Raw genomic sequence first — 56769 nt, forward strand, 5'->3', positions numbered from 1 at the left:
GCAGGAAAATCGCGGCGCGGCGATCGACCTTGAGGCCATCACCAAGGCCTATGGCGCGTTCAAGGCGCTGGACGGCGTCTCGCTGCGGATCGAGCCCGGCGAATTCATGACGCTGCTGGGGCCTAGCGGCTCGGGCAAGACGACGACGCTCAATGTGATCGCCGGCTTCACCGACGTGACCAGCGGTACGCTCCTGGTCGGCGGCAACAACGTCGTCGGCGTGCCGGCGCACAAGCGCAACATCGGCGTCGTCTTCCAGCACTATGCGCTGTTTCCCCACATGACAGTCGGACGCAACGTCTCCTATCCGCTGACGCTGCGCGGCATCAAGGCGGACGAGCGCAAGGCGCGTGTCGCGAAGGCGCTCGATATGGTCAAGATGGGCGACTTCGCGCATCGCTATCCGAGCGAATTGTCGGGCGGCCAGCAGCAGCGCGTGGCGCTGGCGCGCGCCATCGTCTTCGACCCGCCGCTGCTTCTCATGGACGAGCCGCTCGGCGCGCTCGACAAGAAGCTGCGCGAATGGCTGCAGCTGGAAATCAAGCGTATCCACCGCGAGCTAGGCACCACTTTCGTCTATGTTACACATGATCAGGAAGAGGCGCTGGTGCTGTCGGACCGCATCGCCGTGTTCAACCGCGGGCACATCGAGCAGGTCGGCACCGGCCGGCAGCTCTATGACGAGCCGGCGACGCTGTTCGTCGGCCGTTTCGTCGGCGATTCCACCGTGCTGCGCGGGCAAGCCAGAAGCGATGGAACCAGCACCGCGCTGACCGTCGCCGGCGAGACGGTGACGGCGCCGCGCCGGATAGCGGGAGAGGCCAGCCCCGTCATGCTGCTGCGGCCCGAAAAGCTCGCCATACGCCGGCCTGGGCAAAACGGAGCAAATGGCGCCAACCGGTTGTCGGGAACGATCGCCGAAGCGATCTATCTCGGCTCCGGATCGAAATATGAAGTGAAGCTCGCCGATGGCTCGACAGCCATCGTGCGCTCCCCGCTGACTGGCGACAGTTTTAACCTCGGCGAAAAGGTGGAGCTTTGCTTCGACGGCGCCGACGCCAAGCTGCTGGCCGACGACAGCACGGCCGATACCACGCTCACCTGAACATCTCTTTGTTTTAACGCAATTCCGGACGGAAAACCGTTTCACACTTTTCCTGGAATTGCTTGGCGGAAACCATCCCATGCAAGTCAAGCGCAACGGCGACATCTCGTTCTGGTATGCGGATCTCGGCGCGGTTCCGGCTCCGCGTCCGCCTTTGCCCGGCGACCTCGAAACCGATGTCGCGATCGTCGGCGCCGGCTATACGGGGCTTTGGACCGCTTACTACCTGAAGAAAGCGAAGCCCTCGCTTCGCATCGTCCTGCTTGAACGCGAGTTCGCCGGTTTCGGCGCTTCGGGACGCAATGGCGGCTGGCTGTCGGGCGGCTTCGGCTGGTCGCGCGACAAATATCTCAAGACCTCGACACGGCAAAGCGTGGCCGCCATGCAGAAGGCGATGGCCGAATGCGTCGACGAAGTGATCCGCGTGGCGACGGCGGAAGGCATCGATGCCGATATCCGCCGGGTCGACAATCTCACGGTCGCCACCAATCCAGCGCAGCTCGAACGTGTGCGCGAGGACTGCGAGACCATTCGCTCCTGGGATGCCGACCCGGATCGTATCGAATTGCTCGACGCTGCGGCCACTCGCGCCCGCATCAATATCAAGAATGTCTTGGGCGGCTTCGTCGTGAATGGCCAGGCGCGGGTGCAGCCGGCCAAGCTGGTGCGCGGGCTGGCGGAAGCGGTCGAGCGGCTCGGCGTGCCGATCTACGAGAAGACCACCGTGACATCCATTGCCGAAGGCAGGGTGATTACGGACCGCGGCACCGTGCGCGCAGAAACCATCATTCGCGCGACGGAGGGGTTTACCGCCGGCATTCCGGGCGAGGAGCGGACATGGCTGGCGCTCAACAGCGCGCAGATCGTCACCGAGCCGCTGTCGCCCGAGCTTTGGCGCGAGATCGGTTGGGAAGGGCATGAACTGCTCGGCAATGCGGCGCACACCTATTGCTATGCACAGCGCACGCGCGAGGGCCGCATCACCATGGGCGGACGCGGCGTGCCCTACCGCTACGGCTCGCGCACCGACATCAACGGGCAGACGCAGCAGGCGACGATCGACCAGCTGCACACGATCCTGACGACGCTCTTGCCGCAGACCACGGCGTGCCGCATCGAGCATGCCTGGTGCGGCGTGCTCGGCGTGCCGCGCGACTGGTGCACGACGGTCGGCCTCGACCCCGGGACCCGCATCGGCTGGGCTGGCGGCTATGTCGGGCTCGGCGTCTCCAGCTCCAACCTCTCCGGGCGCACGCTGGCTGACCTGATCCTCGGCCAGAACACGGAGCTTACGAAGCTGCCCTGGGTTAACCGCAAGGTCAGGCCATGGGAGCCGGAGCCGTTCCGCTGGCTCGGTGTGCATTCGATGTACCAGCTGTACCGCATCGCCGATAGCCGCGAGGCTGCGGGACTTGTGCACACCTCGAAGCTTGCCGCCCTGGCCGACAGCATCACAGGCCACTGATCCATGGAGACCAGCTTGATCGACCTTTGGACTTTCCACGACCTCGCCAAGGCCGATATCGGCGCCTTTTCACCGAAGCCGACCTCAGTCGAAGGGGATCAGGTGGAAGCTGCCCGCTCCTTCTTCCAGTCGCCGGACGGGACCATCGATATCGGCATCTGGGAATGCACGCCCGGCCGCTTCACCGCCGACCGCTCGGGCTCGTCGGAGATCTGCCACATCATTTCGGGCCGGGCGGAAGTGAGCCGCGCCGATGGCGAAATGCGCGAATTGGGACCGGGCGATCTGCTTGTCCTGCCTCGCGGATGGAAGGGCGAATGGCTGATCCACGAGACGACGCGCAAGCTCTACGTGATCCAGTCCGGAAACTGACCCGTCTCAGTGATCAATCGGTCCCTTGGGTGAAACAAGCGCCGTGCCGGCCGTCGTCGGGCGTTCGATCATGCGGCGCACCCGCGGCGGACTCTCGCCGCTGTGCAATGCCCGGATACGCTCGCCGACCACGGCGTCGGCGTGGGTGGCGCGCCTGTTGTGGCGGATATACTCGACCCAGGTCGGCGTGTGGTAGTGCTCGATCCAGACGGATGGATTTTCCAAATCACGCGCCAGCGTCCAGTTGCGGGCGCCGTCGCGGCGGCGGATGCGGCCGCGCTCGGCCATGGTGGCGAGAAATTCCGGCACGTCCTCCTCGCGGATGACATATTCGATCATGATGGCGATCGGGCCGCTGCGCGGCTTCAGATCGAGCGCCAGCATCGGCTCCTTGAAACGATTGAGCGGATCGAGGTTGAGCGCGGTCTGCTGCGGCAGCGGCAGCAGGAAGCCGATGGCGCCGCCCGCCAGCATAGCGATCGCAGCGGCGATCAGCGCGGTCTGCGCGCCATGGGCGTCCGCGACGACGCCCCAGACCCAGCTGCCCAGCGCGATGCCGCCGAAGGTAGCCGTCTGATAGATAGACAGCACGCGGCCGACGACCCAGCGGGGCGTCGACATCTGCACCGTGACATTGAAATGCGAGAGCGCGATCACCCAGCAGGCGCCGCCGATCAGCAGCCCGGCCGATGTCTGCCAGGCACTGTGGCTGACGGCGGCGTTGAAGGCGCAGAGCGCGAAGCCGGTAAAGGCCATGCGCACCATCGTTTCGCTGGAGAGCAACTGCCTTAGCCGCACGCTGATCAGCGCGCCGCCGACCGCGCCTATGCCGAAAGCGCCGAGCATGATGCCGTAGGTCAGCGCATCGCCCTTGATGACGTCGCGCGCCACCAGCGGCAAAAGCGCCAGCACCGCGCCGGCGCTGAAACCGAAGGCCGAGCCTCTGACCAGCACCTTGGCGATGTTGGGCGACATGGCGACATAGCGCAGGCCGGCACCCATCGCGGCACCCAGCGACTCCCGCGGCAGCGTCTGCGCCGGCACGTCCGGCTTCCAGCGGGCGAGCACGACGATCAGACCGATATAGCTGACGGCGTTGGCGGCGAAGGCCGCCGCCGCACCCGCTGCGGCGACGATGACGCCGCCGATGGCCGGGCCGACGCTGCGCGTGATGTTGAAGCCAAGCGAGTTCAGCGCCACCGCCGCCGGCACCTTGGTGCGCGGCACCATGTCGCCGACGGAAGCCTGCCATGCGGGGCTGTTCAGCGCCGTGCCGCTGTCGATCAGGAATGTGAAGGCAAGCAGCGTCCACGGCGTCATCCAGCCGTACCAGGTGAACACCGTCAGCAAAGCCGAGACGACGAGCATGAAGGTCTGCGCCACCAGCATGACCTTGCGCCGGTTGAAGCTGTCGGCGATGGCGCCGGCGACCAGCGCGAACAGCATGATCGGCAAGGTGGTCGAGGCCTGGACCAGCGCCACCTGATAGGAGGAGGTGGCGATCGTCGTCATCATCCAGGCGGCGCCGACGCCCTGGATCAGGCCGCCGAAATTCGACACCAGGCTGGCCGCCCAGACGGCCCGGAAGATGCCGTGCCGGAACGGCGCCAGCGCCGAGGCGCGTTCGCTTTCCGGCTCGTCGTCGATCATGGCCGCTGTCCCGCCTTCACCCGCTGTCGTCCGCTCGCCGCGCCATTGGCCTCGCCTTGGCCGACTCGCCAAGGATCGCGGCCCAACAACAGGAAGGCAAAGGCGAAAATGCGTCGGCGTAGCTTTAAGCCAAGCATCTTGCCGGTCTGGACCAACCTCCGGTCATTTCGCGGCCCTGGCCTCGGCATGCAGCGCCTCGGTCAGCCGGCCTGTCGTCTCGCCGCCCATATAGAGCCTGAGCAGCATCTCCATACCAACCAGGCGCAGCCTCGACGGTTCGTGGCTCCTGGCCATGTCGACAAGATCGTCCAGCTCTGCTGCCGACCATTTCATGGCGTCGCGCAGGAAGCCGCCGCGCAGCAGGCCGTGCGTGCCGGCCGTAAAGGCATCGGACATTTCGAAGCCGTTCTTTGCCGCGTGGATATTCTCGTGCGGCAGGTGGCGCTCGGCGATCTTTTTCAGCAGCCATTTGCCGGTCCTGTTGCGGTATTTGTGCCGCCTCGGCAGATGCAGCGCGAAGTCGATCAATCGGTTTTCCAGGAATGGCACCCTGAGCTCGACGGAGGCGGCCATGCTCAGGCGGTCGTGCCGATGCAGCAGGTCCTGCAGATGCGAATAGAGATCGTAGAAGCAGCTGGCCAGGAAGGCGCGGTCGCCGGAAGGGGTCACGCCGTCGAGCCGATCGAACAATTTCGTCTGCAGGAAGTTGAGCTCCGGCGACAGGGCTCGCAGCGCGATGTTGCGGTCCCAGGGCGAGCCGCGGCCGAACGAGTTCCGGAACGGCGCATGGCGCAGCTGCCTGAATTTGCGGTCGAGACTGGCCTTTGAGCGAAACAGGCGCAGAAACCAGGGCTGGCGCCACAGCCTGATCGTCGACGCCTGCCATTTATAGCCGCCGAAGAGTTCGTCGGAACCCTCGCCGGTGAGCAGCACCTTGATGCCGTCGGCGCGGCATTGCTCGGCCAGCGCCAGCAGCCCGACATGGCTGGCGTGCCAGCCATCAGTCTCGAGATGCCAGACCGCCCGTGGCCAGAGCTCCAGATACCGCTCCCTGTCGACAGGCACCCGGCGCAGGCTGACGCAGACATGGCGGCCGGTCCGCTCGGCATCTTGCGCTTCGCTGCGGCCGAGCTGCGGGTCGACGACGTAACCGTGCATCTCAGGCCTGAAGCGCTTGGCAAGCGCCGTGATCAGGCCGGAGTCGACGCCGCCGCTGCAGGCGGTGGCGAGGCTGGTATCGGCGATGCAGTGGAGGTCGACGCTCTGCTCGAGCAGCGCCTCAAGTATCGTCATATGCTCGGCGTCGGAGCCGCGGTCATTGACGATGCGCGAGGTCTCCAGCACGTCGAGCACATGCCAGAAGCGGCGCTTCTCGATGCCGACATCGGTGACCTTCCAGAGGCCGGCGGGCGGCAGCCGCTCGATGCCTTCGAAGATGCTGTAGCTGGAATCGCGGCTTTGCCAGGCAAGCCGCAAGGTGATTTCGCGGGCATCGATCCGGCGCGGAAAATTGTGACAGGCGAGGATCGCCTTGTCCTCGGAGGCAAACAGCACCCGCTCGCCCGTCTCGGCGACCGACATCGGCTTGATGCCCAGCCTGTCGCGGGCAAGCCACAACGCGCCGTCGCGGGCATCGAAATAGGCGAAGGCAAACATGCCGTCGAACAGCGGCACGGCCTTGTCCGGCCCCCAATGATGCAAAGCCTGGAGCACCACCTCGGTGTCGGAGACCGTGCGAAATTGCAGGCCTTCGGCTTCCAGCGTCTTGCGCAGCGAGCGGTAATTGTAGACCTCGCCATTGTAGCAAAGGACGCCCTCGCCATCGGTCGTCAGCATCGGCTCGCGCGCGGCGGGCGAGGGGTCGATGATGGTAAGCCGGCGGTGGCCGAACGCCAGCCTTGAATTGTTCCAATTGTCGTGATCGTCAGGGCCTCGATGCGCCAGCGCCTGCATCATGCCGGCAATGTCGGAGAGATCGCCGGAGACGATCGGATCGCGCTTTCGCCAGACGCCGGCTATTCCGCACATGGCCCGTCGGCCGGTTTTGCCTGATGCATCGCTTCCCGAAGATAGCCTGAAGATCGAAGGCGCCGGCTAACGCCGGCGCGGCCTACAATCTAACCGCAACAAGCCTGGCCGCAAGCCACCTTCGGGCTCCCGCCAAGGCGCGCATGGCGCCGGCCGCGAACAGCGTCGCGGCTCAGAAGCCGTGCTCGATGCGCTCGAAGATGACGTTGGTGAAGGCCGAAATCTGGCTGCCGATGAATGGGCCGGTTAGCGCCACCACCAGCATGATGGCGACGATCTTGGGCACGAAGGTCAGGGTGATTTCCTGGATTTGCGTCAGCGCCTGGATGAGCGCGATGCCGATGCCGACCGCCATCGCCACAAGCACCACCGGCGCGGATGCGGTAAGCACCGTCCACACCGCGTACTGGACGATATCGAGCGCATCGGCCTCGTTCATGCGGCCGGCTTGATCGAGACGCCGGCGCCGACGGGAACTTCGGTGCCGTCCTGCAGCACCGCGATCAGGCCGCTGCTCGCGAGCTTCACGGAAGCCACGGTTCCCGTGGTCTTGCCGTCGGCCGAGGTGATCGAGCGACCGATCAGCGCGTCGGCCTGCGACAGCGCGGAGGACTGCATGATCTGGTCGAGCTTGCTGTTGGTCTGGACCGATTGCTCGACCTGCGAGAAGGTGGCGAGCTGGGCGACGTATTGCGTCGAATCCATCGGCTTGGTCGGGTCCTGGTTCTTCATCTCTGCGATCAGGAGCTTCAGGAACGACTGGTAGTCGACCGCCGTCTTCGAGGTCTGCTGGCTGGCCTGGTTGGCGCCGGTCGGAATGCTCGTCGTCATGTCCACGGTCATCGGTGCCTATGCTCCCATAGCCAGCGCGCGCGGCGCTTCCGGAATGTCGTCGCTGTCGTCCAGCGCCTGGCGCTCGAGCGGGTAGAGCGCGCGGATCGCCTTCAGCGCCTCGTAGATTTCATCCTCGCCGACCATACGGTCGATCTGCTTCAATGCATTGCAGATCTGCTGGTTGTCGAAGCTGGCGATGAGCATGGGCAGCGAGCGACGGAACATGTCGCGGGCCGCGGCGGCGCCCGACGGGTTCATCAGCATGATCTGCACGATGAAATAGAGTTGCCTGAGCGGCGTCGAAGCCTGCTCGGCCTGGATGACATGGCTTTCGAGCAGAAACTGCACGTCGTTCATCAATTCGATGGTGACCTTGCGGTCGACGCGGATGACGGCGCCGTTGATGTAGATCTTCTCGTTCGGCTTCAGCGAGATCTTCAGCGTGTTGGTCATTGGATGCCGTCTCGGATGATCTGGGAAACCTCGATCAATCCTTCGAAATTGTCGGTGCGGCCCTGCCGGATATCCTCCGTCTCGCGCAGCAGCCACAGGCCGATCGAGATCAGATTGGCGCGCAGTTCCTTTGGCAAGGCATTGTCGCTGGAGCCGAGGTCCTCGACGAAGGTGGTCCAGATGCGGTTGGTAAAATGCAGCGCCTCGACCGCTTCCATCGAGCCGTGGCCGATGGCCGCGGCCGCCGACAGCATGTCGATCGAGCGCGTCAGCAACTGACGCTCCCGGTCCTTGGCATCGGCGACGGAGTCGGTCTGGATGTCGGCGTAGGAGAATTGGTACATGGTGGAAGCTCTGGCGTTCCGGGTTGTCAGGTCAGGTAGTTCAACAGGCTGAGCTGCTGCAGGCGCGCGGTCAGCGCGAAGGATGTCTCGATATGCTGCGTCAGGTCGGCGACGCGGGTTGCGGCTTCCGCCGGATCGACGCCTTCGAGGTCGATGATGTGCTTTTCGAACAGGTCGACCTGCGTCTTCATGCGATCGCTGGCGTCGGACACGCGCTTTTGGGCAAGACCGGCCTCCGACTGCACCTGGACGATCCCGCCGATGGCCTCGCCGACGAGCTTCTGGGCGCGGCTGACGACCGTGGTCTGGGCCTGCTGGCTGATGTTGCCGGTAAACAGCGTGCTGACCATGGCGGCCGCCATGGCGAGCTTGCGGATGCCTTGCTCATTGGCGCTGACCGAGGTCTGGGCGGTCTCGCTCAACGCAATGCGGCTGGTGATCTGATCGTCGGTGGCATTCGACCAATTGGCCTGCCAGCCCGCGCCCAGGAACTGCGGCTCGACCGTTGTGGTGATGAAGTCGTCCATCTGCGCGGCGGTGATGTTGGCCGCTGCCGGATCGCTCTGGGTGAAGCCGAAATAGCTGGTGAAGGCAGTGTCGAAAGCGGCCTTGGCGGGCGAGCCGGAGGCGCTGAAATCATCGATCGGCTTGACGTCGGTATTGGTGCCGGCAAACAGATATTCGCCGTTGACGCTGGTGTTGAGAATGCCGGTCATCTGCTGCAACGAGGTGGCGCCGGCGGTCTGCGTGATGCTGGCCGAGGAATCGCCCGATACGGCGCTGGTCAGCGCCGACAGGAAGCTTTGCGCGACATCGGAGAGCTGGCCGAGCGAATCCTGCGTCGATGTCAGGCGGGCGGCGACCAGCGCGTTGGAATCGACGATGCCGTTCAGCCGGTCGAGATCGCGCTGGAAGGTGACGGCCTGCGTCGTGCGGCCGCCGAGCGCCAGCCCGACATCGGCGACCTTGCCGGATTGCGATTCCTTGGTCGCGTTGACGAGGTCGGCCTGCATGCGCATCTGCTGATAGCGCAGGGCATTGGATATGGCAGCTGAGGAGACGGCTGTCGCTTTCATAAATTATCCTACCGCGGTCAACAGGGCATCCAGCATGTCGCTGACGGTCTTCATCATATGCGCGGAAGCCTGATAGGTATGCTCGAGATCGAGAAGCAGGGACATTTCCTGGTCGACATTGACGCCGGTGTCGTTCGACAGCGCCTCGGCGGTACGGGTGGCCAGCGCTTCCTTGGCGTCGGCATTGGTCGAGGCCTGCTGGCGCACGCCCTCGAACCAGCCAATGGCGTTGGCGGCGTAATCGGAGACGCCGGAGGTGACGCTGATGCCGGCGGATGTGTCGAAAGCCATCGGCTGATCGAGCTTGTCGCCGTAGGCGATCAAGAGGTCCGAGTAGGAAGCGCCGCCGGCGGTGTTGGCGACATAGGCCGCGCCGTTGGCGCCGCCGTCGCGCAGCAGCGAGGGGCTGCCGCCGGCGCTCGGATCAAAGGCGGCGTTGACGCCGATCGTGCCGGCAAGGCCGTTGACCAGGGTGCCGGCAGCGGGAATTGCCGGCGCGCCGGACCAGGTGAACAGGCCGGCCTTGTCGGGCTGGGCCGGCGCTGTTTCGGCAAAGGCGGTGACCAGGCCGCGCGCGATCTCGTCGAGCTGGCTCTGCATGGTGGCGGCGACGCCGTCGCGCAGCATGAGCATGCCGGCAAGCTTGCCGTCGGCGCTGGCATTGCCGCCGGTGCCGGCGGAAAGCGGGACGTTGTCGATGTAGATCGTGCTGCCGGGCGTGCCGGCGGTGTAGCCCGCGGACGGCGTGAAGGTCACCGAGCGCGGCACCGTCTCGAACAGCGTCGTGCCGTCCTTGGTGGTGATGACCATGTCGTTGTCGCCGCGCGTGAAGGTCGAGACGGGGACGTATTCGCCGATCTTCTTCAGAAGCGCGTCGCGCTGGTCGAGCGCGTCCGACACGTCCGTGCCGGATCGGGTGCCGGAGATGACGGCCTTGTTGGCATCCTGGAACTGGCCGAGCAGCGAATTGAGGTCGTCGACAGCCGTGGCGATCTGGTCATCGGTCTGGGTGCGGAAGTCCTGGATCGCCTGGGTGCCGCCGTTCAGCGAGCTGACCACCTGCTTGGCCGCGTCGATGACGCTGGCGCCGAGGTTCTGGTTCGACGGCGTCGTTGCATAAAGCTGCAGTTGCTGCTGCAGATTTGCGATTGCCGTCGACGGGGACGACGCATTGTCGACGCCATTGACCGATAGGTCGAGCTGATCCATGCCATTGTAAAGCGTGCTCTGGCCGCTCCATGCCGACAGCGCCGCGAGATTCTGCCGAAACAGAAGCTCATTTGCGGCGCGCTGTATTTCCACCGATCGGGCGCCAGGCGCCGTGCTGGTGACGACGGCGACGCGGCGGGCATAGTCCGGGTTGGAGGCGTCGGCCACATTGCGCGACACGACGCTGGTTTGCTTGGATGTGGCCAGAAGTGCCGACTGGGCGATGCTCAATGCGGTGGAAAGCGACATGCGGGTCTTTCACGGGCCAGGCGCCCGACGGTTATCTCTTCAGGTTGACTAGGACGTCCATCAGGTCGGAACCGGTCTGAAAGACCTTCGAATTGGCGGTGTAGCTGCGCTGCGCCGCGATCATGTTGGTCAATTCCTCGGCGATATCGACGTTGGAATTTTCGAGCGCGCCGGAGACGACGGAACCAAGCTTGCCTTCATTGGCAAAGCCGATCTGCACGGCGCCGGAATCGGCGCTCTGCACATAGACGTTGCCGGGCATGGCGGTGAGGTTGTCGGGGCTCTGAACGTCGGCCAGCGGGATCTTGTAGAGCGGCTTGGTGGAGCCGTCCTGGTATTGCGCGTAGATGATGCCGTCCTCGCTGATCTGCACCTTCTCGATCGCGCTCGGCGCATTGCCGTTGACCTTGGCATCGGAGACGGTGAAGCCGGTGCCGAGCTGGGTCAGCTTGGAGAGGTCGAGGTTGAGGGTCGAGCCGTTCGGCACGGTAAAGGAGATGCCCGTGGTCGCACCGGTGAGCTTGCCCGTGGTGGTGTCGAAGGTGAGGTTGGCGGTGCCCAGCGCGCCGCCGGTGTAGGGGAAGGAGGTGCCGGGCGTCGCCTTCGACTGGTCGAAGACCGAGACCTCCCAGGTGCCGGCGCCGGTGTTGGTGAAATAGACGTCGAGCAGCACCTTGTTGCCAAGATTGTCATAGGCAACCAGCGAGGATTTCGAGGTGTATTCGGCGGTCGCGCTGTTGGTGGAGGGCAGCGGACCGGCAGGCGGCGTCGCGCCGGCCGGCAGGTTGCCGGCGAAATTGCCTTCCGTGCTCGGCGTCGCCGTCATATCCTGGTCGGAGATCTGCACCGGCACCAGGCCTTCGAAGCCGTTTGCGGTCGCGGCCGGTTCGCCGTTGGCGTAGCTGTAGGCCATCAACTGGTAGCCCGCGGCATTGACCAGGCGCCCTTGAGCATCCGGAACGAAGGCGCCGGCCCGCGTCAGGTAGGGCGTGCCGCTCGGATCCTGCACGACGAAGAAGCCGTCGCCGTTGACGGCGAGGTCGGAGACCGAAGTGGTGTATTGCAAAACACCTTGCGAGTTGATGGCGGAGCGGATCGTCGTCGTCACGCCGCCCGAATTGTAGGCCCCGCCGGTGGTCGGCATGATCAGTGTCGAGAACTCGGCCGAGGAGCGCTTGTAGCCGGTGGTGTCGGAGTTGGCGATGTTGTCGGCCACCGCGGACAAGCGGTTGGCCTGCGCGTTCATGCCGGAAACGCCGGTCCGCATCATTCCGTAGAGGCTCATCGATACATCTCCTCGGTGCTTGTCTGAGAGACTTTGAGGGTATGCCTCGTGTCTTGCGCGAGGCTGGCGCGAGCGGCGTCGGCGCCGGCCATCAAAACACCAGCCGGTAGCCGAGGAACCGCTTGGAATCGATCGGATCGTGACCGAGCCGTTCGCGCAGTTTCTTGCGCAGCTTCGAGATGTGGCTTTCCACCACGTTCTCCTCGACCTCGTCGTCGAAGATGCCGTAGATGGCGTTGAACACCTGCGTCTTGGTCACGCGCCGGCCGCGGTTGCTGGCCAGGTATTCAAGGATGCGCCGTTCGCGGCGCGGCAGCGGCAGCGGCTCGCCGTCGATCTCCGGGTCGCGGCCGTCCATGAAAATGCGCATGGCGCCGACTTCGGTGTACGCCGCTTCCTCATGGGCACGGCGACGGATGGCGCTGATGCGGGCCAGGATCTCGCGGATGTGGACGGGTTTGCGCACGACGTCGTCGACGCCGCTTTCGAACAGCCGCAGCGTATGTTCCAGCGAGTGCTGTTCGCTGAGCGCGATCACCGGCGCGCCGGTGCGGTCGCGGATCTGGCGCGGCGAGATGGCGCCTTCGCGGCAATCGCCGATGAGGAAAGCCCTGACCGATCTCAGATCGGTGTCGGCGGCGGAACTCACCCACTCGCCGAATTCGCCTGGCGCGAAGCCCGCTGTGGCCACCCCCTCGCGATCGAAAAGCGAGCTATAGCCCTCTGTTACGAGCTCTCGCTCATCAACGATCACGATCATCGGCCCGCCCTCCGAATCATTTCATTTGCCCCGTGCGGAAAGCGGTATCCGGTGCCGTGAATCGTGGAAAACCGTCATTTCTTGTAGCTATTTTCTTGGGAGTTTTTTTGGGAGCCGTAATAAAAGCGGTCATGCGGGTGTAATGGCGACTGCAATTCGCCGGCGATGCCGGGCCGGCACGTACACCCCAAGACGGTGGTTCGGTTACCGATATGAGTAGCAACTATTGGTTGCAGAAGGCGGCGGCGTTGGGCGTCCATTTGCCGAAGCCGGTGGCGACCATGTTGGCGATTACGCGGCAGACATAGACCTTCTGGGCGGGGTCGTTGTCGGGACCGGCATGGTAGCGGGCGACGGCCATCGACCAGGTCATATGGCGGGCATGGAGGCTGACCAGGAAGCGCGCCGCGTAGTCGACATTCTGGTGCGGATCGAGCATGTCGGCGATGCTGCGGAAATGATCGCCGTGATAGCGATGGTTGATCTGCATGCAGCCGAGGTCGATCAAGGTCTTGCCCGCGCGGCGAGCGTTCTCGAAGGTGGCGAGGGCTTCGCCACGGCTGCGCGGGAAGACGGCTTTTCCTTCTATATTCAAGGCGTTGGGCTGAAGGCTGCCCTTTACTCCGGTCTCGGTCAGCCCGACCGCATAGAGGATTCCCGCCGGCACGCCATAGCGATCGGCGGCGCGCAGGATCTCAGGCTCGCAAGGGTTGGTGGCCGCGATGGCGGCGCCGGCGCCGAGGCTAGATATACATATCGTCGCCAGCGCACTCGCGAGGAGGCGAAGCCGCGCGGCCGAATTCCTGTGGGCCATTGCCATCATTCCTCCCCGGTTGCCGGTCGCCGCCGCTGTTGCCGCCCGAGCTCCCCGGCTGGAAGGAGGGCTGATCGCGGCTTGTCGACATCGGCAACGCGCTGTTTGCGTCGATGCGATTAGCAGCATGCACCGCTATCGAAGGTTGCAGGATGGTGACATGATTGACGTCGAAGCCGAGACCGCGAAGCGACTTGATGATGGCATCGCTGTCGGTGGTGAGACGGCGATATGCCTCATGGGTCTCGGGCTTCATCTCGATCGAAAGCTGCTCTCCGGAAAGCCGCAGGCTGGCGGTCACCGTGCCGAGCTCGGCCGGATGAAGCTCGATCTTCAGGACATGTGTCGGAACGGCAACAGCATTGGTCGCCTGCGAGGCTACCGAGGCGTTTGAAAACGCCTGCTGGACGCCCGTGTCCGAAGCGATCGCGTCAACAAGCGCCGATGCCGTCTGGCTCATGGGATTTTGCGCAGGCGCAGGGAAGCTCTGCTGGCTGACCACCTCCGTGCGCGTGGCGGACGGCTTGACCTGACCGGCCTGCGCGACGGACTGGCCAGCCTGCGCGATCTTCGACGCCGGGCGCCAGGGTTGCGGTGACGATACGGCATCAGCGTGCGTCCGATCGGCCGGCATCAGCAAGGCGGAGTTGTCACGGCGGCCGGGAAATTCGAGGCCCGGTCCGGCGCTTGCCGGTTTCTGCCCGAAATCGGGTCCGGAGGTGTCGGCCGCGATCGCCGCGCGACCGGATCGCAGCCGCGGTTCAGCGGCCGTGGAATCGTCCGTCGCTGGCCGCTTGGCCGAATGGTAGCGCGGGTCCGGTGATGCCGATCTGCCGAGGCCCTGTAGCTCTTCCTGCCCCCCGGCGGTGGAGTCCCCGTTGCCCCTGGCCGGCGACGCCGCGAAATGCCTGGCGTCGCTCAGCGCCATCAGCAAAGGCAGGCGGTCCTGGAGCGGTGCGGCATCGGTGACGGCCCCCGCATCGGCACCGGCCGCGACCTTCAGCCGATCGGCTTCGCCTTTCGTGGTCTTTCCCGCGACCGGCTTCTGCGACACCGCCTGTCCCTGCGCATCCTGGTCGAGTTCCGCTTTGCCCGGATGGGGGGCGGCGCGCCTGGCCTGAGGCGCGTCCGTTGGCGCGAGGGGAGCTGGGCGCTTGCCCGGCGGCTGAACCGGATTTTCGCCGTGCACCATCTCGTCGAAACCCTGGTCCTTCTCTTTGCCGCCGGCGGCGTGCTGCTTCGACTGGGCAGGGGCGGAAGCAAATCCCGGCAGGGCCTGGCTGACGCTGGTCATTTGGGAGCGGCTCCGAGTAGCTGGTCGATCTGGTCGAGCTGGCGGCGCGCGCTGATCATCGCGGCGTCGGTGAGGTCGTGCGGATCAAGGCCCGAGCCGGCGGCCGGCGCCGATGCAGGCACCACAGCTGCCGCATCGGCCTGTGCCGCAACGGTGGCTGCTGCTTTGGCGGATGATGGTGCCGTGGCCGGCGGGGCCGGCGGTCCCACTGCCGGCGCGTCTTTCGCGGGGTCGGCCAATGCCGCGACCGCGGGTTGTTCGGATATCGCGCCTTCCACCGGCGGCAAGGCATCGGCGTCAGCCTGGCTCGCCGACGCAGCCTCGGCAGAGGCCTTGTCGGCTTTGGCGGAGCCGGCCGGCGCGGCTTCATCTTTGGCCGTCGGCGGCACCGGCGCCACGACCTCACCGGCGACGGCTTGCACGGCATCGAGCAGGGCGCGGTCGCTTTCGGAGAGCTTGCCGCGGTCGATCCTGCCGAGCTTGGCGCGCACGTCGTCGATGGTCGGCGACGTCACCGTCGACAGGCTCGAATAGAGCTGGGCGCGTGGGTCTTCCTGATTGCCAACACCGTTGCGGCCTTGCTCGGCGCGGGTCGAAGCGAAGGCGGAGAGGTCCGCCAGTCCGTCGATCGCGGCGCGGCGGGCGATGCGCAGATAGATCACCTTCTCACGCTCGGGATCCATCATGGCGGTGATGTCGGCGAGCTTGTCCTGGCTGATCGACATATGCAGTGCGATGACGCCCGAGACGAAGGAATCGGCGAACTGGCTGGCGTATGGCGAGTAGAGATAGGCCGCCACATACTGGGTCGAGGCGAGCGCAAAGCGCGCGGCATCGCCTTGCGTCGCGGCGATGCCGATCGAACGGCGAAGCGCCGCCTCCTCGACCAGCGTGCCGGGGCTGAGCAGGCGGGCCTCGTCGAGCAAGGTCAGCGCCGCGACCGGCTCATCGGTCGCAAGCAGCGAACCCTTGACCAGGGCCAGGAAGGCGCCGAGATCGCTCGGCACGCTCATCGGGTCGATCGGCCTCAGGATTTCGATGGCGGCGTGCGGCTGACCGTTCAGATAGGCGACGATGCCTTTGGCGATGGCAAGGTTTTGCGGGTCGGTCGCGGCGCGCGAAGCCGCGGCCTCGACGGTGACCGGATTGCCGCCGCTCATGCCGTAAACCAGCAGAGCGCGGAAATTCTTCGGGTCCTTGAAATCCTCGGCATCGGCTGCACGAAGCCTGGCATCGGTCATTTCGAGGAGCTTGGCCTGCATCGGCAATGCGGCGTGGTCGCCGCCGGCGATGCGATCCTGGATCAGCTGCAGCGAACGCACCAGCTGGTAGGGCTGCAACGCGTCCTGCGCGAAAGCCGCCGATGGCGGCCCGGCGGCAAGCAGCAACAGGCCGACGGCGCGGCCGATGGCGGCTTTGCCCCTCATCCGCCGCTCGCCATCAGGATCTCGATGCGGCGGTTCGCCGCCGCCATCGGATCGGAAGCGATCTTGGGCTGGCGGTCGGCGAAACCCGCGACCTCGGTGATGCGGCTTTCGTCGACACCGCCGCGCACGAGCATGTAATAGGCCGAGTGGGCGCGCGCGGTCGACAGCCGCCAATTGTCGTAGGTGTCGCTGCGGAACGGCCGCGCATCGGTATGGCCGCCGATGGTGATGGTGCCCTTCTTCTCGTTGATGATGTGGCCGATCTTTTCCATCGCCAGCACCAGCTCGCGACGCGGCACGGCCGAGCCGATCTCGAACATGCCGAAATCGAGCTGGTCGGTGATCGAGATGACGACGCCCTTGTCGGTGGCCTCGACGGAGACGCCGTCCGCCAGCTTTTCACCCGGCGCGAAGGCCTTGGCCAGCTCCTGCTTGATCTCGGCGGCGGTCTGCAGGGCGGCGCTGGTCGGAGCTTTCTCGCCTTTGTCGGCGGCCTTGTCCGCTTCAGCCTTTGCCGCCCCAGCCTTGTCCCCCTCGGTCTTTGCGGCTTCGGATTTCGCGGCATCGCCAGTGGCGGCCTCGACTTCGGCCTTTTCGCCCGAAGCCTGGCCGCCCTTGACCTTTTCGCCACCGGCTTTCCCAGCCTTGGCATCGGCCGCGGCGGCAATCCCGGCATTCGGCTTTGCCGGCGTCGCCGATGGCTCAGGCGACGCGGCCGTCGGCGGTGGGGAAGGCGGAACGGTCTTGATCTTCGGCACCGCGACCAAGGCGACCTTGTCGCCGGGCTTGGCCGGATCGCCCTCGACCTTGGCGCGCGCGGCGCTGGCTTCGGCCTCGGGGGTAACCACCTGCTGCGACCAGAAATCCGGCGCGAACGGATCGCGATAGGATTCGCCACCGGAAGCGCCGGTCGCCGGACCGGCGTTCTGCGCGCCGCCTTCGCCCTTGGCGCTGACGTTCTGCATGACGCTGGTATCGGTGGCGATCTCGGCAAGCACTGCATAGGGGTCGGCAAACAGATGCTCGTCGGAAAGATCGGACCTCTGCGAGGCTTCCTTCGTCTGCCGGCGATCGGAGGAGCCGGCGCCGCCCTTGCCGTCCTCACCCGCCTTGCTCGCGCCGTCCTGCGGGTTGTCGGCGGTCAATCCCACCTTGCTTGGGCCGTCGCCCAAATCCTCCAGGCCCTTGCGGCTGGAGTTGCGATCGATCAGCTCGACCGGGTTGAAGTAGCTGGCAACGGCCGCCTTGGTCTGCTCGTTGGCGGCGTTGATCAGCCACATGACGAGGAAGAAGCACATCATCGCGGTCATGAAGTCGGCGAAAGCGATCTTCCAGACGCCGCCATGATGGGCCTCGTCGTGACCGTCGTGATTACGTTTGACGATGATGATTTCGTGGACGCCTTCGCCGTGGCCGACAGCGCTCATGACAAGACCTCCGACAGCGAAGCCGACCATTCGGCGATGCGGGTCTCGAACACCGCTTCATCGATGGTCACGGTAAGGTCGAAAGTCGGAGCCTCGGTGAAATCGAGGTTGGCGGCGCGTGCGCCTATCTCCTCCTTGAGCGGCTCGAACAGCGAAAGCGGACCACGCACCTTGATGCGCACGGCCTCGCTGTCGGCGACCGCGGCACTGATGGTTCCGGCAAGGGCCGCGAGCGAGCGCTTTTGCAGGCCGTCGCTGACGATGCCGCCGATGATACGGGCAATCGTGGCGCCGGAGAGTTCGGCGACGCGCGCCTCCATGGCATCTATGTGCGTCGCCACCGCTGCGCCGAGGTCGCCGCCGAAGCTTTCCAGAAAGGCCTTCGCGGCATCGTCATTGGCCTGCCGCTCGGCCTCGAGCGCCGCCTGATAAGCGAGCGCAAGGCGAGCCTCGAGCGCGGCTTCGGCGTCGGCCACCGCCTCGGCGATCAGCGCGCCGATGTCGGCCTGCGGCGCCAGCGCGTCGGCCTTGTGCCCGGTGTCGGATGCCACCGGTGCCTGGCCGGCGCGGGGTGCGGCGAGCGGGCCGAAATCTGGCAGGAGATCGAAGAGCGCTGCGGAAGCCATAGCCTAACCCGCGGCTTCGGGGGCGGCCGCCCATTTGCGCAGGATCTGCGCCGTGCGCTCCTCGTTGATGTCGACCATGCGGGCAAGCCGGTCCTGCGGGGCCGGCCTGATCTTCTGGCGCAGGTCGTCGAGCGGGCGGGTGCCGGGCAAGGCAGCGGCCGGCGCTTCGGCAGCAATCGCGGCCACCGGGGCCTCAGGCATCGGCAGCGAGCGCTGGACGTCGTCGAAGCTCGGGCCGGCAATGGCCGCCTGCTTGGCCGGCGCCGTCAGCGCGCTCGCCATCGGCCGCAAGCCGAAGACGGCGATCAGGAACACCACGACTATGAAGGCGCCGGCGTTGATGAGGGTACCGGTGTAGGTGCCGATCGAGGCGAGAATGCCAGGCTGCTCGATGGGCTCGCCGTCCAGTCCGTCGATGAACTCGACCGCCGAGACGTCGATGACGTCGCCGCGCTTGTCGTCGAAGCCGGTCGCCGAGGCGACCATCTTCTGGATATCGGCGACGCGCTTGGCGATCTGCTCGGGGGTGGCGTCCTTGCCGAGGATGGTCGCCAGGCGCTGCTGGTTGACGACGACGGCGATCGACATCTTGGTCACCGAATAGCCATTGGAGACGGTGGCGATCTTCTTGGAGTTGATCTCGTAGTTGGTGATCTCTTCCTTGCGGTCGTTCTGCGATGTGGACTGCGGTCCCTCGGTGCTGGTCGTCTGCGTCTCCGGCAGGTTCTGCTCGACGCTGGTCGGGGTCGAGGCCTGTTTCTGATTGCTGGCCTCGTTGGTGCGCACCGACTGCACCGACCGCTCGACGCGGGATTCGGGATCGAAGATCGTCTCCTCGGTCTGGCGGGTGTCGGTGTTGACGTCGGCCTTGACGCTGGCGCGGAAATTGTCGGGGCCGAGATAGGGGGTCAGCGCGCGGCGGATATTGTCGCCGATCTGCGCCTCGACCGTCTGCTCGACGCCGAGCGTGCGGGCCGCGCTGGTGTTGGAGGTATCGTCGCCGGCGGCGAGCAGATTGCCGTTGGAATCAAGCACCGTGACCTTGTCCGCCGACAGGCCGGGAACCGCCGCGGCAACCAGATGGCGGATCGACATCGCGCTCTTTTCGGCATCGACGCCGGCATAGCGGATGACCACCGAAGCGGAGGGCTGCTGCTCGTCGCGGCGGAAATTGGCGCGCTCCGACATGACGATGTGGACGCGCGCCGCCTTGACGCCGGCAATCGACTGAATGGTGCGTGCGATCTCGCCTTCCAGCGCGCGCACCCGGGTGATCTGCTGCATGAAGGACGTCAGACCGAGCGAGCCGACATTGTCGAAGAGCTCGTAGCCGGCGTTGGCGCTGGTCGGCAGGCCCTTTTCGGCAAGCAGCATGCGGGCCTGCGCGGTGGTGCCGGCCGGCACCAGCACCGAGGTTCCGTCGGCGCCGACGTCGAAGCCGATGCCGGCCTCGCCCAGCACCAGGCCGATCTGGTTCACGTCGGAGCGATCGAGCCCGACATAGAGCGTCTCGTAGGCCGGACGGTTGAGATAGACCGAGGCGACGCCGATGACGGCCATCACCAGCGCAGCGATGGCGCCCATTAGGGCGAGACGCCTGACGCCGAAGCTCTTGAGATTGGCGATGATGCTCTGGATCTGTTCCGGCACGATTCAACTGTCCCCAGCATGACTGTCCGGCGCAAGACTAGACCGCGAAGCTTGTGCGAGGATGATAGGGCGTGTCGTCGAATGGCCTCGATATTGCGGGGCCATGGAGGCTTAACCTGACGCAAGCAAAAAAGACCGCGCACGAGACGCGGCCTTTCGAGGCAAGAGATATTTCAGCCTGGAGATCAGTTCTTGAACAACGCCAGGATCGACTGCGAGTTGCCGTTGGCGATCGACAGCGCCTGGATGCCCAGCTGCTGCTGCACCTGGAGCGCCTGCAGGCGGGTCGATTCCTTGTTCATGTCGGCATCGACGAGCGCGCCGACGCCCTTGTCGATCGAGTCGCTAAGGTTCGACAGGAAGCTCTTCTGGGTGTCGATGCGCGACTTGGCGGCGCCGAGATAGGCAGCGCCGGTTCCCAGTTTGGCAAGCGCCGTTTCAACGGAGTCGAGCGCGGTATCGATGGCGGCGTCGGAAACAGCGGCAGCGCTCGGGTCGAAGAAGGTCGTGGCGAGCAGGCCACCGGCGATGCCGCCGGTGCCGGCCAAGTCGAGGACCTGCGTGTCGGCAGCCTTGACGGTTATCGTATCGATGGCGACGGTGGTGCCGGTGCGATTGTACGACGCGACGATCTGCAGATCGGACGTGGCAGCAGCGTCGTTCTGCAGCAGGTTCGAGCCGGCGTAGCTGGCGTTGGTGACCGACGACTTGATCTGGGCCTGGATGGCATTGATTTCGGTGGCGATCTTCTGCTGGTTGTCCTGGCTGGCGCCGCGGGCGGTGACCAGCTTGGCCTTGATCTCGTCGACCTGGTCCTTGATGTCGGTGATGGCGGTATAGGCGGTATCGACCTTGCCGGCACCGAGGCCGAGCGCATCCTGGACGGCCGAGAGCGCCTTGTTGTCGGACTTCATCGACGTGGCGATCGACCAGTAGGCGGCGTTGTCGCTGGCGGTGGCGACGCGGTAACCGGTCGAAATACGGGCCTGCGTGGTTTCAAGTTGCTTGTTCGTGGCATTGAGGCTCTGCAACGCCGTCAACGCCGAGGCATTCGTCATGATACTTGCCAAGATACACCCCTTCTCAAAGCAGGCATGCCTCGTGCATGCCGGTCAAACCTTCGGCGGGGGGCGTCATGCCTGTCGACCAACTGGGGTCTGCCCGTCACAGTGATTGGTTAACCATAACTAGCGCGACATCCTTAATGGCGCGTTAAAAACGTGCCTCGAGAGCGGGCATTGGTAAGTATTTCACAGTGAAAAAAGCGATGTTTCGAAAGACGGCGAGGCTCACAAAGCAAAAAACGGGCCGCGCTGGTGGCGCGGCCCGATGCAGATGCCTGAACTGCGGTAGACGATCAGCCGCGGAAGAGCGACAGGATCGACTGCGAGCTGCCGTTGGCGATCGACAGCGCCTGGACACCGAGCTGCTGCTGGACCTGGAGGGCCTGCAGGCGGGTCGATTCCTTGTTCATGTCGGCGTCGACCAGAGCGCCGACGCCCTTGTCGATCGAGTCCGACAGGTTGGACAGGAAGCTCTTCTGGGTGTCGATGCGCGACTTGGCGGCGCCGAGCGAGGCAGCGCCGGTGGACAGCTTGCCAAGCGCCGTTTCAACGGAGCCGAGCGCGGTGTCGATGGCGGTGTCGGCGACAGCGGCGCTGCTCGGGTCGAAGAACGTCGCGGCGAGCAGGCCGCCGACGATGCCGCCCGTGCCGGCGGTGTCGAGAACCTGCGTGTCGGAGGATTTGACGTTGATCGTGTCGATTGTGACGGTTGCGCCGGTGCGGTTGTACGACGCGACGATGTTCAGATCGGATGCGGACGTGCCACCGTTCTGCAGCAGGTTCGAGCCGGCGAAGTTGGCGTTGGTGACCGACGACTTGATCTGGGCCTGGATGGCGTTGATTTCCGTCGCGATCTTCTGCTGGTCTTCCTGGCTGGCGCCGCGGGCGGTGACCAGCTTGGTCTTGATCAGGTCGACCTGGTCCTTGACGGTGTTGATGGCGGTGTAGGCGGTGTCGACCTTGCCGGCGCCGAGGCCGAGCGAGTCCTGGACGGCCGAGAGCGCCTTGTTGTCGGACTTCATCGACGTGGCGATCGACCAGTAAGCGGCGTTGTCGCTGGCGGTGGCGACGCGATAGCCGGTGGAAATGCGGGCCTGGGTGATTTCGAGCTGCTTGTTGGTGCTGTTCAGGCTCTGCAGCGCGGTCAGCGCCGAGGCGTTGGTCATGATACTGGACATGGCTACTCGTACCTTGTTTTTACGCGTATTTTTTTGACATACCGGCTTTTCCGGTATGACGGTGCGGCATCATGCCAATGATCGCTGAGACCCGATCACCCGCCATCTGCAGGGACTATGCCGGCAAGTCCCTACCAAACAGCTAAATCGGACGGTTAACCGAAATTATATTGCATAAAATTTGAGCGAGATTGATCGCTGACGAACGCCGGGTCGCAGCGATGTCAGGTAAAGGACCGCACCAGGCTGCCCACCAACAGGTTCCAGCCGTCGATCAGCACGAAGAACATGATCTTGAACGGCAGCGACACGACGGTCGGCGGCAGCATCATCATGCCCATGGCCATGGTGACGGTGGCGACGATGAGGTCGATGACGAGGAACGGCAACACGATCAGAAAGCCGATCTCGAAGCCGCGCCTGATTTCCGAGATCATGAAGGCGGGCACCAGGATGCGCAGGTCGACGGTCTCTTTCGCAACGACCTGGCCGCGCTCGCGGGCGAGGTCGGCGAAGAGGTCGAAATCCTTGTCGCGCACATTGTGCAGCATGAAGGTGCGGAACGGGTCCGAAATCTTCTCGAAAGCCTCGGCCTGCGTGATCTGGTTGTCCATCAGCGGCTTGACACCGGTATTCCAGGCCTGGTCGAAGGTCGGCGCCATGACATAGAAGGTCATGAACAGCGACAGCGAGATCAGGATCAAATTGGCCGGCGTCGACTGCAGGCCGATGCCGGCGCGCAGGATCGAGAAGGCGATGACGAAGCGGGTGAAGCTCGTCACCATGATCAATAGTCCCGGCGCCACCGAAAGCACGGTGAGCAGGCCGAACATCTGGATGATGTAGCCGACCGTGGTGCCGTCGGCTTTGCCAATGCCGCCGAGATCGAGCTGCTGGGCCGCAGCAAACGAGGTGGTGGCGACGACGAGCGCCGTCGCGATGAGGGATTTTCTCATTCGAGCAGCATCGTCCTGATCAGAACCTGTTTGACATGGCCGCCGCTGCGCAGCGCCGCGCGCTCATCGAGATCGGCCTTGAGATGCTGGTAGCCGCTGGCGCCCTCGATCTGGTGCATCTTCAGCGTGCGCACGAACGCCAGCAGGTCCTGATGGATCTGCTCGGTCATCTCGGGCGGCTGCGGCGCGTCGTAAAGCACCGATGCCTCCAGTCTTATCCAGACCTCTGCCGGCGAAGCCAGATTGGTGGTGATCGGCGCCAGCTGAACCACCGTCGGTCCGGCGGCCGGTTTGCCGGATTCGGCCGGCTTCTCCGCGGTGCCTGAATTCTCCGGCGCGGCGGGCACCGGCATCGGTGCCCCTCCCTGCTTGAGATAGCCGCCGGAGACCCAGCCCATGCCGATGGCCGCAGCAGTCAAGACCAGGAGCATGGCGAGCTGGATCACCACGGAAGGTCCCTTCTTGGGCGGCGCCTGCTCGACATTTGCCACGATAGCGAATCTCCGCGCCTAGAAAGGAAGAACCTTGTCGAGGATCTGCTGGCCGTAAGCCGGCTGCTGGACCTCGCTCACGCGCCCGCGGCCGCCATAGGAGATGCGCGCCTCGGCGATACGCTCGTAGGGAATGGTGTTTTCCGCACCGATATCGGAGGGGCGCACCATTCCGGCGATTGTGAGGACGCGAAGCTCGTAGTTGACCCGCACTTCCTGCGAACCGCTGATCATCAGATTGCCGTTGGGCAGCACTCCGGTGACGACGGCTGCGACGTTGAGCTCGAGATTTTCCGAGCGCTTGATCTCGCCGTCGGCGTTAGTCTCGGTGCTGGAGCTGAGGCCGGCGTCGCCCTTGCCGCTTGTCTTTGCATCCTCCCATCCAAGCGTAATGTCATAGCCGAGCTTGCGCGCGGCAGTGCGGCTCCGGTCGTTCTGGTTCTTGAAGTTGGCCTTGTCGTTGAGCTTGATGTTGACGGTCAGGATGTCGCCTTCGCGCAACGCCCGCGGATCGGTGAACAGCCGGCTCTGGCGGTCGTCCCACAGCGAGAATTTCTTGACCGGTCGCGACGGCGGCTCCGGGTAGCTGTAAGGCGCAGCACTGCCATTGCCGATGCCGGACCCGACGGGCGACAGTGCCGGCTCCCTGCCGATTTCCTTGAAATTGGTGCCGCAGCCGGACAGCGCCGCAACCGCGACCAGGGCAAGCATGTTGACCTTCATGACGGATCGACCCTTCGCGCCGCGCTGGCCATGATGCCGGTGAGCGCTGCCGCCGCCTTCTGGTCCATTTCGTTGAGAATGACGCCGGCCTTGCGCGGATCGAGCTTCATCAGGATGGCGGCCGCGAGTTCGACATTGACCATCGCCAGGCGCTCGGCCGCGGCGTCCGGCTTCATGCCGGCATAGATCTTGACGACGCTGTCCTCGGCTCGCGCCAGGAAGACCTCGCGGCGCTTCAGCCATTGCTCGTATTCGGCCCGCTTGTCCTCCAGCGCCTTCATGCGCTGGTCGATGCCAGCCTGCAACTGCTTCAACTCCTCGGCCTGCAGGGCATAGCGGCGGTCGCGCGCGGCATCGGCGATGTTGGAGCAGAAGCGCTGGATTTCGCTTTCGTCCGGCAGCTTGTCGCGCGTGAGCTGGGTTGGCTGGGCCGGCGTCTGTCCGCCCGGCAGCACCTGGCGCACGTCTTCGGCGCGGGCGGGCGCGCTGCATAGAAGCGCTGCCAGCACCGCGGCGGCGAACACCGTCAGCGGACCATGTGCATTTGAGGAGGAGAGCTCGATCATCGGCGGCCTATTGGAGAACCAGATCGGCCTGCAGGGCGCCGGCCGACTTGATGCCTTGCAGGATGGCGATGATGCCGTCGGGCTTCACGCCCAGACGATTGAGGCCGGAGACAAGCGTTTCAAGATCGGGACCGTCGAGCACGGCAACGCGCGCGTCGGGTCGCGAAGCCTGGATGGCGGTGAAAGGTTCGACAGCGGTCTCGCCTTTCGAGAAAGGCTCGGGCTGGACCACCCTCGGCGCCTCTGTGATACGCACGGTGAGCGTGCCGTGGCTGATCGCCACGCGCGAGATCCTGACGTTGTTGCCGATGACGATGGTGCCGGTGCGCTCGTCTATGACGACGCGAGCCGGCGTATCCGACTCCACGACCAGGTTCTCGATCTCGGCGTAGAAGCGCGCGGCCGAGACGTTCTTCGGCCGCCTGATCTGCACCGTGCGGGCGTCGCGCTCGGCGGCGACGCGCATGCCGAAGCGTTGCGAGGTGTAGTCGTTGACGGCATCGGCGATGCGGATCGCGGTCGAGAAATCGGGGTTGCGCAATTGCAGCGTCAACACGCCCTGATCGTCGAATTCGGCCGGCACCGCGCGCTCGACGATGGCGCCGTTGGGCACGCGGCCGGCGGTCGGCACGCCTTGCGTCAGCTGCTGGGCCTGGCCCTGGGCGGTGAAGCCACCGACGATCACGGAGCCCTGCCCGACGGCGTAGATCTCGCCGTCGGCCGCCTTCAGCGGCGTCATCACCAGCGTGCCGCCGGCGAGCGAGGTGGCGTCGCCCATCGAGGAGACGTCGATGTCGATGCGCGCGCCCGACTGGACGAAGGGCGGCATGTTGGCGGTAACGATGACGGCAGCGACGTTCTTGGCGCGCGCGCTGCCGCCTTCGGTGGCGATGCCGAGATTCTCCAGCATGGCGCGGATCGACTGCTCGGTGAACGGCGAATTGCGCAGGCTGTCGCCGGTTCCGGCGAGGCCGATGACCAGGCCGTAGCCGACGAGCTGGTTGTCGCGCGCGCTTTGCAGCTGGGCGATGTCCTTGATGCGGGCGGCGACCTGGCCGGGCGGCAGCGTGCTCGGTCCCGTCGAGACGCGGAACATGCGCGTCGTGGTGGCGGGATCGTATTCCGGGTCGTCGTAGACGCCGCCATTTTTCAGGGCAAGCTCGCGCTTGGCTTTCGGCGTGAGCCCATCGGCCAGCGCTGGCTGGAGGCCGATGGCGGCACTTAGCAGAAGAGCAAAGGCGCGCATCACGATGCGCCGACCTTGATCGTGCCGTCGGCCATCACCGTGCCGGAGATGATCTTGCCGCTGTCGATGTTGCGGACCCTGACGAGATCGCCGGCGGCACCCGGCTGCAAGGTGACGCCGGTGGCCGAGATGGTGAGCGCGCCGGCGGTGAAATAAACCTGCACGGAGGCGCCCTGTTCGACCAGCCAGGCATCGCGGATGGCGGCGGTCGGAATATAGCGGCCGGGCAGCAGCGTGCGCTTGGCGACCTTGCCCAGGAGTTCTTCGGAACGCGTCGCCATGGCATCCGGCTTGTGCTTGCCCGGGACGAGCGTCACCTGCTTCAGCGCGGCGAGCTCGATGGTCTCGCCGGGATAGATGATCCGGTTCGGGATCAGAACGGCTTCGCCGACTGCCTGGCCGGCGGCGATCTGGTTGGCCGACTGGCCGGCCGATTCCTGCGCCAGCGCCGGCATGCCGCCGGCCACCAGCGCAAGGGCCAGCGCGGCGCGGCGGAAGACGGAGCAGGAGACCGGCATCGCCATTGTTGCGTTACCTGATGTTCTTCGAAACCACCGAGGCCATGTCGTCGGCGGCCTGGATGACCTTGGAGTTCATTTCGTAGGCGCGCTGCGCCGAGATCAGCTCGGTGATTTCCTTGACCGGATCGACATTGGACGATTCCAGATAGCCTTGCTCGATCGTCGCGAAGCCGGGATCGCCCGGCACGCCGACATTGGCCGGGCCGGAAGCCGCCGTCTCCTGGAACAGGTTGTCGCCGAGCGGCGCCAGGCCCGCCTCGTTGGCGAAATTGGCGATCTGCAGCTGGCCGAGCAGCTGCAGGTTGGTCTGGCCGTCGATGCGGGCAAAGACCTGGCCGGTCTTGTTGACGATGACCTCGACCGCGTTGGTCGGCACGGTGATGGCCGGAATGACGTTGGCGCCGTCGACGGTGACCAGCTGGCCGGTGGCGTTGGTGTTGAAGGCGCCGGCGCGGCTGTAGAGCGTGCCGCCGTCGGCGCCCTCGATCTGGAACCAGCCCCTGCCGGTCAGTGCAAGGTCGAAGCTGTTGCCGGTGCTGGTCAGCTCGCCCTGCGTGTGGACATTGCGCACCGCGGTCGTCTTGACGCCGAGGCCGATGGAAACGCCCTCCGGCACCAGCGAGGTGTTCGAGCGGTTGGGCACGCCTTGCGTGCGATCGACCTGGTAGAGCAGGTCGGAGAATTCGGCCCGTGCCCGCTTGTAGCCGGTGGTGTTGATGTTGGCGATGTTGTTGGCGATGACTTCCAGATTGGTCTGCTGGGCATTCATGCCGGTCGCGGCGATGGCAAGTGCTTTCATGACGCTAGATACTCATGCGGCTGATTTCGAGATAAGCGGAGACGACCTTGTCGCGAATGGCGATGGACGTCTGCAGCGCCTGCTGGGCGCTCATCACCGCGTCGACGACCTGACGCGTGTCGGCGTCGCCGTGCAGCGCCTGGATCGACATCTGTTCAGCGTTCTGAAGCGTGTTGACGGTTTTGGTCGCGGCCTGACTCAGGGCCTCGGCGAAGGAGCCGCCGACGCTCTCGCTGGCTTCAGGCCCGACACCGCCCTGCAGCAGGCCGGGGGCTGCTGCCTCCGCGCCATCGATTGCCGGTTTGAACTGTAGTGCGCCGATACCGCCGATCATTGCTGGTTCCTCATCAGGTCGATGGTCATGGAAATCAGATCGCGAGCCTGCTTGATGACCTGCAGGTTGGCCTCATAGGAGCGGTTCGCTTCGCTCATGTCCGCCATTTCGACCAGCACGTTGACGTTGGGCATCTTGACGTAACCCTTCGCGTCGGCGGCTTCGTTGCCTGGCTGGAATTCGATCGGGAAGTCGGAGGGATCGCGGGCGATCGAGCTCACCTCCACCATCGAGCCGCCGCTCGCGCGGTCGAGCTCGGACTGGAAGGTGATGGTCTTGCGGCGATAGGGATCGGCGCCAGGCGCAGTACCGGTCGATTGCGCGTTGGCCATGTTTTCCGACACCACGCGCAGGCGCTCCGACTGGGCGCCGAGGCCGGATGCGGCGACTTTGAGGGCTGCGGTCAGCGCATCCATGATCAGCTCTTCACCGCCATCATCATCATCGTATGGAAGGCCTTGACGATCGCCGTGTTGAGCTCGAAGGAGCGGCGTACCTCGCCGGCCTTCATCAGTTCGTTCTCGACCACGACCGTGTTCTTCGACGGCATGATCGAGCCGGTGGCTTCGTCCGGCTTGACGTTGAAGCCGGCATTGGTTTTCTCAGCGCCCAGGTGCCCGGCTTCCGTGGCTGCCAGCGTAACCGCGGTGCGGTCGAGCACCTTCTCGAACGGCTCGACGTCGTTTGCGGTGTAGCCGGGCGTGTTGGCATTGGCGATGTTGGAAGCGATCGCGGACTGGCGCACGGCCAGCCATTGCGACTGCCTGGTGGCAAGATCAAAAAGATTGACGGGTTCCATGGGAATCTCCGGGCGGGTGCGGAGAAGACTAGGCCGCCAGTCTTGCGCGGACCTTGCGCAGGCCGGGCTCGCGGCTATCTGCAAGCGCCGTTACCTGGAGAGTTGGATCACCTTGTCGGTGCTGGTGACGATCACCCATTTGGCGCCGCGCTGCTCGATCGAAGCGACGCGGCTGGAATCGGGCAGCACCGAGCCGCGCTGGACGATCCACAGGCCGGTATCGTCCTCGATCATGGCGCGGCCGTTGGCGACATGCACCATCTTGAATTCCGAAACGGGCGCGGGGAAGGGCTGCTCGTCGAGCCCGGGCACCTTGTCCGGATCCTCGGACTCGTCCGGCAAGGTGCCGGTGGCGAGCAGATCGAGATCGGGAACGCTTTGCGCCGTTGCCGGCACGCCGGCGTTTTCCATCTGCGAGCCGCCGGTGACGCGGCCTGCATTGGTGCCGCTGCCGCCGAACTTGATGGCTTGCACGCCGAACTGCTCCTGGTTGAAGAAGATGTACCAAGGGAACAACGCGCAGATCAGGCCGAGCGTGATGCCGAGCGCGGCAATGACCAAATCGCTGCGCCGGTCGGCTTTCCCGTTGGCCAGGCGCGGGAACTCGGCGCGCGGAGGCTGCGGCCATTCCACCTTCGGGAACAGGCCGTTGATCAGCGAGTCGCGGCTTACCTCAGCCTCCTCGGCCGCTTTGGCCTCGGCGATCATCTCGCGCAACAGGCGCTCGGTGTGCTGAAGTTCAGTCTCCTGGATCGCCATTCAGCTTCCCCTTGAGATGGCGGGCGAGATCCGCGAACGGATCGGCCGATGCGCGGTCCTTCGGCGATTGCGTCAGCGCTTCATAGATCAGCGGCACCTGGCGCACGGCGATGTCGAGCTCGACGTCGGCACCGCCCTGATAGGCGCCAAGCAGGCGGATGTCGCGCGTGTCCTCGAAACGGGCGATCATCGACTTCAGCCTGGTCACCAGCATACGCTGCTCGGCGCTCCAGGCCTTGTCGGCAAGGCGTGAGATGGACGACAACGGATTGACCGGCGGATAGCGGCCCTGTTCGGCGATCGCGCGGTCGAGCACGACGTGGCCGTCGAGGATGCCGCGCACCGAATCGGCGACCGGATCGTTATGGTCGTCGCCGTCGACCAGCACGGAAATGATGGCGGTGATGGAGCCCCTACCTTTAACCCCGGGGCCTTCGGCGCCCGGTCCCGCGCGTTCGAGCAATTTGGGCAGGTCGGTGAAGACCGAGGCCGGATAGCCGCGCGCGACCGGCGGCTCGCCGGTTCCCGTCGCCACCTCGCGTAACGCATGGGCGAAACGGGTGATCGAATCCAGCACCAACAGCACGCGGTGGCCCTGGTCGCGAAAGTGCTCGGCCACGCACATGGCTGTGTCGGCCGCGCGACGGCGCATCATGGCGCTCTCGTCGCTGGTGGCGACCACGGCGACGGTCTTGGCCATGTTTTGCGCGCCGATCGTGTCCTCGAGAAACTCACGTACCTCGCGGCCGCGTTCGCCGATAAGCGCCACGACGACGGTGTCGAAGGCCTCGGCGCCGGCAAGCATGGCAAGCAGCGTCGATTTGCCGACGCCGGAACCGGCGAAGATGCCGAGCCGCTGGCCGAAGCAGAGCGGAGTGAAGATGTCGATGACCCGCACGCCGGTCAGGAAGCTGGTGCCGACGCGCTGGCGCGACATGGCGCCAGGTGTCGCTGCATCGGCGCCGTCGCCGGGCCTGATCAGCGGCGGGCCGCCGTCGATGGCGCGGGTCAGCGCGTCGATGGCGCGGCCGCGCCAGGAAGCGTGCGGGGTGACGATAAGCGGGCCGCGACGGAAAACGGCATCGCCGATGCCCGCATCGGCACTGCGCTCGAAGGGTGCGACCACCACCTCGTCGCGGCCGATCCTGACGATCTCGCCGCGGCGGGTGCCGGTGGTGCCGCGCTGTTCGACGATGTCGCCCAACCTGGCGATACCGGAAAGGCCACGCACCGTGTAGTGGGTAGGCGAGATCTCGGCGATGCGGCCGCCGCGACTGAGCAATGTTTGTGGATTGTCGAAGCGCCGCCAGATGCGTTCGAGCGCGGCCAGCCGGTCGGCCGGGCCGGCATCTGCCGGCCTTTCGGACGCGCGGAGCAGGGACGAGCCGGTCGCCATGCCGCTACTTCGAGCCGAGCGTCTTGATCGCGTCGTCGGTGGAGGAATCGGTCTGCCGGATCAGCGCCGCGGTGTTCTCGAAGGCGCGCTGGACCATGATCAGCCGGGTCATCTCCAGCACCGGATTGACGTTCGATTCTTCCAGGAAACCTTGCGCGACGCCGACATCGTTGCGATCGGTGACCGGTTCGGGGGTGCGCGCGGGAACGATGCCCGAATTGCCGTAGCGGACAAAGTTCTCGCCGGGATCGAAATCGTAGAGGCCGATGGCACCGACCAGTTGATCGTTCTGCCGGAGCGAGCCGTCGGCGCCGGCCTTGGGCGGGCCGTTGCGGGGATCGAGCTGGATCGGCGCGCCACCGCCGTCCAGCACCGGATAGCCTTCGATCGACATCAGCTCGCCGTTCTCGTTCATGGAGAAGCGGCCGTCGCGCGTCATCACCGTGCCGGCCGGTGTCTCGATGGCGAACCAGGCGTCACCCTGGATGGCGAAGTCGAACGGATTGCCGGTTTCGGTCATCGAGCCATGCGCGCCGGAAAGATAGGTCTTGCCCGAGGAGGCGAAGGAGACCGATTTCGGCCCGGTCCCCGAAACCACGTCCTCGAACTTCACGCCGGTGGCGCGAAAGCCGATGGTCGAGGCGTTGGCGACATTGTCGGCAATGGTGTCGAGGCGACGCTCGAGCGCTATCTGCGAGGAGAGGGCGACGTAAAGACTGTCCTGCATGGTGTTCTCAGAACTTCAACTTCTGCATGGCCATCATCAGATCGGTCGAGATGCCGACCGTTGTCGGCTGGGCAAACAGCACGCTGACCGATGTCTGCGCCGTGGAAGTCGGGTTGTTAATCTCCCACAGGCTGGTGAAACGGGTCAGGAACTTGTTCAGCTTGTCGGGGTCCTTGAAGTCGGCGATGTCGAGCTTCTGCTCGAACGCCTGCACCTGTTTGTCGATGTCGGCGGCGGCGAAGGAATCGGGCAGGCCGAGCGCCGTGCGAACCACGCTGGAGAGCGCGGTGTCGGCGAGCACGTCGTACCAGTTGGTGATTTCGGGGGCCTTGCGCTGGAAGTAGAGCGCCAGGCGCACACCCTGATTGGTCTGTCCGGCGTTTTCCTCCAGCGTCTGGCGCATGTATTTGTCCACAGCGCCCTGCTGGGCGGAAGGAAAGAGGGTGGCGGTCGGGCCATAGGCCGCGAAGTTGAACGCCTTGACGAAATCCGCATAACGCTTGTCGCTGAGCTTGTTGGCAAAGCTGTCCTGGTCGGAGACGCCTTCCTTCAGCGCCTTGACCATGAAGGCCTTGGCATAGGCCATGTCGCTCAGGCCGTAGGCCTTCATGGCATAGTTGAACAGGCGGGTGTTGTTGACGAAATCGTCGATGGTTTTGATGCTGTCGATATTGGCGAGATAATAGTCGGTATCGCGCTTCACGACCGGCTGCGATTCGACCTGGTCGATCGCCTTAGGGATGTCCTTGGCGATGAGCTGATAGCTCGTATAAGTGTTCAACATAGGCGCCTCCAGCCGAAGCTATCCCAAGATCATAGCGAAGCTTCCTTGTGCGAGGCTGAATCGCAGCGCGGCGCGCGATTCAAGCCTCACACAAGGCACGAGGACTATCCCTGTCCACCATGTGACATGCGGAAGGACCTGCCGTGGGTATTCTGATTGGACTTGTGGTGACGCTTGGCTGCGTTCTCGGCGGCTTCATGGCCATGGGCGGCCATCTGCACGTGCTGATACAGCCATGGGAAGCGGTGGTCATCTGCGGCGCGGCACTCGGCACCTTCCTCGTCGCCAATCCGATGAAGACGGTCAAGGACACCGGCAAGGGCATTCTGGAAGCATTCAAGCAAGCGGTGCCGAAGGAGCGCGATTATCTGGAGACGCTGGGCGTCCTGCACAGCCTGATGCGCGAACTGCGCTCGAAGTCGCGCAGCGAGGTCGAGGCGCATATCGACAATCCGGAGGAGTCGGCGATCTTCCAGGCCTTCCCGACGGTGCTGAAAAACCACGACCTGACGAACTTCATCTGCGACTATTGCCGCATCATCATCATCGGCAACGCCCGCTCGCACGAGATCGAGGCGCTGATGGACGAGGAGATACAGACCATCCGCAGCGACAAGCTGAAGGCTTATCACGCGATGGTCGCGGTGGGCGACGGCCTGCCGGCGCTCGGCATCGTCGCCGCCGTGCTCGGCGTGGTCAAGGCGATGGGCGCGCTCGACCAGTCGCCGGAAATCCTCGGCGGCCTGATCGGCGCAGCACTTGTCGGCACCTTCCTCGGCATCTTCCTCTCCTATGCCGTGGTCGGTCCGGTCGCCACCAAGATCAAGACGGTGCGCGAGAAGAAGAACCGCCTCTACATCATCGTCAAGCAGACCCTGCTTGCCTATATGAACGGCGCCTTGCCGCAGGTCGCGATCGAATTCGGCCGCAAGACCATCTCCTCCTACGAGCGCCCGACGATCGATGCCGTCGAGCAGAGCACGATGAACACGGGCTCGGCCGAGAAGAAGGCGGCCTGAGCATGCGCAATTTCAGACCGGGCCGCTTGCCGTCATGACCAGTCCCGGCAGTCCGTCGCAAACACGGGCCTTGATCATCGAACGTCTCGTCGGCGACAGCGGCGAGGCGGCGCAGGTGATCGGCGTCGGCCGCGGCATGGCCGAGCGCTCGCTGCCGCTGCTGCAGAAGGCGCTGGCTGGCGAGCTCGGCGCGCCGGTGACCGTCGACCTGCAGGCAGTCGAGGTCGGCCGCGTTCCCGATGCCCGCCTGCATGCCGGCGACACCTTCGCCATGACCATCGTTGCCTCGCCGACTTCGGCCGATGCCATGACGCTGGTCATGGACGCGCCGGCGATCGCCGTCATGGTCTGCACGCTGTTCGGCGGCGACCCGGACCAGCCGGTATCGCCGATCGAGCGTGAGCTGTCGCGGATCGAGATCGATGTCGCGACGATGGTCTTCCAGGAGGTCGCGTTGGCGCTCAACGGATCGGGCAGGCGTTCGCTCGACCTGCGGCTGCCGGTGCCGAAGGCGATGTCCGGCGGCGAAGCCAAACGGCGCATGCTGCGCGACGGCGCGGCGATCCGCATCGCCTATGGCATCTCGACGCCGACCGACACCGGCACGGTGACGGTGATGATCCCGCAGCGCATCCTGATGGCGACGCGCGGCGCCACCGCCAATGTGAATGATGATGGGACGACCGAATTCGACTGGCGCGCCCGCTTCTCCGAAGAAGTGATGCGCTCGGCCGTGCGGCTTGAAGCCACCATGCCGCTCGCCCGGCTGACGCTCGGCGATCTGGCCAGCCTGCAGCCCGGCCAGGTGATCGAGTTCGAGGAGAACGCGCAGTCGCAGGCAAAGCTCAGCGCGCGCGGCAAGACGCTGTTTGTCTGCGAGTTCGGCAAGCTCGGGCAGAATTACACGGTCCGCGTCAGGCATCCCCACGATGCCGGGCAGGATTTCATCGACGGCCTGATGCCTGGCTGATGCCGGGTCCGGGATGATTGGAGACGATAAGATGGCAGCGACCAACGTTGAAATAGAAGCCGAACCCGGCCTGCCGGACGAAAAGCTGGATCGCGCCATCGAGGAACTGCGCGGCGTGCTCCGGGAAGAGGAAAAGCGCCCGGACGCGGCCCTGCAGGGCAGCGCCAATTCGAGCATCATCATGACCATCCCGGTCGATGTGCAGATCATCCTCGGCAGCACCGAGATGCCGGTCTCGGAGCTGATGGCGCTGCAGAAAGGCTCGACCGTGGCGCTCAACCGCCGCATCGGCGAGCCGGTCGACGTGGTGGTCAACGGCCGCAGAATAGCGCGCGGCGAGATCACGGTGCTGGAGAACGACCCGTCGCGCTTCGGCATCAGGCTCACCGAAATCATCGCGGCGACGAAGAGCGCCTAAGCATGAACGAGGGGCGCGCTCAGCAGGGGCAAGGGACATGACGGCATTGACGCTGACGCGCCCGCAAAAGGCGGCCGCCATATTGGTGGCGATGGGCAAACCCTCGGCCAGCCGGCTGCTCAAATTCTTCAAGCAGGAAGAGTTGAAGGCGTTGATCGAAGGCGCCCGCTTGCTGCGCACCATTCCACAAAGCGACCTGGAGCGCATCGTCGCCGAGTTCGAGGCCGAATTCACCGAAGGCGCCGGCCTGCTCGATTCCGCCGACCGGATGGACACCATCCTCAACGAATCGCTGTCGCCGGAGGAAATGAGCGCCATCATGGGCGACAAGAAGTACGAGCCGGCGCCTGAAGGGCCGCCGCCGATCTGGCCGGACCTCGAAAAGCTCGAACCCGCGCGGCTTGGTGGCTTCCTCGCCGGCGAGCACCCGCAGACCTCGGCGATGGTGCTGTCAAAGCTGGCGCCGCAGATCGCCGCCAACGTGCTTTTGACCATGGAAAAACCCCTGCGCAGCCAGATCATCAAGCGCATGGTGACGATGGCCAATATCCCTGATGCGGCGACCAGGGTGGTCGAGAACGAGCTGCGCGCCAGCATGCTTTCGCAGAAGTCGACCAAGGACACCTCGGCCGGTCAGGCGCGCGTCGCCAGCGTGCTCAATGAAATGGCCAAGCCCGAACTGGACGAAGTTATGCAGGACCTGGAAGCGGCCGGCACGCCCGACCTTGCCGGCGTCAAATCGCGGCTGTTCGCCTTCGACGACCTGCCGCTGCTGGCCCAGAAGGCGCGGGTGCTTTTGTTCGACGGATTGTCGACCGAACTCGTCACGCTGGCTCTGCGCGGCGCGCCGCCGGCGCTCACCGAGTCCGTGCTGTCGGCGATCGGCGCGCGCTCGCGCCGCATGATCGAATCCGAGCTCGCACAGGGATCGGAAGGCATCGCGCTGGCCGACATCATGGCTGCCCGCAAGACGGTCGCGGTGACGACCATCCGGCTGTCGCGGGAAGGCGCATTCGAGCTTCCGTCGATGCAGACCGACGCTGAAGCGGCCTGACGGCCCGGTCGGGCTAGCGCACCATGGCGGAGGCGGTCGACAAGGATTCCAAAACCGAGGAAGCCACAGAGAAGAAAATCCGCGACACGATCGAACAGGGCAAGCTGCCCCATTCGCGCGAGACCGCCATCTTCGCTTCCTTCATGGCCATCCTGGTGTTCACCGTCTTCTACGCCAAGGATGCCATTGTCGACCTCGGCACGTTCCTGGCGATGTTCCTTGAAAAGCCGGAAGCGTGGCCGATGGACACCGAGACGGACGTCATCGACCTCTACAAGGTGGTGCTGATGGAGGTTGGCAACGCCATCGTCAGCCTGCTGGTGCTTCTGGTGGTTGCCGGTGTCGGCGCTTCCGTGTTCCAGAACATCCCGCAAATCGTCGGCGAGCGGATCAGGCCGCAGCTGTCGCGCATCTCGGTCGCCAAGGGCTGGAGCCGGCTGTTCGGCGTGCAGGGTTTTGTCGAATTCGCAAAATCGCTGGCCAAGCTTGCCTTCGCCATCGCCGTGCTGACGTTCACGCTGTCGCAAGATCACCGCAAGCTGCTTGCCGGCATGATCACCAATCCGATGGCTTTCGGCATGGTCATCCGCGGCATCGCCGTCGACATTTTGGTGGCGATCGTCTTCGTCATGGGGCTGATCGCGGTGGTCGACATCGTCTGGTCGCGCTTTCACTGGAAGCGAGACCTGCGCATGTCCAAGCAGGAGGTCAAAGACGAGATGAAGCAGTCGGAAGGCGACCCGATCGTCAAGTCCCGCCTGCGCTCGCTGGCGCGCGACCGGGCACGGCGGCGGATGATGACGGCAGTGCCGCGCGCGACGCTGATCATCGCCAATCCGACGCACTATTCCATCGCGCTGAGATACGTGCGCGAGGAGGACTCGGCGCCGCTGGTGCTGGCCAAGGGTCAGGATCTGGTGGCGCTGAAGATCCGCGAGATCGCCCGGGAGCACAACATCCCGATCTTCGAGGACGTCGCGCTTGCCCGCTCCATGTACAAGCAAGTTTCGGTTGATAGCGTGATCCCGTCGCAATTCTATCAGGCCGTCGCCGAGCTGGTGAGGATCGTCTACTCGAAGAAGGCGGAGCGCAAAGTAACCCAATGAACGGACGCCGCTTGCAGCCATGAACCGGCAACCACACGCCAATTCCCGCGAGTTGATCGTCGCCTGCGCCATCGAGGACGTGGTGGGCGAACTCAGGCTCATTGAGGTCGCCGACTACATCGCCTTCATCCGGCTGGAGCATTTCGCCTGCCTTTCGGATCTGGTGGACTCGGCCGCCGAACTGTTCTTCCAGCCGGGCACGCTGCGGCTCGGCCATGGCGGCGAGGCGCATATCGACTGGAACGGCAGTCCGCGCATCGTGCTCGATCTGGAGCTGCGGCCGCGCGGCGTGACGGTCTATTTCCAGCTCACGCTGAGCGGGCAGGCGACGTCTGTTGTCGTGAACTACGTGTCGTTCGAGAAGCCCGGCGAAACGCCTGAGCACAATACCGCCCTGCTGCACGAGGCGATCGGGCAGGCGCGCATCCGCAAGACAGAGCCGCTCGCCTATCCCTGACAGTTTCCTGGTCGGCCTTGGCCGACGGGGCCTCGGCGATCTACTCGATCAGGCCGAGGCGCAGCGCCTTGGCCACCGCCTGGTTGCGGTTGACCGCGTTGAGCTTCTGCGTCGACTGGGTCAGATACTGGTTGGCGGTGTGCACCGATAGTTTCAGGAGTTTCGCGATCTCTTCGCTGGTGTTGCCGTTGGCGGTAAGCTTCAGGCATTCGAGCTCGCGCTTGGAGATCGAGCGCGTCCTGCCGGTATCGCCGGGACGAATGCGGGCGACTGCCGAAAACAGGGCGAAGCTGCGGGCGTGGATCTCGCAGAGCGACTCCTGCGAGAGAGCGATATCCGAGCCCATGAAAACCACCAGCCCGCACTGGCCGCGATCGGCGTGGACAGGAAAGGCGATGCCGTTGGTGCCGGGCGCCAGCGGCACTGTCGGCTCCGGCCAGGCGAGGCTCTCGAAGACCTGCCGCGAGCCGGCGACGCCATCATCCGCCCACCAGCGCGGCGTCGTCGAGATGCGGCTGTGGCGCACCATCTCTTCGCCATTGGCGCCGGCGATGAATTTTGTCGCCACTGCGGTGCCCGGATAATCGGAATCGAAGCAGGCGACGAGCCGCGCCCGTTCCAGCGACGGGCTGACGAAAAACAGCCCGAAGGCCGAAGCGTTGATGTCGATGGCGATCCAGCGGCAGCGGCGCACCGCATCGGGAATGGTGACGGCGTGATGCGTCTCGGAGCCGAGCGAGAAGGCGCCGAAGGGATTGCGCTGCTCGTTGAAAAGGGCCGCGGCGGCCGCTCTGACCTGTGCGTGTTTCAAATGATGCCGCTCCTGATCGCCGTCGCAATCGCCATCGCGCGGTTGCTGGCCGCGAATTTCTGAATGGCGTGCGTGATGTAGCTGTTGACGGTGTTCGACGAGACGCCAAGGATCAGCGCCACCTCGTCGGTGGTCTTGCCTTCAGACACCCAGAACAGGCATTCGCGCTCACGATCCGACAGCGGGTCCTGCATGGCGGCCGCCGCGATCAGTTGCGGAATGGTGGATAGCGCATAGCAGCATTTCAGCTGCGCGCGCATCAGCGCCGCCAGGTCGATCCTGTCGGGTTCCGCGGCGGAAAACAGCACGAACAGCCGCTGGCGGCCGACATTCAGCCGCAGCGAATAGATTTCGGCATGGCCGAGCACGTCGAGCAGGCGGGCTTCCTCGCCGGTCAGCAACGCGCCGGCGTCGGGCGCATGCGCAGCCACGAGAGGCTTGGGGCGCACGCCCGGCGCTGTCGTCAATGCTCCCAGCGCAAGGTTGGCGATCAGCCTTTTGCCGGTCAGTTCGATGGCGTCGAAGATCCAGTTCGACGAGACGATGCGCGCATCGTTGCGGTCCTGGTCGTGCACGATGGCGACCAGCATGTAGCTGTCGGCGCCGATGTCGGCGGTGAGCTGCATGAAGAAGCTGGTGAGGTCGCCGCGCGACGCCAGGCGCGGGCCTGATGCATCGGATTGGAGAAGCGCGGCGGGACTGCTCATTTTTGATATTCTTGCCGGAATCGATCCTTGTGCCCGGTGCTGGCATTACCAGCGGCCGAACCCGAAACGCGTCACATTCACGAAGACACACGCAAGGGCGCGCACTGCGCCCAACCGAGCCGAATCCTTGCGGGGTACGCGTTGCCGTCCGCGTCTGCTGCCGGCCTGGGACCGGAACCTGAGACTTTGGGTAGTCGCCGCGCCCCCCGAGGACCGGCTGATTCGGGTCTAATCTACCCGCAGATGAATCCGACATCAAACGCGATTTGACAAAATCGAATCCGGCCGACTCGAGTTGCGACTCAGTCGCTTGCCATGGCGTTGTTTGAGCGCGATTTCCGCTTCGAAAGCGCGCGTTTCAGCGATCCTCGAAGCCGGTCAGCACGCCGACGGCGTTGATGCCGATCTCTTCGACCGCATAGCCGCCTTCCATGACGAACAGCGTCGGCAGGCCAAGCCTGGCGATGCGGCGGCCGATCTTCGGGTAGTCCTCGCTCTTCAGCTTGAACTGGCTGATCGGATCCTTCTCGAAGGTGTCGACGCCGAGCGAGACCACGACCACGTCGGGCGCGTAGGCCGACAGCTTGGCGCAGGCGTCCTCCAGCGAGGCGTTCCAGGCACCCCAATCGGTGCCGATGGGCATTGGATAGTTGGTGTTGAAGCCCTCGCCTTCGCCTTCGCCGCGCTCATCGGCGTGGCCGAGGAAAAAGGGATATTCGACCATCGGGTCGCCATGCAGGTTGAGCACCTGGACGTCGCCGCGACGATAGAAGATCTCCTGAGTGCCGTTGCCGTGGTGGTAGTCGACGTCGAGGATCGAGACGCGCTTTGCGCCCTGGTCGCGGAACCATTGCGCGACGACGGCGGCGTTGTTGATGAAGCAATAACCGCCCATGAAAGCCGCACCGGCGTGATGGCCGGGCGGACGGCAAAGCGCGAAAGCCGTCCGCTCGCCGCCCTTGACCAGGTCGGCCGCCGTCAGCGCGACGTCATAGGAGGACTTGACCGCCGCCCAGGTGCCTTCGACGAAGGTGGCGCCGGCATCGAAGGAATAATAGCCGAGCAAGGCGTCGATGCGCTTGGGCGGCATGTCGCCGCGCAGCCCGCGCGTCGGCCAGGTGAAGCCCATGGCCGAGCCCTTGAAGCCGGCGGCGACCCATTGCGGCCACACCGTCGGCAGGAAATCGATGTAGCGTGCCTCATGCACGCGTTTGGCGGCGGCAAGATCGTGCTCGACCGGGCCGATGATCGGTCCGAGCTTCTCGCTCTCTACCCGCGCCTTGATGAATTCAGCCCGCGACGGCTTCTCGAAACCCGGCACTATTGCCGACGTCACCAGTTCCATCTGGCCGGCGTGGCCGGCGTGGAGAGGGGAGAAAACTGTTTTCATTTTGGGAGTTGGCTCGCTCTTCGGATTGCGGTTTCGCGGGTCTCAAACAGCTTTGTGGCAGAGAGTCCGGGCGCCGCCAAGAGGCATGGCAAATTGTTCACTTGGCGCAGCACGGGACGGCTTGCCAGACGCCAATACTCTGCTAGCCTAGGCACAAAGGGGAGTAAATGATGCCGCAAACGGCCGATCTGATCGTCGAGAATGCCAGCGTATTGACGATGGATCCCGATACCCCCCGCGCCGAGGCCATCGCCGTCAAAGGCGACCAGATAATTGCGATCGCAGATCGCGACAGCATCCGTGACTACAAGGGTCCCGGCACGCGCGTCATCGACGCGCAGGGCGGCTCGGTGCTGCCGGGCTTCATCGAAGCGCATATGCATTTGTTCGGCGGCGCGGCCGAGCTCGACAATCTGCATCTGGCAGGCGTGCACGGCTTCGATGCGCTGCGCGACGCGATCCAGGGCTTCGCGGCCAAACGTCCGAACGCCAGGCTTCTGATCGGCGCCGGCGTCGACTATGCGATCCTGCCGGAGCCGGTCACCCGCCAGATACTCGACCGCATCATTCCCGATCGGCCCTTCGCCATGTCGGCGTCCGACCATCACACGATGTGGGCGAACACTAAGGCGCTGGAGCAGGCCGGCCTGCTGCATGGCAGGCAATTGGGGCCGGGCAACGAGATCGTCATGGGCGAGGATGGACTTGCCGCCGGCGAGCTGCGCGAGGGCGAGGCGTTCGGCCCGATCCTCGAGCATTTCGGCGCGAACCGGACGCGGCTCGGCCTGACGGGACGGGAGCCGGAACCCTATCCGTCGGCGGAAGAACTGGCAGCCGACCGCGACCTGATGCATCGCGGACTTCAGTGGTGCGCCAAGCACGGCATCACGTCGATCCAGAACATGGACGGCAACCTCTATCAGCTGGAGCTGCTCGCTGGCCTGGAAGAAGAGGGGCGGCTCATCTGCCGGACCAAGATCCCGTTCCACTTCAAGAACTTCATGACGCTGGACATGCTCGAAAAAGCCTCGCGCATGGCTGCCGCCCATAATTCCGAGTGGCTGTCGTCGGGCATGGTCAAGGTTTTCTATGACGGTGTGCTGGATTCCTGGACCGCGGTGATGGTCGACGACTATGCCGACCGGCCGGGCTGGCGCGGCGAGCCGCTGTTTTCGCCGCAGCATTTCGCCGAGGTGGCGGTCGAGGCCGACAGGCGCGGCCTGCAGATCGCTGTGCACTCGATCGGCGACGGCGCCGTGCGCGCCGTGCTCGACGGCTACCAGGCAGCGCTGAAGAAGAACGGCAGGCGCGACAGCCGCCACCGGGTCGAACACATAGAAGTTATCACCCCGTCGGACGTGCCGCGCTTCGCCGAACTCGGCGTCATTGCCTCGATGCAGCCGCCGCATCCGCCCGGCGCCATGAACTTTCCGCTGGAGCCGACGATCTCGCGCATCGGCCCCGAGCGATGGCCGCTGAGCTATGCCTGGCGGACGCTCAAGGATGCCGGTGCCCGCGTCGTCTTCGCCTCCGATTGGCCGGTCTCGCCGGTTGACCCGATCCTGGGCATCCAGGCGGCGGTCATGCGCAAACCTTGGGCAGAAGGCCTGCCGGACCAGAGCTTCTCGCTGCAGGAATCGATTGCCGGCTACACCGTCGAGGGCGCCTATGCCGAGTTCATGGAAGATCGCAAAGGCCGCCTGAAGACCGGATACCTCGCCGATATCGTTGTTTTGTCGGCTGATATCGAGGCGACGGCGCCGGAAGCGCTGCATACCGTTCGCCCGGTGACCACCATTTGTGGTGGAAAGGTCACTTACCAAGCCTGAGGTGTGGCATGGGAATTGCGTTTAAAAGCCGAGTTGCAGCTCCGCAGTTGCCAAGCCCTCCGGCTTGTGGTGACAATCAACCAGGAACACACCTGCCACCAAGAGCAGGCTCTCTCAATGGGGTAATCGTGCCGGAACAACCGGGTAAGAACGCGATCGAAGTTCGCGGTGTACGCAAGGTATTTGGAACCGGGGAAAACCAGGTAGCCGCTCTTGACACGGTGTCGGTGTCGATCCGCGAGAACGAGTTTTTCACGCTGCTCGGCCCGTCCGGATGCGGGAAGACGACGCTGCTGAGGCTTATTGCCGGCTTCGATTTCCCAAGCGCCGGCGAGATCCTGCTGCACGGCCAGGACATCGCGCCGCTGCCGCCGTTCAAACGCCCGGTCAACACCGTTTTCCAGAGTTACGCGCTGTTTCCGCATATGACGGTGGCGCAGAATATCGGTTTCGGTCTGGAAATGCTCGGCAAGCCGAAAGCCGAGATCGAGGCGCGCGTCGCCCAGATGCTGAAACTGGTCAAGATGGAGGCGCTGAAGGCGCGCCGCACCAGCCAGATTTCCGGCGGCCAGCAGCAGCGCGTGGCGCTGGCCCGGGCGCTGGCGCCGCAGCCGAAAGTGCTTTTGCTCGACGAGCCGCTGTCGGCGCTCGACTACAAGCTGCGCAAGGAAATGCAGATCGAGTTGAAGCGTCTGCAGCACGAGACCGGCATCACCTTCATCTTCGTCACCCACGATCAGGAAGAAGCGCTGACCATGTCGGACCGCATCGCGGTGATGTCGGCGGGCAAGATCCTGCAGGTCGGCACGCCGCGCGACATCTACGACCGTCCGGCCGAGCGCTTCGTCGCCGACTTCATCGGCGAGACGAACTTTTTGCCGGGCACGGTGGTGTCGAAAAAGCCCGGCGTGGCGACCGTCAAATTCGCCGGCAATGCGATGATCAGTGCCGGCTACCCGGAAGGCTTCGATCCGTTGGGTGAAGTCACGCTGGTGGTGCGCCCCGAACATGCGGATCTGGTGCCCGATCCGGCCAAGGGCACGATCACCGGGACGCTGTCCAACATCGTCTATTTCGGCACCGACACCCACTTTCATGTGAAGCTCGATGGCGGCGACGACGATTTTATCGTGCGCCACCAGAACAGCCGCTCGAACCCGGCGACCTACGAGACCGGCGCCAAGGTCGGCATCCAGTTCGAGGAGGACGCTGCGCGCGTCCTGAAAGATTGATGACGACAGCCGCGCTCTCACCAACCACGATTTCCAAGGCGGCATCGTTCGAAGCCCAGGCAGTGAAAACCGGCGCCCGGCGCAACCGGCTGCTGTCGCTGCCGGCGCTGATCATCATCGGCATTTTCGGCGTACTGCCGCTTGTCATCATATGCGTCTATTCTTTTCTTGCCGCCGCTCCTTATGGCGGTGTGCAGTGGCAGTTCTCGACTGACGCCTATCTGAACTTTCTGTTTCAGCGCGACATCTTCGACGACACTCTGCAGTTCACGCCCGACTTCCTGATCATCTATCTGCGCTCGTTCCTGTTCGCGGTGGTGACGACGGTGATCTGTCTGCTGCTCGGATTTCCGACCGCCTATTTCATGGCGACGCGGACACCGGCGCAGCGCAACTGGTGGGTGCTTCTGATCACCATTCCGTTCTGGTCGAACCTTCTGGTCCGCACGCTGGCCATCATGTTCATCATCCGCGACGAGGGCCTGATCAACGATGCGCTGATGGCGCTGGGGGTGATCGATAAGCCGATCACCATGCTTTACACCAACTTCGCCATCCAGCTCGGCCTGCTCTACGCCTTCCTGCCGTTCATGGTGCTGCCACTCTATTCGAGCCTGGAGAAGCTGGATTTCCGGCTGGTCGAGGCGGCTTACGACCTCTACGCGACCCGCCGCCAGGTGCTGTGGCGGGTGATCATCCCGCTGTCCAAGCCCGGCATCATCGCTGGCTGCCTGCTGGTCTTCATTCCGGCGCTCGGCGCCTATGTAACGCCGCTGATCCTGGGCGGCGGCATCCATCTGATGATCGGCGACCTCATCGCCCAGCAATTCGGCTCCGGGCGTAATTGGCCGCTCGGCTGCGCGCAGGCGCTGATCCTGATGGCGGCGGTGCTGGTGGCGCTCTTCTTCTACGTCCGCAACACGTCGGGGAAGATGCAGCATGGCTGAGCCCCGCACCATCGACATCAAGGACCAGCCGGGCTTCGGCACGATCGCCGTCATCTGCGTTTGCGTGCTCTACATACCGGTGCTGATCCTGATGATCTTCTCGCTGAACAGCGGCTCGCTGGTCACGCATTGGGAAGGCGTCACGCTGGGCTGGTACGGCAGCGCGTTCCTCAACGAGGAATTCCACCACGCGGCCCGCAACACGATGATCATCTCGGTGACCGCGACGATCGTTTCGACCATTTGCGCCACGCTTGCGGCGATCGGCATGACGCGGGTCAAGCCATGGCGCGGGCTCGCCGCGGCCTTCATGATCATCAACCTGCCGCTGATGGTGCCTGAGATCATCACGGCGGTGGCGACGCTGTCGTTCTTCGCGCTGATCGCCGGCGCATTCGGGCTGAATTTCGGCATCGGCAATCTGATCTTCGCCCACATCGTGTTCTGCATTCCTTTTGCCTATATGCCGATCCGGGCCAGGCTCGAGGATATGGACCTGACGCTGGAGTACGCCGCCGCCGACCTCTACGCGACGCCATGGAACACGTTCAGGCGCATCACGCTGCCGCTGCTGGTTCCCGGCATCATGTCGGGCGCCGCGCTCGCCTTCATCGTCTCCTTCGACGATTTCACCATCACCCAGCTTGTCGCCGGCCCCGGCCAGACGACGCTGCCCCTCTACATTTGGAACCAGATCAGGCGGCCGATGACGCCGGAGATCAACGCCATCTCCACCATCCTGCTGCTGGTATCGATCCTGTTCGTCTCGATCTCTTTCCTGATCGCGCGCCGACGCGCCAAGTGACCCGAGAGCTCCAACACAACAATGGGAAGGCAAGGAGAACATAAAATGTCTGGAAAACTGATGGCGGCCGTCTCGACGGCCGTGCTGCTATGGACCGTGCCGGCGCTCGCCGACGGCGAACTGCATATCTACAATTGGGGCGACTACACCAACCCGAAGCTGATCGAGAAGTTCGAGAAGCAGTACAACGTCAAGGTGACGCTGGACGATTATGATTCCAACGAAACCATGCTGTCCAAGGTGCGCGCCGGCAATTCCGGCTATGACATCGTGGTGCCGTCCGATTACACCGTGAAGATCATGGTCGAAGAGGGCCTGCTCGAAAAGACCGAGCCCAACGCGATGCCGAACGGCAAGAACATCGATCCGCGCTTCGTCGATATCTATTGGGACAAGGGTCGCCACTACACCGCGCCGTGGCAGTTCGGCACGACGACGTTCTCCGTGAACATGGACAAGTTCAAGGGCAACATCGATACGCTGGCGATCCTGTTCGATCCGCCGAACGAATTGAAGGGCCAGATCAACGTGCTCGACGATGTCAACACCGTCATGCATGCAGCCGAGCGCTATGCCGGCGTGCCCCGCTGCGGCGCCGACAAGGCCAATTTGAAAAAGATCAACGACATCCTGATGACCGCCAAGCCGTCCTGGAAGACCTTCAGCTACGACACGATCACTAAGATCACTTCCGGCGACGTGATCGTGACCGAACAGTGGAATGGTGCGGCCTACCGCTCGCGCCAGAAGATTCCGGCGATCAAATATGCCTATCCGAAGGAAGGTATCGAGGGCTGGATGGACAATGTGGCGGTGCTGAAGGGGGCCAAGAACCTCGAGAACGCCAAGCTGTTCCAGGATTTCGTCATGGCGCCTGAGAACGCGGCGCTGATCTCCGAGTTTGCCGGCTATGACAACGGCATCGCCGGCAGCCACAAATTCCTGCCGCCGGAGTTCGCCAACTCGCCGGAGCTCAATCCGCCGGCCGGCGCGCCCGCGGCCGAATTCGTTCCGCCGTGCCCGCCCGCAGTGGTGGAGATCTATAACAAGATCTGGACCAACCTGCGCAAATAAAGTCGCCGGAACTCATGAGGGGGGAGGCTCCGGCCTCCCTTTCTCGTGTTCGGGCGTGTGTCCAGGGAGGATGGATGTCGTCTTACCGCAACTCTGATCCGCGGCCGGCGATCATGCAGGGCTCACCGCCCGTCATGGTGCCGCCCAAACTCGATTGGGACAGGGGCCCCTGGAACCGCTGGGCCTTCCAAAACATCCGCGAGGTCCTGCCGACCGTCGAGGTCTGGCGTGGCCACGGTCACCGCCGCCGCTTCGAGCGCGCGGAGGTCGACCTCGACGATCTGCCGGTGGTGGACAGCGCAGGTGCTGCGACAACGCTAGCCGGTCTGCTGGACGAGACCTACACGGATGGCTTCCTGGTGCTCAAGGACGGCAAGATCGCCTATGAGCGCTACTTCAACGGCATGGACGAGCGCACGCTGCATCTGTCGCAGTCGATGGCGAAGTCGGTCACTGGCTCGGTGTGCGGCATCCTGGTCGGACGCAGTCTGATCGATCCGGCCAAACTGGTGAGCGATTATCTTCCGGAACTCGGCGAGACCGCCTGGGCGGGCGCCACCGTGCAGCAGGTGCTCGACATGACGACGGGCGTGCGCTTTTCCGAAGAATACACCGATCGCTATTCCGAGATCGGTCAGGTCGATGTCGCCAGCGGCTGGAAGCCGGTGCCGCCGGGCAGCGATCCCGACTTCCGATGGCCGACGCATATGTTCGAACTGATCCTGCGGCTGAAGGACAAGGTCCGGGAGCACGGTGAGGCCTTCGAATACCGCTCGATCGAGACCGACGTGCTCGCCTTCATCATGGAGCGGGTGAGCGGCAAGCGCCTGGCACAGCTGGTCTCGGAAGAGCTCTGGCAGAAACTGGGCGCCGACGAGAGCGCCTGCTTCACAGTCGACAGCGCCGGCTATGCGCTGGCCGATGGCGGCTTCAACGCGACTTTGCGCGATTATGCACGCTTCGGCCAGCTGATCCTCGACGATGGCGGCGGCGTGGTGCCGGCCGACTGGATCGAGGCGACGCGTAATGGCAGGCACGGGCCGGATTTCAATCCGAGCCTGCCGGAGGGCAGTTACCGCAATCAGTTCTGGATCGAGGATCCGCGCTCGCGCGCGCTGATGTGCCGAGGGGTGTTCGGGCAGCTGATCCACATGAGCTGGGAACACAGAATGGTCGTGGTGAAGCTTTCGACTTATCCGGATTTCCTCAACTCCGCCTATTCGGTGGCGACGCTGAAGGCAGTGCACGCCATCGCCGCCGCGCTGGCCTGAACCATCAAAAACATCCCGGAGGACATCATGGGCGGCCAGACGGCATTCGAGAAAAGATACGGCTTTGCCCGCGACAAGGTGCTGCTTTCCAACTGGCGTGAAAGCCCGTTCAACCGCTGGGCCTTCCAGAATGTCGGCGAGCTGGTGCCGAGCACCTCCTTCGCGGCATCTGGCGGCAACGAGGCGCCGGCGGAGACGCTTGGCGGGCTGCTAGGCGAAAAGGTCGCCCCGGGAGGCGAGCCGGAAACGATCGAAGCTTTTCTCCGGCGTTCCTGCACCGACGCGCTGACAGTGATGAAGGGCGGCAAGGTGGTCGGCGACTGGCTGGCACCGCATATGGGGTTCGGCCAGCGTCACATCATCTTCTCGATTAGCAAGTCGTTCACAGCCGTGCTCGCCGGCATTCTTGAGGGCGAGGGGATGTTCGATCCAGAAGCGCCGGTGACACAGTACATTCCCGAGGCCAAAGGCTCGGCCTATGGCGATGCCAGCTGCCGGCATGTGCTCGACATGACCGTCAGCCTCGATTTCGAAGAAGCCTATCTCGATCCCGAAAGCGCCTTTGCCCGCTACCGCCGCGCCACGCTATGGAATCCGGGCGGCGGCTCGGAAAGCCTGCTCGCCTTCCTGCTGACGCTGCAGCGCCTCGCCGAGCCGCATGGCCAGACTTTCCGCTATCGCTCGCCCAATTCGGATATGCTCGGCGTCCTGCTCGAGCGCGCGTCCGGGCAGCGCGTCAGCAATCTTTTGCGCGAGAAATTGTGGCAGCCGCTGGGTGCGGCGAGCGAAGGCGCGATCGCGGTCGACATGGAAGGCACGGCGCGCACCGCCGGCGGCATTTCGGTGACGCCGCGCGACATGGCGCGCGTCGGCGAGATGATGCGGCAGGGCGGCATGGCCAACGGCCGCCGCATCATGCCGGAAGCCTGGGTGCGCGATACGACTGCCGCCGGCGGCAGCCATGAAGCCTGGCAGCGCGGCACGATGGCGTTTCTTTTTCCGAAGGGCCGCTACCGCAACAAATGGTACCAGACAGGGCATGAAAGCGGCGCCTTCTGCGGCATCGGCATCCATGGTCAGTGGCTCTACGTCAATCCGCGCGACGAGGTGGTGATCGCCAAGATGTCGTCGCAGCCGCTGCCGGTCAACGACCAGCTCGATGGCGAGATCGTCACTTTCCTCGAGGCGCTGAGCCGGATGGTCTGAGCCGGTACGCGGTTCGCTACGATGGCTGTTTTCTGTGGACCCTCGCCGTCCATTGAAATCGCTGCGGTTGGCGGAGCCTGCATCCCGGCCTATGGTCGCCGCTCTTTTCGACAGGGATCGCCATGGCATCAGACATCAAGCGCATTGCAGCAATCATCGCGGCCGAGATCGGCGCGCGGCCGGAACAGGCCGCGGCTGCAATTGGGCTGCTCGATGAGGGCGCCACGGTGCCGTTCGTGGCGCGCTACCGCAAGGAAGTCACCGGCGGGCTCGACGACACGCAGTTGCGCGATCTTGCCGAGCGGCTTGCCTATCTGCGCGAGCTCGATGCGCGCCGCGAGACGATTCTCGGTTCGATCCGCGAGCAGGGCAAGCTGACCGAGGAGCTGGAGGCCAAGATCGCAGCGGCCACCACCAAGGCAGAGCTCGAAGACATCTACCTGCCCTATAAGCCGAAGCGGCGCACCAAAGCAGAGATTGCACGCGAGCGCGGGCTCGGGCCGTTGGCCGAGGCTATTCTCGCCAACCGTTCGGCGGTGCCGGCCGAGCTCGCGCAAGCCTATGTCGGCGGCGAGATCGCGGACGTGAAGGCGGCGCTCGAAGGCGCGCGCGACATCCTGTCGGAGCAGTTTTCGGAGAATGCCGATCTGGTCGGCAAGCTGCGCGCCTACATGAAGGAACGCGCCTTCCTGCGCGCCCGCGTCGCCGATGGCAAGCAGGAGGCCGGTGCTAAATTCTCCGACTATTTCGATCATGTCGAGCGCTGGTCGGGCGTCCCCAGTCACCGCGCCCTGGCCATGCTGCGTGGCCGCAACGAGGAGGTGCTGTCGCTCGACATCGAGGTCGATGCCGACGATGCATCACCGGTGAAGCCGGTAGAGCGCATGATCGCCAATGCCTATGCGATCGGCGCCAGCCTGCCGGGCGATCGCTGGCTGATGGAGGTCGCCGGCTGGACCTGGCGCATCAAGTTGTCGCTGCATCTGACGCTGGATTTGATGCGCGATCTGCGAGAGCGGGCCGAGGAGGAAGCGATCCATGTCTTCGCCCGCAACCTCAAGGATCTGCTGCTGGCTGCACCTGCCGGCTCGCGGCCGACCATGGGGCTGGACCCAGGCATCCGCACCGGCGTCAAGGTGGCGGTGGTCGATGGCACCGGCAAGCTGGTGGCGACGACGACCGTCTATCCGTTTCCGCCGAGGAACGATGTGCGCGGCACGCAGGCGGAACTCGCGGCGCTCATCCGCCAGCACAAAGTCGAGCTGATCTCGATCGGCAACGGCACCGGCAGCCGTGAGACCGAGAAGCTGGTTGCCGACATGCTGTCGGACCTGCCTGCCGGTTCCGGACCGAAGCCGCTCAAGGTGATCGTCAGCGAGGCGGGCGCCTCCGTGTATTCGGCCTCGGCGGCCGCTGCGGCGGAATTCCCCGGCCTTGACGTATCGCTGCGCGGCGCGGTGTCGATCGCCAGGCGGCTGCAGGATCCGCTGGCCGAGCTGGTCAAGATCGAGCCGAAGTCGATCGGCGTCGGCCAATACCAGCACGATGTCGATCAGTACCGGCTCGGCCGCTCGCTGGAAGCAGTGGTGGAGGATGCGGTCAACGCCGTCGGCGTCGACCTCAACACGGCTTCGGCGCCGCTTTTGGCGCGGGTTTCCGGTCTCGGGCCGTCGCTTGCGGAGGCGATCGTCGCGCATCGCGATGCATCCGGCCCCTTCGCCAGCCGGAAGGACCTGCTCAAGGTATCGCGCCTGGGACCTCGCGTGTTCGAGCAAAGCGCCGGGTTCCTGCGCATTCCGAACGGCTCCGAGCCGCTCGATGCGTCATCGGTACATCCGGAAGCCTATGGCGTGGCGAAGAAGATCGTAGCCGCCTGCGGCCGTGACGTGCGCGCGCTGATGGGCGACAGCGCGGCGCTGAAGGCGCTCGACCCGCGAGTCTTCGTCGATGAGCGTTTTGGTTTGCCGACAGTGCGCGACATCATCGCCGAGCTGGAGAAACCCGGCCGCGACCCGCGCCCCGGCTTCAAGACTGCGACCTTTGCCGAGGGTGTCGACGACATCAAGGACCTTAGGCCCGGCATGCAGCTTGAAGGCACCGTCACCAATGTCGCTGCCTTCGGCGCCTTCGTCGACATCGGCGTGCATCAGGATGGCCTTGTGCATGTCTCGCAATTGGCCGACCGCTTCATCAAGGATGCGCATGAGGTGGTGAAGGCCGGCGACGTCGTGAAGGTTCGCGTCGTCGAGGTTGACATCAAACGCAAGCGCATAGCGCTTTCGATGCGCAAGGATGGCGACGGCGGCGCTCCCCGAAGCGGACCGCGCGACAATGGCGGCGGCAAACCTGCGCCACGTTCGCCAGCGCCGCAGCGTCAGCCCGAAAGGCCGTCGCAGGGCGCGTTCGGCGCGGCGCTCGCCGAGGCGATGAAGCGGAAATAGCTACCAGGCCAGGACAGACAGCTCCTTGCCGATCTGACCCAGCAGCCAGTCGCGAAAACTGGCGACCGGCGGGTGGCCGCACTTGTCGTGCGGCACCACGAGATAATAGGCGCTGCGGCTTTGCATCGGCGTGCCCGGCGCTGGCACCAGTTGCCGGCGCTGCAATTCTGCGGCAATCAGGATTTCCGGCAGCAGCGCCACTCCGAGGCCTGCCATGCAGGCCTGCGCGACCGTGCCGAATTGCTCGAACTGCATGCCCGGACCGGTCGGCGCCTCCAGCCCTTGGTGGTCGAACCATTCGCTCCAGGCGCCGGGGCGGGTCGCCATGTGCAGCAGCGGCAGGCGGCCGATATCGGCCGGCGTGGCGATGGCGCGGCTGGCCAGGAATTCGGGCGAAATCACCGGCATCACGGTCTCGCGCATCAAAAGCGTCGATTCCGCCTCCGGCCAGTCGGGCATGCCGTGATGGATGGCGGCGTCGAGCCGCTCGCGGGCGAAGTCGAAACGGCCGATGCGGGTGGCGAAGTTGATGGTGATATCCGGATGGCGGGCGACAAAATCCGGGATCAGCGGCATCAGCCAGCGCGTGCCGAAAGTCGGCAGGATGGCGAGGTTCAGGATGCCGCCATGCCGATTGCTCATCAATCCGAGCGCAGCGTCGCGCAACTGGCCCAGCGCTGAACGCACCGCTTCGGCGTAGATTTCGCCAGTCGCCGACAGCCTGACATTGCGGCTGTCGCGTTCGAACAGGCGGCGTCCGAATTGTTCTTCCAACAGGTTAATCTGCCGGCTGACGGCGCCTTGGGTCAGGTCGAGTTCGCGCGCGGCGGCGGTGAAGGAGCCAAGGCGCGCCACCGCCTCAAAGGCGGCAAGGGCGCTGGTGGTCGGTAACAGGCGACGCTGAACATTCATGATCCATTACTATTGCTCATTGATCGCCGACGCAATTTCGTTTGATTTTTTCCATGCGGAGGCCGATAAGCCGGGCACTGACCCTTTCCGAGGACATCGCCATGGCCGCCGAAAAGAATGCTTTCGTCTGGAACGATCCCTTCCTGATCGAGGATCAGCTTTCCGAGGACGAGCGCATGGTGCGCGACGGAGCGGCGGCATTCGCCGCCGACAAGCTCGCGCCCCGGATCGAGGAGGCGTATCTGGAGGAAAGGACCGATGCCGGCATCTTTCGCGAGATGGGCGAGGCGGGTCTGCTCGGCATCACCATCCCGGAGGAATATGGCGGCCTCGGCGCCAACTATGTGACCTATGGGCTGGTCGCGCGGGAAGTCGAGCGCGTCGATTCCGGCTACCGCTCGATGATGAGCGTGCAGTCGTCGCTGGTCATGTACCCCATCCATGCTTACGGCTCGGAAGAACAGCGCAAGAAATACCTACCGAAATTGGCGTCGGGCGAATGGATCGGCTGCTTTGGCCTTACCGAGCCGGATGCCGGCTCCGATCCGGGCGGCATGAAGACCCGGGCCGAGAAGACGGCGAACGGCTACAGGCTCTCTGGCTCCAAGATGTGGATCTCCAATGCGCCGATCGCCGATGTGTTCGTCGTCTGGGCCAAGCTGAAGGGTGATAACGGCAAGGACGAGATCCGCGGCTTCGTGCTGGAGAAGGGCATGAAGGGGCTTTCGGCGCCGAAAATCGGCGGCAAGCTGTCATTGCGCGCGTCGATCACCGGCGAAGTGGTGATGGAAGGCGTCGAGGTCGGCGAAGAGGCCTTGCTGCCCAACGCCAAGGGCCTCGGCGGTCCGTTCGGTTGCCTCAACCGGGCGCGCTACGGCATTTCCTGGGGCGCGATGGGCGCGGCGGAAGATTGCTGGCACCGGGCACGGCAATATGGCCTCGACAGGAAACAGTTCGGCAAGCCACTCGCCGGCATGCAACTGTTCCAGAAGAAGCTCGCCGACATGCAAACCGAGATTGCGCTGGGCCTGCAGGGATCGTTGCGCGTCGGGCGGCTGATGGATGAAGGCAAGATGGCGCCGGAGATGATCTCGATCGTCAAGCGCAACAATTGCGGCAAGGCGCTCGACGTCGCTCGCCAGGCCCGCGACATGCACGGCGGCAACGGCATCCAGATCGGCTATCACGTCATGCGCCACGCGCAGAATCTGGAGACGGTGAATACCTACGAAGGCACGCATGACGTGCATGCGCTGATCCTCGGAAGGGCGCAGACCGGGCTGCAGGCGTTTTTCTGAGCCGGCAAGGCTGCCTAAATTAGGTGCAGCGCAACATCTCTGCTTGGAGAATGGCCAGCATCTATGTCAGGGTTCGGCGAACTGAAACGCCGAACTTCGGGGCACCATGGCAATTCTGGCAGCCGTCCACCACCTGACCCATTACAAATACGACCGTCCGGTCGTTCTCGGTCCCCAGGTGATCAGGCTGCAGCCGGCGCCGCATTCGCTCACCAAGGTGCTCAGCCATTCGCTGAAGGTCGAACCGGCGAACCATTTCGTCAATCTGCAGCAGGATCCTTACGGCAACTTCCTCGCCCGCTTCGTCTTTCCGGAGCCGGTGACGGAATTGAAGATCGAGGTCGATCTCGTCGCCGACATGACGGTCTACAACCCGTTCGATTTCTTCGTCGAGCCGTCGGCCGAGATTTTTCCTTTCGACTATCCGGAAGAGATCCGCGACGACCTCGCCATCTACCGGACGCCGGAGCCGGCCGGGCCACTGCTTTCGGCCTTCCTCAAAACCATCGACCGCAGCCCGAAGAACACCGTCGATTTCCTCGTCGATCTCAATGCGCGGCTGCAACGCGAGATCGCCTATATCGTGCGCATGGAGACCGGCGTGTTCTCGCCGGAGGAGACGCTGGCCGCGGCCAAGGGCTCGTGCCGGGATTCGAGCTGGCTCTTGGTGCAGATCCTGCGCAACCTCGGCATCGCCGCACGTTTCGTCTCCGGCTATCTGATCCAACTCAAGCCCGATCTCGTCGCGCTGGACGGGCCGCCCGGAACGGCGGTCGACTTTACCGACCTGCATGCCTGGTGCGAGGTCTATATTCCGGGCGCCGGCTGGATCGGTTTCGATCCGACCTCCGGGCTGCTCACCGGCGAAAGCCATGTGCCGCTGGCGGCGACGCCGCATTTCCGCAACGCCGCGCCCATTTCCGGCATGGCGAGCTTCGCCAATGTCGATTTCGGCTTCGACATGCGGGTCGAGCGCATCGCCGAGCACCCGCGCATCACCAGGCCGTTCTCCGACGAGAGCTGGCAGGCGCTCGATGCGGTGGGAAACAAGGTGGATGCCGCGCTGAAGGAAGGCGATGTGCGCCTCACCATGGGCGGCGAGCCGACCTTCGTGTCGATCGACGATTTCGAGTCCGATGAATGGAACACGGCAGCCGTCGGCCCGACCAAGCGCGAAAAGGCCGATGAGCTGATCCGCCGGCTGCGCGAGCGTTTCGCGCCGGGCGGTTTTCTGCATTATGGCCAAGGCAAATGGTATCCGGGCGAAAGCCTGCCGCGCTGGACTTTTTCGTTGTACTGGCGCGCCGACGGCGAGCCGGTGTGGAGCGACCCGTCGCTGATCGCGCGCGAAAAGAGCGACGCGAAAATTGGACCGCAGCAGGCCGAAAGCCTGTTGACGGCGATCGCCGGCGAGCTCGGTATCGACAAAGCGATGGTCAGCGAAGCCTATGAGGATCCGGCCGAATGGCTGCTCAAGGAAGGCAAGCTGCCTGACAATGTCGATCCATCCAACTCCAAGCTGGAGGACCCGGAGGAGCGCAGCCGCATGGCGCACGTGTTCGAGCGCGGGCTGACCAAGCCGTCGGGCTATGTGCTGCCGGTGCAGCGCTGGAACAGCCAGGCGGAAGGCATGCGCTGGCGCTCGGAGAAATGGAAGACACGGCGCGGCCGGCTGTTTCTGGTGCCGGGCGATTCACCTGTCGGCTACCGCCTGCCGCTCGGCACGCTGCCCTATGTGCCGCCGGCGCAGTTTCCCTATATCGTGCCGGTTGATCCGTCGGTGCCGCGCGGAGTGCTGCCGGCGCGGGAAGCGATCCTGCCTTCCGCCGCCCCTGCCGAACTGGAAGGCGCCGACGAGATGGCGCGCCGCCAGCAGGCGGTGTCCTTCACCGCGGCGACCGGCCAGCAGGACCGCGTCGAGCAGGAAATCACCGAGATCGGCGGCGCGGTGCGTACAGCACTCTCGGTCGAGCCGCGCGACGGGCGGCTCTGCGTGTTCATGCCGCCGGTCGAGGCGCTCGAAGATTATCTCGAACTGGTGGCGGCGGCCGAGAACGCTGCCAAAGCGATCGGTCTTGCCGTCCATATCGAAGGCTACGGTCCGCCGCACGATCCGCGCCTCAACGTCATCCGCGTCGCGCCGGATCCGGGCGTCATCGAAGTCAACATCCATCCCGCCGCCAACTGGCAGGATTGCGTCGCCACGACCACGGCAATCTACGAGGAGGCACGGCAGTCGCGGCTCGGCGCCGACAAGTTCATGATCGACGGCCGCCACACCGGCACTGGCGGCGGCAATCATGTCGTGGTCGGCGGCGCGACCCCCAACGACAGCCCGTTTCTGCGCCGGCCGGACCTGTTGAAGAGCCTGGTGCTGCAATGGCAGCGGCATCCGTCGTTGTCCTATCTGTTTTCGGGCCTGTTCATCGGCCCGACCAGCCAGGCGCCGCGCTTCGACGAGGCGCGCCACGATTCGCTCTACGAACTCGAAATCGCGATGGCGCAGGTGCCGCATCCCGACCAAGGCGCGGCACCGTTGCCGTGGCTCGTCGACCGGCTGTTCCGCAACCTGTTGACCGATGTCACCGGCAACACGCACCGATCCGAAATCTGCATCGACAAATTGTTTTCGCCCGACGGCCCGACCGGCCGGCTCGGACTGGTCGAGTTCCGCGGCTTCGAAATGCCGCCCAACGCGCGCATGAGCTTGGCGCAACAGCTTCTGGTCCGCGCCATCATCGCGCGCGCCTGGAAGGCGCCGCTCGACGGTCGTTTCGTGCGCTGGGGCACATCGCTGCACGATCGGTTCATGTTGCCGCATTATGTCTGGGCGGATTTTCTCGACGTGCTGGACGACCTCAAGCTCAACGGCTTCGAGTTCCTCCCGGAGTGGTTTACCGCGCAGCTCGAATTCCGCTTCCCCTTCTGCGGCGAGGTGCGGCATGCAGGCGTCAAGCTGGAGCTGAGGCAGGCGATGGAACCCTGGCATGTGATGGGCGAGCAGGGCGCCATCGGCGGCACCGTGCGCTTCGTCGATTCCTCGGTCGAGCGGCTGCAGGTGAAGACTGAAGGTCTGAACCCCGAGCGGCACGCTGTCGTCTGCAACGGCCGCATCGTGCCGATGAAGGTGACCGATAACCGCGAAATCGCGGTTGCCGGTGTGCGCTTCAAGGCCTGGCAGCCAGCCTCCGGCCTGCACCCGGCGCTGCCGGTCAACACGCCGCTGGTCTTCGACATCTACGACCGCTGGTCGGGGCGCGCGGTCGGCGGCTGTGTCTACCACGTCGCGCATCCCGGCGGGCGCAGCTACGACACCTTCCCGGTCAACGGCAACGAGGCGGAAGCGCGCAGGCTCGCCCGGTTCGAGCCGCGCGGCCACACGCCCGGCGGTTATGTTCTGCGCGCCGAAGA

The 56769-nt window shown here is 64.7% G+C and carries 55 protein-coding genes (2 of these 55 running past the window's edge); 19 read left to right on the plus strand and 36 right to left on the minus strand.

All coding sequences use genetic code 11. From position 1 onward, the window contains the following. The 3 genes from FJ974_RS09125 to FJ974_RS09135 form a co-directional block, all read left to right on the plus strand. On the plus strand, positions 1–1105 hold the 3' portion of the coding sequence (locus FJ974_RS09125; RefSeq protein ID WP_140529896.1) for an ABC transporter ATP-binding protein. Its footprint begins 11 nt before the window's first position; the window shows 1105 of its 1116 coding nt (coding positions 12–1116); the start codon falls outside the window, past its left edge; its stop codon occupies positions 1103–1105. A 79-nt stretch (positions 1106–1184) separates the two neighbouring features. Continuing rightward, the gene (locus FJ974_RS09130) at positions 1185–2570 is read left to right on the plus strand and encodes an NAD(P)/FAD-dependent oxidoreductase (RefSeq protein WP_140529898.1); all 1386 of its coding nucleotides are present in this window, start codon (positions 1185–1187) and stop codon (positions 2568–2570) included. 3 nt (positions 2571–2573) lie between these two features. Further along, positions 2574–2942, plus strand: a complete 369-nt coding sequence (locus FJ974_RS09135; RefSeq protein ID WP_140529899.1) for a cupin domain-containing protein — start codon at positions 2574–2576, stop codon at positions 2940–2942. A gap of 6 nt (positions 2943–2948) precedes the next feature. On the opposite strand, the gene FJ974_RS09140 is transcribed toward FJ974_RS09135, so the two are convergent. The 32 genes from FJ974_RS09140 to FJ974_RS09295 form a co-directional block, all read right to left on the minus strand. After that, complete coding sequence (locus FJ974_RS09140; protein WP_140529901.1) at positions 2949–4592, minus strand: MFS transporter; 1644 nt, start codon at positions 4590–4592, stop codon at positions 2949–2951. Between the two features lie 162 nt (positions 4593–4754). Further along, positions 4755–6620, minus strand: a complete 1866-nt coding sequence (asnB, locus tag FJ974_RS09145; RefSeq protein WP_140529902.1) for an asparagine synthase (glutamine-hydrolyzing) — start codon at positions 6618–6620, stop codon at positions 4755–4757. Positions 6621–6792: 172 nt separating this feature from the next. Beyond that, complete coding sequence (gene fliQ / locus FJ974_RS09150; protein ID WP_027165133.1) at positions 6793–7059, minus strand: flagellar biosynthesis protein FliQ; 267 nt, start codon at positions 7057–7059, stop codon at positions 6793–6795. Continuing rightward, positions 7056–7463: a flagellar hook assembly protein FlgD gene (gene flgD, locus FJ974_RS09155; protein ID WP_140529904.1), complete on the minus strand. Its 408-nt coding sequence runs from the start codon at positions 7461–7463 to the stop codon at positions 7056–7058. Before flgD ends, fliQ begins: the two co-directional genes overlap by 4 nt. A 6-nt stretch (positions 7464–7469) precedes the next feature. After that, entirely contained in the window at positions 7470–7907 is a 438-nt protein-coding gene (flbT, locus tag FJ974_RS09160) for a flagellar biosynthesis repressor FlbT (protein ID WP_140529905.1), read from the minus strand. Beyond that, entirely contained in the window at positions 7904–8251 is a 348-nt protein-coding gene (flaF, locus tag FJ974_RS09165; RefSeq protein ID WP_140529907.1) for a flagellar biosynthesis regulator FlaF, read from the minus strand. Before flaF ends, flbT begins: the two co-directional genes overlap by 4 nt. Positions 8252–8277: 26 nt before the next feature. After that, a complete protein-coding gene (locus FJ974_RS09170; RefSeq protein ID WP_140529908.1) occupies positions 8278–9327 on the minus strand; it encodes a flagellar hook-associated family protein in 1050 nt (349 codons plus the stop codon). A 3-nt stretch (positions 9328–9330) separates the two neighbouring features. Next, on the minus strand, positions 9331–10785 hold the full coding sequence (gene flgK, locus FJ974_RS09175; RefSeq protein ID WP_140529910.1) for a flagellar hook-associated protein FlgK: 1455 nt from the start codon (positions 10783–10785) through the stop codon (positions 9331–9333). A 31-nt stretch (positions 10786–10816) separates the two neighbouring features. After that, positions 10817–12070, minus strand: a complete 1254-nt coding sequence (locus FJ974_RS09180) for a flagellar hook protein FlgE (protein ID WP_140529912.1) — start codon at positions 12068–12070, stop codon at positions 10817–10819. A gap of 91 nt (positions 12071–12161) precedes the next feature. Beyond that, positions 12162–12830 (minus strand): response regulator transcription factor, encoded by a 669-nt coding sequence (locus FJ974_RS09185; RefSeq protein ID WP_140529914.1) that lies wholly within the window; start codon positions 12828–12830, stop codon positions 12162–12164. A 223-nt stretch (positions 12831–13053) separates the two neighbouring features. Then, positions 13054–13644, minus strand: a complete 591-nt coding sequence (locus tag FJ974_RS09190) for a transglycosylase SLT domain-containing protein (protein WP_140529915.1) — start codon at positions 13642–13644, stop codon at positions 13054–13056. Beyond that, positions 13574–14938 carry a flagellar hook-length control protein FliK gene (locus tag FJ974_RS09195; protein ID WP_140529917.1) on the minus strand — a complete coding sequence of 455 codons (1365 nt, stop codon included), beginning with the start codon at positions 14936–14938 and terminating at the stop codon, positions 13574–13576. The genes FJ974_RS09190 and FJ974_RS09195 overlap by 71 nt, the downstream gene beginning before the upstream one ends. Continuing rightward, a complete protein-coding gene (locus FJ974_RS09200) occupies positions 14935–16365 on the minus strand; it encodes a chemotaxis protein MotC (protein ID WP_140529919.1) in 1431 nt (476 codons plus the stop codon). Before FJ974_RS09200 ends, FJ974_RS09195 begins: the two co-directional genes overlap by 4 nt. Then, positions 16362–17792: a MotB family protein gene (locus FJ974_RS09205; RefSeq protein ID WP_140529921.1), complete on the minus strand. Its 1431-nt coding sequence runs from the start codon at positions 17790–17792 to the stop codon at positions 16362–16364. The genes FJ974_RS09200 and FJ974_RS09205 overlap by 4 nt, the downstream gene beginning before the upstream one ends. Beyond that, complete coding sequence (locus tag FJ974_RS09210; protein ID WP_140529922.1) at positions 17789–18418, minus strand: hypothetical protein; 630 nt, start codon at positions 18416–18418, stop codon at positions 17789–17791. The genes FJ974_RS09205 and FJ974_RS09210 overlap by 4 nt, the downstream gene beginning before the upstream one ends. A gap of 3 nt (positions 18419–18421) precedes the next feature. Next, positions 18422–20068: a flagellar basal-body MS-ring/collar protein FliF gene (fliF, locus tag FJ974_RS09215; protein ID WP_140529924.1), complete on the minus strand. Its 1647-nt coding sequence runs from the start codon at positions 20066–20068 to the stop codon at positions 18422–18424. Between the two features lie 185 nt (positions 20069–20253). Next, a complete protein-coding gene (locus tag FJ974_RS09220; protein WP_140529926.1) occupies positions 20254–21138 on the minus strand; it encodes a flagellin in 885 nt (294 codons plus the stop codon). 287 nt (positions 21139–21425) lie between these two features. Next, a complete protein-coding gene (locus tag FJ974_RS09225; protein ID WP_140529927.1) occupies positions 21426–22310 on the minus strand; it encodes a flagellin in 885 nt (294 codons plus the stop codon). A 224-nt stretch (positions 22311–22534) separates the two neighbouring features. After that, a complete protein-coding gene (gene fliP, locus FJ974_RS09230; RefSeq protein ID WP_140529929.1) occupies positions 22535–23266 on the minus strand; it encodes a flagellar type III secretion system pore protein FliP in 732 nt (243 codons plus the stop codon). Then, positions 23263–23757 (minus strand): flagellar basal body-associated protein FliL, encoded by a 495-nt coding sequence (gene fliL / locus FJ974_RS09235; protein WP_140529931.1) that lies wholly within the window; start codon positions 23755–23757, stop codon positions 23263–23265. The genes fliP and fliL overlap by 4 nt, the downstream gene beginning before the upstream one ends. 18 nt (positions 23758–23775) lie before the next feature. Further along, complete coding sequence (flgH, locus tag FJ974_RS09240) at positions 23776–24480, minus strand: flagellar basal body L-ring protein FlgH (RefSeq protein ID WP_140529933.1); 705 nt, start codon at positions 24478–24480, stop codon at positions 23776–23778. Further along, positions 24477–25046, minus strand: a complete 570-nt coding sequence (locus FJ974_RS09245) for a MotE family protein (protein ID WP_140529935.1) — start codon at positions 25044–25046, stop codon at positions 24477–24479. The genes flgH and FJ974_RS09245 overlap by 4 nt, the downstream gene beginning before the upstream one ends. Before the next feature lie 7 nt (positions 25047–25053). Then, positions 25054–26295, minus strand: coding sequence for a flagellar basal body P-ring protein FlgI (locus tag FJ974_RS09250; RefSeq protein WP_140529936.1), 1242 nt, complete (start codon positions 26293–26295; stop codon positions 25054–25056). Next, positions 26292–26816 (minus strand): flagellar basal body P-ring formation chaperone FlgA, encoded by a 525-nt coding sequence (gene flgA, locus FJ974_RS09255; protein WP_140529938.1) that lies wholly within the window; start codon positions 26814–26816, stop codon positions 26292–26294. The genes FJ974_RS09250 and flgA overlap by 4 nt, the downstream gene beginning before the upstream one ends. Positions 26817–26823: 7 nt before the next feature. Beyond that, positions 26824–27612 carry a flagellar basal-body rod protein FlgG gene (flgG, locus tag FJ974_RS09260; protein ID WP_140529939.1) on the minus strand — a complete coding sequence of 263 codons (789 nt, stop codon included), beginning with the start codon at positions 27610–27612 and terminating at the stop codon, positions 26824–26826. 4 nt (positions 27613–27616) lie between these two features. After that, entirely contained in the window at positions 27617–27946 is a 330-nt protein-coding gene (locus tag FJ974_RS09265; RefSeq protein ID WP_140529941.1) for a flagellar hook-basal body complex protein FliE, read from the minus strand. Beyond that, a complete protein-coding gene (flgC, locus tag FJ974_RS09270) occupies positions 27943–28362 on the minus strand; it encodes a flagellar basal body rod protein FlgC (protein WP_140529943.1) in 420 nt (139 codons plus the stop codon). Before flgC ends, FJ974_RS09265 begins: the two co-directional genes overlap by 4 nt. Before the next feature lie 2 nt (positions 28363–28364). Continuing rightward, entirely contained in the window at positions 28365–28745 is a 381-nt protein-coding gene (flgB, locus tag FJ974_RS09275) for a flagellar basal body rod protein FlgB (RefSeq protein WP_140529944.1), read from the minus strand. 90 nt (positions 28746–28835) lie between these two features. After that, positions 28836–29504, minus strand: coding sequence for a hypothetical protein (locus tag FJ974_RS09280; protein ID WP_140529946.1), 669 nt, complete (start codon positions 29502–29504; stop codon positions 28836–28838). Further along, positions 29485–30900, minus strand: coding sequence for a flagellar protein export ATPase FliI (gene fliI, locus FJ974_RS09285; protein ID WP_140529948.1), 1416 nt, complete (start codon positions 30898–30900; stop codon positions 29485–29487). Before fliI ends, FJ974_RS09280 begins: the two co-directional genes overlap by 20 nt. 4 nt (positions 30901–30904) lie before the next feature. Then, on the minus strand, positions 30905–31627 hold the full coding sequence (flgF, locus tag FJ974_RS09290; protein WP_140529950.1) for a flagellar basal-body rod protein FlgF: 723 nt from the start codon (positions 31625–31627) through the stop codon (positions 30905–30907). Between the two features lie 7 nt (positions 31628–31634). Beyond that, positions 31635–32411: a DUF1217 domain-containing protein gene (locus tag FJ974_RS09295; protein WP_140529952.1), complete on the minus strand. Its 777-nt coding sequence runs from the start codon at positions 32409–32411 to the stop codon at positions 31635–31637. 143 nt (positions 32412–32554) lie between these two features. Here FJ974_RS09295 and motA point away from each other — a divergent pair, with 143 nt between their 5' ends. The 6 genes from motA (at position 32555) to FJ974_RS09325 (ending at position 37435) form a co-directional block, all read left to right on the plus strand. After that, a complete protein-coding gene (gene motA / locus FJ974_RS09300; RefSeq protein ID WP_140529953.1) occupies positions 32555–33430 on the plus strand; it encodes a flagellar motor stator protein MotA in 876 nt (291 codons plus the stop codon). Between the two features lie 70 nt (positions 33431–33500). Next, positions 33501–34400, plus strand: coding sequence for a FliM/FliN family flagellar motor switch protein (locus tag FJ974_RS09305; RefSeq protein ID WP_226891536.1), 900 nt, complete (start codon positions 33501–33503; stop codon positions 34398–34400). A gap of 31 nt (positions 34401–34431) precedes the next feature. Beyond that, the gene (gene fliN, locus FJ974_RS09310) at positions 34432–34818 is read left to right on the plus strand and encodes a flagellar motor switch protein FliN (RefSeq protein WP_140529957.1); all 387 of its coding nucleotides are present in this window, start codon (positions 34432–34434) and stop codon (positions 34816–34818) included. A 37-nt stretch (positions 34819–34855) separates the two neighbouring features. Then, entirely contained in the window at positions 34856–35872 is a 1017-nt protein-coding gene (locus FJ974_RS09315) for a flagellar motor switch protein FliG (protein ID WP_140529958.1), read from the plus strand. Positions 35873–35895: 23 nt separating this feature from the next. After that, positions 35896–36978, plus strand: a complete 1083-nt coding sequence (gene flhB, locus FJ974_RS09320) for a flagellar biosynthesis protein FlhB (RefSeq protein ID WP_140529960.1) — start codon at positions 35896–35898, stop codon at positions 36976–36978. Positions 36979–36997: 19 nt separating this feature from the next. Continuing rightward, the gene (locus tag FJ974_RS09325) at positions 36998–37435 is read left to right on the plus strand and encodes a hypothetical protein (RefSeq protein ID WP_140529962.1); all 438 of its coding nucleotides are present in this window, start codon (positions 36998–37000) and stop codon (positions 37433–37435) included. 40 nt (positions 37436–37475) lie between these two features. Here FJ974_RS09325 and FJ974_RS09330 read toward each other — a convergent pair whose 3' ends face one another. From FJ974_RS09330 to FJ974_RS09340, 3 genes are all read right to left on the minus strand, one after another. Beyond that, positions 37476–38246: a helix-turn-helix transcriptional regulator gene (locus FJ974_RS09330; protein ID WP_140529964.1), complete on the minus strand. Its 771-nt coding sequence runs from the start codon at positions 38244–38246 to the stop codon at positions 37476–37478. Then, positions 38243–38953 carry a helix-turn-helix transcriptional regulator gene (locus FJ974_RS09335; protein ID WP_140529965.1) on the minus strand — a complete coding sequence of 237 codons (711 nt, stop codon included), beginning with the start codon at positions 38951–38953 and terminating at the stop codon, positions 38243–38245. The genes FJ974_RS09330 and FJ974_RS09335 overlap by 4 nt, the downstream gene beginning before the upstream one ends. A gap of 358 nt (positions 38954–39311) precedes the next feature. Beyond that, complete coding sequence (locus FJ974_RS09340; RefSeq protein WP_140529967.1) at positions 39312–40343, minus strand: histone deacetylase family protein; 1032 nt, start codon at positions 40341–40343, stop codon at positions 39312–39314. 170 nt (positions 40344–40513) lie between these two features. Between FJ974_RS09340 and FJ974_RS09345 the strand changes: the two genes are divergently transcribed. The 8 genes from FJ974_RS09345 (at position 40514) to FJ974_RS09380 (ending at position 51148) form a co-directional block, all read left to right on the plus strand. Next, entirely contained in the window at positions 40514–42172 is a 1659-nt protein-coding gene (locus tag FJ974_RS09345) for an amidohydrolase (protein WP_140530161.1), read from the plus strand. Between the two features lie 128 nt (positions 42173–42300). Continuing rightward, a complete protein-coding gene (locus FJ974_RS09350) occupies positions 42301–43404 on the plus strand; it encodes an ABC transporter ATP-binding protein (protein WP_140529969.1) in 1104 nt (367 codons plus the stop codon). Positions 43405–43433: 29 nt separating this feature from the next. Then, positions 43434–44351 (plus strand): ABC transporter permease, encoded by a 918-nt coding sequence (locus FJ974_RS09355; protein WP_181177017.1) that lies wholly within the window; start codon positions 43434–43436, stop codon positions 44349–44351. Continuing rightward, positions 44344–45156: an ABC transporter permease gene (locus FJ974_RS09360; protein ID WP_140529973.1), complete on the plus strand. Its 813-nt coding sequence runs from the start codon at positions 44344–44346 to the stop codon at positions 45154–45156. Before FJ974_RS09355 ends, FJ974_RS09360 begins: the two co-directional genes overlap by 8 nt. A 45-nt stretch (positions 45157–45201) precedes the next feature. Continuing rightward, positions 45202–46230, plus strand: coding sequence for an extracellular solute-binding protein (locus FJ974_RS09365; protein ID WP_181177010.1), 1029 nt, complete (start codon positions 45202–45204; stop codon positions 46228–46230). A gap of 74 nt (positions 46231–46304) precedes the next feature. Then, positions 46305–47501, plus strand: coding sequence for a serine hydrolase domain-containing protein (locus FJ974_RS09370; protein ID WP_140529975.1), 1197 nt, complete (start codon positions 46305–46307; stop codon positions 47499–47501). A gap of 27 nt (positions 47502–47528) precedes the next feature. Then, positions 47529–48707 (plus strand): serine hydrolase domain-containing protein, encoded by a 1179-nt coding sequence (locus FJ974_RS09375; protein WP_140529977.1) that lies wholly within the window; start codon positions 47529–47531, stop codon positions 48705–48707. A 122-nt stretch (positions 48708–48829) separates the two neighbouring features. Then, a complete protein-coding gene (locus FJ974_RS09380) occupies positions 48830–51148 on the plus strand; it encodes a Tex family protein (RefSeq protein ID WP_140529978.1) in 2319 nt (772 codons plus the stop codon). On the opposite strand, the gene FJ974_RS09385 is transcribed toward FJ974_RS09380, so the two are convergent. After that, positions 51149–52060 carry a LysR family transcriptional regulator gene (locus FJ974_RS09385; protein WP_140529980.1) on the minus strand — a complete coding sequence of 304 codons (912 nt, stop codon included), beginning with the start codon at positions 52058–52060 and terminating at the stop codon, positions 51149–51151. Between the two features lie 101 nt (positions 52061–52161). On the opposite strand from FJ974_RS09385, the gene FJ974_RS09390 reads away from it, so the two are divergent. Together FJ974_RS09390 and FJ974_RS09395 are read left to right on the plus strand one after the other, a co-directional pair. Continuing rightward, positions 52162–53358: an acyl-CoA dehydrogenase gene (locus tag FJ974_RS09390; protein WP_140529982.1), complete on the plus strand. Its 1197-nt coding sequence runs from the start codon at positions 52162–52164 to the stop codon at positions 53356–53358. Between the two features lie 106 nt (positions 53359–53464). Beyond that, positions 53465–56769 carry the 5' portion of a DUF2126 domain-containing protein gene (locus FJ974_RS09395; RefSeq protein ID WP_140529983.1) on the plus strand. 55 nt of this gene lie beyond the right edge of the window, so 3305 of the gene's 3360 nt are visible here — the first part of the coding sequence; the start codon lies at positions 53465–53467; its stop codon lies beyond the right edge, outside the window.

The organism is Mesorhizobium sp. B1-1-8 (assembly GCF_006442795.2).
GTDB lineage: Bacteria > Pseudomonadota > Alphaproteobacteria > Rhizobiales > Rhizobiaceae > Mesorhizobium.

What these genes read in the sequence shown, in the direction of transcription:
- FJ974_RS09365 (WP_181177010.1), top strand. Translation starts at nt 45,202, where the DNA reads ATGTCTGGAAAACTGATGGCGGCCGTCTCGACGGCCGTGCTGCTATGG.
- FJ974_RS09340 (WP_140529967.1), bottom strand. Translation starts at nt 40,343, where the DNA reads ATGAAAACAGTTTTCTCCCCTCTCCACGCCGGCCACGCCGGCCAGATG.
- FJ974_RS09205 (WP_140529921.1), bottom strand. Translation starts at nt 17,792, where the DNA reads ATGAGCGCTGTCGGCCACGGCGAAGGCGTCCACGAAATCATCATCGTC.
- flgH (WP_140529933.1), bottom strand. Translation starts at nt 24,480, where the DNA reads ATGAAGGTCAACATGCTTGCCCTGGTCGCGGTTGCGGCGCTGTCCGGC.
- FJ974_RS09375 (WP_140529977.1), top strand. Translation starts at nt 47,529, where the DNA reads ATGGGCGGCCAGACGGCATTCGAGAAAAGATACGGCTTTGCCCGCGAC.
- flgC (WP_140529943.1), bottom strand. Translation starts at nt 28,362, where the DNA reads ATGGATGCGCTGACCGCAGCCCTCAAAGTCGCCGCATCCGGCCTCGGC.
- asnB (WP_140529902.1), bottom strand. Translation starts at nt 6,620, where the DNA reads ATGTGCGGAATAGCCGGCGTCTGGCGAAAGCGCGATCCGATCGTCTCC.
- FJ974_RS09245 (WP_140529935.1), bottom strand. Translation starts at nt 25,046, where the DNA reads ATGATCGAGCTCTCCTCCTCAAATGCACATGGTCCGCTGACGGTGTTC.
- FJ974_RS09190 (WP_140529915.1), bottom strand. Translation starts at nt 13,644, where the DNA reads ATGGCCCACAGGAATTCGGCCGCGCGGCTTCGCCTCCTCGCGAGTGCG.
- flgG (WP_140529939.1), bottom strand. Translation starts at nt 27,612, where the DNA reads ATGAAAGCACTTGCCATCGCCGCGACCGGCATGAATGCCCAGCAGACC.
- flbT (WP_140529905.1), bottom strand. Translation starts at nt 7,907, where the DNA reads ATGACCAACACGCTGAAGATCTCGCTGAAGCCGAACGAGAAGATCTAC.
- FJ974_RS09380 (WP_140529978.1), top strand. Translation starts at nt 48,830, where the DNA reads ATGGCATCAGACATCAAGCGCATTGCAGCAATCATCGCGGCCGAGATC.
- FJ974_RS09195 (WP_140529917.1), bottom strand. Translation starts at nt 14,938, where the DNA reads ATGACCAGCGTCAGCCAGGCCCTGCCGGGATTTGCTTCCGCCCCTGCC.
- fliP (WP_140529929.1), bottom strand. Translation starts at nt 23,266, where the DNA reads ATGAGAAAATCCCTCATCGCGACGGCGCTCGTCGTCGCCACCACCTCG.
- fliI (WP_140529948.1), bottom strand. Translation starts at nt 30,900, where the DNA reads ATGGCGACCGGCTCGTCCCTGCTCCGCGCGTCCGAAAGGCCGGCAGAT.
- FJ974_RS09370 (WP_140529975.1), top strand. Translation starts at nt 46,305, where the DNA reads ATGTCGTCTTACCGCAACTCTGATCCGCGGCCGGCGATCATGCAGGGC.
- FJ974_RS09280 (WP_140529946.1), bottom strand. Translation starts at nt 29,504, where the DNA reads ATGGCGATCCAGGAGACTGAACTTCAGCACACCGAGCGCCTGTTGCGC.
- flgD (WP_140529904.1), bottom strand. Translation starts at nt 7,463, where the DNA reads ATGACCGTGGACATGACGACGAGCATTCCGACCGGCGCCAACCAGGCC.
- FJ974_RS09135 (WP_140529899.1), top strand. Translation starts at nt 2,574, where the DNA reads ATGGAGACCAGCTTGATCGACCTTTGGACTTTCCACGACCTCGCCAAG.
- FJ974_RS09210 (WP_140529922.1), bottom strand. Translation starts at nt 18,418, where the DNA reads ATGGCTTCCGCAGCGCTCTTCGATCTCCTGCCAGATTTCGGCCCGCTC.
- FJ974_RS09225 (WP_140529927.1), bottom strand. Translation starts at nt 22,310, where the DNA reads ATGTCCAGTATCATGACCAACGCCTCGGCGCTGACCGCGCTGCAGAGC.
- FJ974_RS09180 (WP_140529912.1), bottom strand. Translation starts at nt 12,070, where the DNA reads ATGAGCCTCTACGGAATGATGCGGACCGGCGTTTCCGGCATGAACGCG.
- FJ974_RS09295 (WP_140529952.1), bottom strand. Translation starts at nt 32,411, where the DNA reads ATGTTGAACACTTATACGAGCTATCAGCTCATCGCCAAGGACATCCCT.
- FJ974_RS09325 (WP_140529962.1), top strand. Translation starts at nt 36,998, where the DNA reads ATGAACCGGCAACCACACGCCAATTCCCGCGAGTTGATCGTCGCCTGC.
- flgF (WP_140529950.1), bottom strand. Translation starts at nt 31,627, where the DNA reads ATGCAGGACAGTCTTTACGTCGCCCTCTCCTCGCAGATAGCGCTCGAG.
- FJ974_RS09130 (WP_140529898.1), top strand. Translation starts at nt 1,185, where the DNA reads ATGCAAGTCAAGCGCAACGGCGACATCTCGTTCTGGTATGCGGATCTC.
- FJ974_RS09345 (WP_140530161.1), top strand. Translation starts at nt 40,514, where the DNA reads ATGCCGCAAACGGCCGATCTGATCGTCGAGAATGCCAGCGTATTGACG.
- flgK (WP_140529910.1), bottom strand. Translation starts at nt 10,785, where the DNA reads ATGTCGCTTTCCACCGCATTGAGCATCGCCCAGTCGGCACTTCTGGCC.
- flgA (WP_140529938.1), bottom strand. Translation starts at nt 26,816, where the DNA reads ATGGCGATGCCGGTCTCCTGCTCCGTCTTCCGCCGCGCCGCGCTGGCC.
- flhB (WP_140529960.1), top strand. Translation starts at nt 35,896, where the DNA reads ATGGCGGAGGCGGTCGACAAGGATTCCAAAACCGAGGAAGCCACAGAG.
- flgB (WP_140529944.1), bottom strand. Translation starts at nt 28,745, where the DNA reads ATGGAACCCGTCAATCTTTTTGATCTTGCCACCAGGCAGTCGCAATGG.
- fliN (WP_140529957.1), top strand. Translation starts at nt 34,432, where the DNA reads ATGGCAGCGACCAACGTTGAAATAGAAGCCGAACCCGGCCTGCCGGAC.
- FJ974_RS09140 (WP_140529901.1), bottom strand. Translation starts at nt 4,592, where the DNA reads ATGATCGACGACGAGCCGGAAAGCGAACGCGCCTCGGCGCTGGCGCCG.
- FJ974_RS09360 (WP_140529973.1), top strand. Translation starts at nt 44,344, where the DNA reads ATGGCTGAGCCCCGCACCATCGACATCAAGGACCAGCCGGGCTTCGGC.
- fliQ (WP_027165133.1), bottom strand. Translation starts at nt 7,059, where the DNA reads ATGAACGAGGCCGATGCGCTCGATATCGTCCAGTACGCGGTGTGGACG.
- FJ974_RS09315 (WP_140529958.1), top strand. Translation starts at nt 34,856, where the DNA reads ATGACGGCATTGACGCTGACGCGCCCGCAAAAGGCGGCCGCCATATTG.
- FJ974_RS09200 (WP_140529919.1), bottom strand. Translation starts at nt 16,365, where the DNA reads ATGAGGGGCAAAGCCGCCATCGGCCGCGCCGTCGGCCTGTTGCTGCTT.
- FJ974_RS09265 (WP_140529941.1), bottom strand. Translation starts at nt 27,946, where the DNA reads ATGATCGGCGGTATCGGCGCACTACAGTTCAAACCGGCAATCGATGGC.
- FJ974_RS09385 (WP_140529980.1), bottom strand. Translation starts at nt 52,060, where the DNA reads ATGAATGTTCAGCGTCGCCTGTTACCGACCACCAGCGCCCTTGCCGCC.
- FJ974_RS09390 (WP_140529982.1), top strand. Translation starts at nt 52,162, where the DNA reads ATGGCCGCCGAAAAGAATGCTTTCGTCTGGAACGATCCCTTCCTGATC.
- flaF (WP_140529907.1), bottom strand. Translation starts at nt 8,251, where the DNA reads ATGTACCAATTCTCCTACGCCGACATCCAGACCGACTCCGTCGCCGAT.
- FJ974_RS09335 (WP_140529965.1), bottom strand. Translation starts at nt 38,953, where the DNA reads ATGAGCAGTCCCGCCGCGCTTCTCCAATCCGATGCATCAGGCCCGCGC.
- FJ974_RS09170 (WP_140529908.1), bottom strand. Translation starts at nt 9,327, where the DNA reads ATGAAAGCGACAGCCGTCTCCTCAGCTGCCATATCCAATGCCCTGCGC.
- FJ974_RS09185 (WP_140529914.1), bottom strand. Translation starts at nt 12,830, where the DNA reads ATGATCGTGATCGTTGATGAGCGAGAGCTCGTAACAGAGGGCTATAGC.